The sequence below is a fragment of the Microbacterium sp. NPDC003461 genome (genome assembly GCF_053588335.1).
On record NZ_JBSFPT010000013.1, the window covers coordinates 1 to 56,354 of the forward strand.

A 56,354-nucleotide genomic window follows, 5' to 3' on the forward strand; every position below is an offset into this window, starting at 1 on the left:
GGCGTTCCTCGAGCGGTTCCCGCAGGCGAGGCTGGTGGGCCTCGACCGCGACCCCGATGCCCTGCGCATCGCGGGGGAGAGGCTGGCCCCGTTCCACGCCCGCACGGGCGTGGCGCCGCGACAGTCCCGGATCGAGGAACCACACCATGACCAAGCGCATCGTCGTGACCGGAATCGGCGCCACGTCGGCCATCGGCGGCACGGCTCCCGAGAACTGGCAGAACCTGCTCGCCGGCGCCTCCGGCGCCCGCCCGCTGGAGCACGACTGGGTCGAGGAGTACCAGCTCCCCGTCACCTTCGCCGCTGAGGCCATCGTGCGGCCCGAGGAGGTGCTCGCGCGCCCCGTCGCGAAGCGACTCGACCCCGCGTCGCAGTTCGCAATGGTGGCGGCCATGGAGGCCTGGGAGGACGCGGGCGCGCCCGAGGTCGCGCCCGAGCGCCTCGGCGTCGACTTCGCGACCGGCATCGGCGGCGTCTGGACGCTGCTGGACGCCTGGGACACCCTGCGCGAGAAGGGCCCGCGCCGCGTCATGCCGATGACGGTGCCCATGCTCATGCCGAACGCGGCGGCCGGCAATCTGTCGCTGCACTTCAACGCCCGCGCCTTCGCCCGCACGGTGGCGTCGGCGTGCGCCTCGAGCGTCGAGTCGATCGCGAGCGCCTACGAGCACATGCAGCTGGGACTGGCCGACATCGTCATCGCGGGCGGCACCGAGTCGGCGATCCACCCCATCACCGTCGCCTCGTTCGCGTCGATGCAGGCGCTCTCGCGCCGCAACGACTCGCCGGAGACCGCCTCGCGCCCGTTCACCTCGGACCGCGACGGCTTCGTCATGGGCGAGGGCGCCGCCGTGCTCATCCTCGAGACCGAGGAGCACGCCCTGGCCCGCGGCGCGAAGATCTACGCGCGCCTGGCCGGCGCCGGCACCACCGCCGACTCGTACCACATCACGGCCAACGACCCGTCGGGCCAGGGCGCCGCGCGCGCCGTCAAGCTCGCGCTCGAACAGGCCGGCGCGACCCCGGACGACGTCACGCACATCAATGCGCACGCCACGTCCACGCCGGTGGGCGATGTCGCCGAGTACGCCGCCCTGAAGTCGGTGTTCGGCGACCGCGTGAACGAGATCCCGATCTCGGCCACGAAGGCCTCCACAGGCCACCTGCTGGGCGGCACGGGCGCGATCGAGTCGGTGTTCTCGGTGCTGGCGGTCAAGGAGCGCATCGCTCCCCCGACCATCAACCTCGTGAACCAGGACCCGGAGATCCCCGTGCGCGCCTCGTCGCAGCCGCAGCCGCTGAGCGAGGGCCCGCAGCTGGCGATCAGCAACTCGTTCGGCTTCGGCGGCCACAACGCCGTCGCCGCCTTCGCGTCTTATGACTGAATCTGCGCGCGCTTCGCGCTGCGGGGCGGCCGCACTCGCGGCCGCACGCTCGCGCTTCGCGCTCGCACAGTGATCGGTTCGAGTTGACCGGTTGCTGAACTTCAGCGGCGAAGCCGCGGAGATGAAGCGACCACAGCAAGCCAACGTACTGCGGCCGCCCGGGATCCTTCACCGGGCGGCCGCAAGTCTGTGTGCGCGGGGCGTCAGCCGACCTTGTGCAGCCACACCACCGGCGCCTCGTCGCTGGCGTGGCGGAACGGCTCGAGCTCCTCGTCCCACGCCGCGCCGAGCGCGATCGACAGCTCGCGCTGCAGCTCGAACGCGTCGCCCGCGGCGACCTCCATGGCGTAGCGGATGCGGTCCTCGGGGATGACGACGTTTCCGGCCGTGTCCATCTGCGCGTAGTGGATGCCGAGGTCGGGCGTGTGCATCCAGCGGCCGCCGTCGCTGCGCGGCGTCGGATCCTCCGACACCTCGAAGCGCAGGTGCTCCCAGCCGCGGATGGCGGTCGCGAGGGCGGCGCCGGTGCCCGCCGGCCCCTCCCAGTAGAACTCGGCGCGCCGGGCGCCGGGCATCATCGGCTGGTCCGCCCAGTCGAAGGCGACGGCGCGGCCCAGGGACCGCCCGACCGCCCACTCCAGGTGCGGACACAGCGCTTTCGGCGCCGAGTGGATGTAGACCACCCCGCGCGCCTGTGGTGTCGCCATGATCTCTCCGTTCGTCAGGTACGTCTTCCCCTACGACCTGACCGGCGATCCGGCTGACAGAACTGTTCGGTTGCGCCTCGATTATCACCCACGCCCGCAGTAATCACAAGCGTGTCATTCCGTGCGGTTGCGCGGCTGCCCGGGCGGCGCCCCGTCGCTGCCGTTGTCAAGGCGCTTTCGGGTCTGCGGCGGTGCGGGTGGAATGCCCGCATGAGCACCGATACGCGAGATTTCCGCCCGCACACCGCCATCGTGACCGCCTCCGATTCCGGCATGGGCCGCGCCACGGCCGTCGCCCTCGCCCGAGCCGGCCTCGACGTGGGTGTGACGTGGCACAGCGACGAGGAGGGCGCCCGCGAGACCGCCCGCCTCGTCGAAGCCGAGGGGCGACGCGCCGTCGTCGCGCACCTCGACGTCACCGACATCCCGGCCTGCGGCGACGTGATCGACGCGCTGGCCGAAGACCTCGGGGGCGTCGACGTCTTCGTCAACAACGCGGGCACGGGCGACAGCGTGCCGTTCCTCGACGTGGACCTCGACAGCTGGCGGCGCGTGGTGGTCACCGATCTCGAGGGGGCGTTCGTCGCGATGCAGCGCGCCGCGCGACGGATGGTGTCCGCGGGCCGCGGCGGCCGGATCGTGGGCGTCACGAGCGTGCACGAGCACCAGCCCAAGATCGGATCGACCGCGTACGACGCGGCCAAGCACGGGCTCGGCGGGCTGCTGAAGACCATGGCGATCGAGCTGGCCGAGCACGGCATCACCGTCAACGCCGTGGCACCCGGCCTCGTCGCCACGCCGATGACGGGCATCGACCCCGCCGAGGCGTCCGAGACGCGGCGCCCCGGCATCCCGATCCCTCGGCCGGGCGTGCCCGAGGAGATCGCGGCCGTGATCGCCTTCCTCTGCTCCCCCTCCGCGTCCTACGTCACCGGCGCAAGCTGGCCGGTCGACGGCGGCATGCTGCAGATGGGCCCGATGGCCGGGGCGAGCCTCGAGCGCGACGACTGGCGCCGCGTCTGAGCGCGCCGCTACCGGGCGCTACGCGAGGATGTGCCCGGCGTCCTGAAGGGCGTCGCGCGCGCGGTCGGCCGCGTCGCTCGGCACCATGAGGACATCCCCGTCGTACGTCGAGACGACGAACACCGGGCAGCCCGCGGCCGACAGCGGCGACACCAGCGAGGTGACCACGCCCGTCATGCCGAACGGGATCGGCCCGGCCGCGTACAGGGCGATCCACGGGCCATCGATCTCGGCCGCCTCAGGCGCAGAGCCGGCGAGGCAGACGATCGACAGCTCCTGCGGCGTGCGGGTGACGGAGACGAACGCCCCCGTCGCCAGGACCTCCCCCAACGCGCGCGAGGCATCCCCCGGCACGGCAAGACGGGCGACGACATACTCGCCGGGCAGCTGTCGCAGGGCGATCGAGGGAGGCGTCATGGGCGACTCGCTTCGGGAACGGCGCGGAAGGCTCCCCAGCGGAGCCGCGGCAGTCGCGCGTCACCCACATTACGCGCACCCCCGCGGGGCGATTCCGCGCGGAATCCGGTGGGGCGGGCGGGACTCGAACCCGCGGATCGTCGAGTTATGAGCTCGCTGCCTTGACCATCTTGGCTACCGCCCCGTGCGCATCGAGCCTACCGCGGCGCCGGATCCGAGCCGCCGTTCGGGCGGCCGCGCCGGTCGAGCAGGTCGTCCGGATCGCGCAGGGCGCGCAGCTCGTCCAGCGGCGTCGACTCCGCGGCGCGCTCCCCGCGATCCCGGTCCTCACCGGAACGCGCCGGACCGCCGCCCCGGCGGATGTCGAGCTGCTGGCTCTCGCTGATGACCTGCGGGTGGTGCCGCGCGAGCAGGAAGACCCCGACCGAGGCGACCGCACCGGCGACCACGAAGATCACCAGCGCCCACACGGGCGCGCTCGTCGCCTCCCCCAGCACGAGCGCGCCGATGAGCACGGCGACGATCGGATCGATGACCGTGAGCCCGGCGATCACGAGGTCGGGCGGGCCCGACGAGTAGGCGGTCTGCACGAAGTACGCGCCGACGGCGCCCGCCGCCAGCAGCGCGACGAGGCAGACGATCGTGATCCACTCGAAGTCGCCCGCCTGGATGCGCATGATGACGACCTTCGCGAGCGTGGCGACGAAGCCGTACAGCACGCCCGCCGCCGTGATGTAGAAGAGCGCGTTCAGGCGCCGGCGCAGGATCGCCCACGCCCCGCCGAGCAGGATCACCGTGACGAGCAGGATCGCGAGCACGATGAGCAGCTGGTACTCGGTGAGCGGGTGCTCGGTCGCGAACAGCGCGGCGACGATCACGAAGACGAGGATGCCGCCGATGCACAGCCCGATGGCCGTCAGCGACCGTCTCGTGGGCAGGTGGCCGGTGGCCTGGGCGTTCAGCAGCGTCGTGATGACGAGCGAGACGGCGCCGAGCGGCTGCACGACGATCAGGGGCGCGACCGCGAGCGCGCTGAGCTGGCACAGGATCGCGACGCCCAGCAGCACCGTGCCGATGAGCCACGACGGGCGCCGCAACAGGCTCAGCAGGTGCGCCCCGCCGAGCCCGGTCTCGCCCGTCGCGCCCGAGAGGGTCTCGACCTTGCGCACGCCGCGGCTCTGGAACTGCGCGCCGAGCGACATGAACACCGCCCCCGCCAGGGCGAGGGGGATGCCCAGGAGCAGGCCGGGGTTCTGGAAGGCCCCGACGAGCTGCTCGCCGACGTCGTCCATACCCGAGGCCATCCCCCACATCACGCCATCGAGCCTAGGCCACGGCGCCGGGAACGCCGGTGAGCGACGGCGTCTCGGAGAGCAGCGGGCCGCCGAATTAGGCTGGGGGGATGGCCATCCTTCCCATCCGCATCTGGGGCGATCCCGTGCTGCACGCCCCTGCCGACCCCGTCGACGAGGTCACGGACGAGATCCGCACGCTCGTCGCCGACATGTACGAGACGATGGATGCCGCCCCCGGCGTCGGCCTCGCCGCCCCGCAGGTCGGCGTGCCGCTGCGGCTGTTCGTCTACTCGTACGAGGACGAGCAGGGCCGCCCGTGGCGCGGCGTCGCGATCAACCCCGAGCTGTGGATGGTGCCGACCGAGCCTGGGCAGCCGGACGAGGACACCGAGTCGGAGGGCTGCCTGTCGTTCCCCGGCGAGCGGTTCCCGCTGCGCCGCTCGGATCGCGTCGTCGTCACGGCCAGCGACCTCGACGGCCAGCCGGTGCGGCTGGAGGTCGACGGCTGGCGCGCGCGCATCCTGCAGCACGAGTTCGATCATCTCGACGGGATCATCTACATCGATCGCGTCTCGGACGGCGACTGGAAGACGGCGCAGAAGATCTCGAAGAAGCGGGGCTGGGGTCGCCCGGGGGTCAGCTGGACGCCGGGCGTCGACGATCTGGAGGGCTGAGACGGGCAGTCCTCCCCGTCGCGGTCGCGCGGACGCGTCCCTAGCGTGGGGACGACACAGCACCATCTCGAACGGAGAATCCATGTCCCGCGCGTCTCTCACCCGCCTCGTCCTCACCGCCGGCACCGCGGCGCTCGTCGCCTTCTCGCTGGCCGGCTGCGCCGGTCTCTCGATTCCGGTCGGCGGCGCGACCCGCGACGAGGAGACGCAGGAGGTCACCGAGGGCGGCACCGAGTCGGTGTTCGAGATCTCGGTCGGCGACTGCCTTCTCGAGCCCGACGGCCAGGAGGTGTTCGATGTCGAGGCCGTGCCGTGCGCCGAGCCGCACGAGTACGAGGTCTACCACGAGTTCGAAGTCGACCTCGGCGACGAGTGGCCCGGCACGGAGGCCATCGGCACCGCGGCCGACGAGGGCTGCCACCCCGAGTTCGAGGCCTTCACCGGCATCGCCTTCGAGGAGTCGGCGACGCTCTGGTACACCGCGTTCACGCCGCTCGAGGCCTCGTGGGCCCAGGGCGACCGCGTGGTGCAGTGCATCGTCTACGAGGCCTCGGACGACGCCGGCATGACCATCGTCCCCGTCGAGGGCTCGCTCAAGGGCGCCGCCCGCTGATTCGCACGGCGGCGGGCGAGCGCCGCGCTCAGCGCGCGTCGCGCCGGAACGCCTCGGGCGCGACGCGCGCGTGCAGCTCGCCCAGCACGTCCGCCTGCGCGCGGGCGCGCTCGGCGAGGTCGTGGAACGTCTCGGCGGGCAGCCCGAGATCCGGCGCGAGCGCCGCGAGTGTCTCCCAGCCGCCGAGCTTGCCGATCACGGCGCTGCGCATGAGCTCGAGCTCGAGCACCGGGGTCATGGGCGAGCCGGAGGGGCGGCCGTTCGTCTTCAGCCGACCGATCCGCTCGGCGAGCCAGGCCACCGCCTGCCGGTAGGGGCGGCGCCGCAGCTCCAGGGTGGGGATGAGGTCGCGCAGGAACCTGCGCTCGCCCGCGATCTCCTCGGCGATCCGTGCCAGGTCCGGGCCCAGCTCGGTGCCGGCGAAGGCCTTCGCCATCCGGTTGATGCGCGCGACGCCGGCGGTCGCTCCCGTGAGGTGGTCAGACAGGTACAGGCCGAGGATCTCCCGATCGATCCCGACGGGCACGCGGTGCCCGTCGCCGACGGTCGTCGCCGCGTCGGAGCGATCCGCCGGCACGTCGCCGGGCGGCAGCTGGTCGTGCGGCCAGCGGCGCCGGGCGCGCATCGGGGCGCTCGGCGTGCCGCGCCCGGCGGCGATCGCGTCGAGCACCTCCCGCAGCGTCTCCTCGGCGCCGTGACGCGGCGACCAGCCCAACTCCCCGCGGGCACGCGTGGTGTCCATCACGGGCACGCGCATGGCCATGTCGAGCCAGCCCGGATCGGCGGCCACGGCGTGCGCGCGCCAGGCCGCGTGCAGCAGCGGCCGCACCACCGCCGGCGGGATCGGCACGTGCCGACCGCGGCCCACGATCCGGGCGATCGCGCCGGCGTCGAGCACCGGATCGGTCGCGACGTTGAACGCCCCCACGGCGCCGGTCACGATGATCCGACGGTAGGCGTCGGCCACGTCCTCGCCGTGCACGACCTGCATGCGCAGGCCTGCCGGCAGCGGCACGACGGGCAGCGTACCCGGACGCAGCAGCCGCGGCGGCAGGAGCGCCCCGATGAACAGGCGCGTGATCTGCGCGCCCGCATCGGCGTCGAACACGAGCGCGGGCCGCACGCGCGCCACGGCGAGTCCGCGCGCCTCGGCCTCGTCGAGCACTCGCTCCTGGTCGGCCTTGTCGGCGGAGTAATGCGAGCTGCGGATGCCGGCCGTCGCCCACGACTCGTCCCGCGGTTCATCGTCGCGCACGCCCGAGTACGCGCCCACCGACGACGCGCAGACCAGCCGCGGCACACCGGCGCGCAGCATCGCCTCGACGACGCGGCGCGTGCCGTCGACGTTGGCGCGGCGCAGCAGGTCGCGGTTGCGGTTCGGCTGGATGAGCCACGCCAGGTGCACGACCACGTCGGCGCCGGCGAGCACCTCGGCCAGGCGCGTGACCGCCCGCTCCTCCCCCGCGGCGTCGGCAGCGGGCACGGCGATGTCGACGCGCTCCCAGCGCGCGGCGCGATACGGCTCGCTCGCGGTGTCCGGCACGCGGCGCGCGATCCCGACGATCTCGTCGACGCGCTCCTCGGCTTGCAGTGCATGAAGGAGCGCGGTGCCGACGTTGCCGCTCGCTCCGACGATGGCGACCTTCATCCCCTGCCTCCTTCGCGTGGCCTGTCACGATACTCGGCGATCCCGACGACCACGGCGACGGGCTTGCCAGCCGCGGGCGGCACGACTAGGACGTCAGCGCGGCACGGGCACGAGCTCGACGCTCACCAGCGATCCGCGGTCGACGACGGCCGTCATCATCGTGCACACGGGCTGCCGCCGCCGGTCCGTCGGCGATCCGGGGTTGAGCAGGCGCATGCCGCGCGGCGTGACGCTGTCCCACGGGATGTGGCTGTGCCCGAACACGAGCACGTCGGGCGGATCGTCGGCGAAGGTCGCGTCCGCCCGCCGCTCCCGCCCGCTCGCGGCACCGGTCTCGTGCACCACGGCGATCCGCAGCCCCTCGATCTCGGTGCGCGCGACCTCCGGCAGCCGCGCACGCAGCTCGGCTCCGTCGTTGTTGCCGTGCACGGCGATCAGCCGCGCCGCCCGCGCCTCGATCGCGTCGAGCGTGGCCACGTCCACCCAGTCCCCCGCGTGGATGACGACATCCGCCGCGTCGAGCGCCCGCCACACCGCATCGGGCAGCACCCGCGCGCGCAGCGGCACGTGCGTGTCGGAGATCAGCAGCATCCGCGTCGCCATGCCCCCATCCTCCCGTGGCGCCCGGGCACGGGAAAGGCCCCCACCCCGAGGGGTGAGGGCCTGTGGCTCCCCGGCTTGGACTCGAACCAAGAACCTGCCGGTTAACAGCCGGCTGCTCTGCCAATTGAGCTACCGAGGAATGCTGTCCGCTCTCGCGGCAACCAGAACAGCTTAGCAAATATCAGAGGCTGTTCATGACACCGGCAGCCCCCGGGTGTGGCGCGCGTCGGGCGTGTGGATCATGCCGCCCGCCTCGCTGCGCGCCACGACGTGGCCGGCCTGCAGGTGCATGCGCTCGGCGCCCAGCTCGCGCACGAAGTCGGCGTCGTTCGTCACGATCAGCGCCGCCATGCCCCATCGCCGCCGGCGCCGCAGGATCGCCTCGAACGCGACGTGCCGCACCTCGGGGTCGAGGTTCGCGAGGGGCTCGTCCGCGACGAGCAGCTTGGGGTCGAGCACGAGAGCGCGGGCCAGCGCCACGCGCTGCCGCATACCGGCGCTGAGCTCGTACGGGAACTTGTCGGCCGTGCCGATGGGCAGGTGCAGCTCGTCGAGCAGCGAGGCGATGCGCACGCCGAGCGCACGAGGGCTCACCCGCCGGTCGCGCGAGACGATGGGCTCGGACAGCACGTCGGCCACCGACAGGCGCGTCGGCAGCTCGGCGCCGGCGCCCTGGGGCAGATACCCGGTGCGGAACGTGAGCACCCGCAGCGCGCGGCCAGGCCGGCGCACCGAGACGCCGCACACCTGTGCGTCGCCGCCCGCGACACTCAGCGAGTCCTCGCGCTGCCCGGCCAGCGTGGCGGCCAGGCTCGACTTGCCCGATCCGGTGGCGCCCGAGACGCACAGGGTGCCCGACCACGGCAGCGTGAAAGAGACGCCGTCGACGGCGCGGATCGTCGCGCCCCGTCCCGAGCGGGCGACGCTCAGGTCCTCGCAGCGGATCGCCAGCTCGGGATCGTCGACGATGCGCATGCCCCCATTGTGCCGGATCGGCGGCGCTCAGTCGTCGGGGTGAAGGCGCCGGCGCTCCGCGTCGAGGTCGCGCAGCTGCACCCGCAGCGCACGCCCTTCCTCCGAGTCGGCCGGCACGCGCTGGATGGCCCCCAGCAGCTCGTTCTTGCGCTGGGCGAGCGCGCCGAGCACGATCTGGCGCGCGAGATCGTCGATCGAGGCCACGGCGTGGTCCTCGTCGCGCGCCGGGAAGTCGCGCGCGAGCAGCTCACCGGCGAGCGTGCGGTAGGCCGCCGGGGTGTTCTCCACGACGGCGAGGGCCCAGCCCGGCTTGGACCGGTCGGTCGCCTCGAGCGTCGCGCGCACGGCCTCGAGCGCCGGATGGTGGAACGGCACGGCGAGGGCGCGCAGGAACAGCACGGGATCGACGCGGTGGCCGTACTGCAGGAAGCCGGTGAGCGCGTCGCGCTCCCTGGCGACGTCGACCGTGCGCGGCAGCGCGGCGAGCGTGGCGGCGGGCGACGCGACCGGCGCGGCCGCGAGGTCGCCCTGGCGGGCGGTGCCGGGCTGCGCCGGGGCGCCCGGGCGCCCCTCGCCGCGGCGCGCCTCGGCGCCCGCGGCCGCCGCGCGGCGCTGCACCTCCTGGTGCACGTCGGTCGGGTCCATCCCGAGCCGGCGCGCCAGCACCCGCTCGTAGCCGGGGCGCAGCAGGCGGTCGCGGATCTCGGCGACGATCGGCGCGGCCGAGCGCAGCGCGCCGACGCGGCCCTCGACGGAGGAGAGATCGAAGCCGGCGATCCGCCGGTCGATCATGAACTCGAACATCGGCACCTTGTGGTCCATGAGCGACCGCACCGCGGCGTCGCCGCGCTGCAGCCGCAGGTCGCAGGGGTCGAGCCCCTCGGGTGCGACGGCGACGTAGGACTGCGCGTTGAAGCGCTTCTCTTCGGCGAACGCGCGCACGGCGGCCTTCTGGCCGGCCTCGTCGGGGTCGAAGGTGAACACGACCTCGCCGGAGGCGTCGTCGTCGCCCATCACGCGGCGCAGCACCGTGACGTGCTCCGATCCGAACGCCGTGCCGCACGTCGCGATCGCCGTCGTCACCCCGGCGAGGTGGCAGGCCATGACGTCGGTGTACCCCTCGACGACGACCACGCGCTTCGGGTCGCCGCGCGAGATGTCGCGCTTGGCCAGGTCGAGCCCGTACAGCACCTGGTTCTTCTTGTAGATCGGCGTCTCGGGCGTGTTGAGGTACTTCGGGCCCTTGTCGTCGTCGAAGAGCCGGCGCGCGCCGAACCCGATCGTCTGGCCCGTGACGTCGCGGATCGGCCACACGACGCGGCCCCTGAACCGGTCGTACACGCCGCCGCGCTGGTTGGTCGACACGAGGCCGGCCGTCGTCAGCTCCTCGCGCGTGAAGCCCTGCGCCGTGAGCGCCTTGAGCATGCCGTCCCAGCCCTGGGGCGCGTACCCCACGCCGAAGTGCGCGGCCGCGGCGGGGTCGAAGCCGCGCTCCCCCAGGAACCGCCGCGCGATCTCGGCCTCGGGCGTGACGAGCTGCGCGCGGAAGAACTCCGCCGCCGCGGCGTTGGCCGCGAGCAGCCGGGCGCGCCCGCTCGTCTCGGGTGCCGGGCCGCCGTCCTCGTAGTGCAGCGTGATCCCGACGCGCGCCGCCAGACGCTCCACCGCCTCGGTGAAGGACAGGTGGTCCATGGCGCGCAGGAAGCTGTAGACGTCGCCCGACTCGCCGCATCCGAAGCAGTGGTAGTACCCGTGCTGCGGCCGCACGTGGAAGCTCGGCGACTTCTCGTCGTGGAACGGGCACAGCCCCTTGAGCGATCCGACCCCCGCCGACTTCAGCGCCACCCGCTCGCCGATGACGTCCGCGATGTTCGTGCGCGCCTTGACCTCGTCGACGTCGGCCTGACGGATGCGCGGCATGTCAGCGCGCCCCCGCCGGCTGCGGCGCGCGCTCCGCGGTGCGGCGACCGTGGCGCGGGGCCCAGATGCCCACCTCGCCCGGGTCGATCTCGCCGACGAGCCGGTTGTGCCAAGCCACGGCCGTCTGATCGGTGAGGCTCGCGATCTGGTCGACGATCACGCGCTTGCGCGCGGCGTCGGTGTCGGCGGCGTGGAAGTCGGCCGCGAACGCGGGCTCGAGCGCGTCGGCGCCCGTGGACCACAGCGCGTCGGTCGACAGCAGCGCGTCCGCGATGCGCTTCAGCACCCGCCGCTGCTCCTTGTACACGCCCTTGCGCGCGTCGAGCGTGACGATCGCGGCGCCCATCAGCCCCTTCAGCACCGCGATCTCGACCTCGACGACCCGCGGCACCACGACGTGCGCCTGGTAGCGCGCGAGCGAATCCGCCGGGTACGCCTCGCGGGTGGCGCTCACGGCGGCGCGCGCGAAGCGCCCGATCAGGTCGCTCGTGAGGTTCTTCAGCCGCGCCAGGTCCTGCCGGGACCGGTCGAAGGTGCGCAGCCACATCGGCTGGCGCGTGAGGCGGTAGAGGCCGTCGGCGAGCTCGTCCCTCGTGTAGTCGTAGCCGACCCACTGCTGGATCTGGCCCACGAGCGGGTGGTGCTCGACCGGATCGCTCACGCGCGACAGGTCCAGATAGCCGTTCAGCACGGCGTCCTCGAAGTCGTGCACGGAGTAGGCGATGTCGTCCGAGAGGTCCATCACCTCCGCCTCGATGCAGCGCAGGCGCCCCGGCGCGCCCTGCCGCATCCAGTGGAAGACGTCCTCGTCCTCGGGATAGACGCCGAACTTGAGACGCCCGCTGGGATCGGGCAGCGGGTTCGAGACCGTCCACGGGTACTTGCTCGTGGCGTCGAGCGAAGCGCGCGTGAGGTTGAGCCCGAACGAGCGGCCGTCCTCCTCGACCTTCGCCTCGAGTCGCGTGAGGATGCGCAGGCTCTGCGCGTTCCCCTCGAAGCCCCCGATGTCGGCGCCCCACTCGTTGAGGGCGCGCTCGCCGTTGTGGCCGAAGGGCGGGTGGCCCAGGTCGTGGCTGAGGCACGCGGTGTCGACGACGTCGGCCGCCAGGCCGAGCGCGTTGCCGATCTCGCGGCCCACCTGCGCCACCTCGAGCGAGTGGGTCAGGCGATTGCGCGCGAAGTCGGCCGGGCTCGCGGGGCTGAGCACCTGCGTCTTGGCCGCGAGCCGCCGCAGGCCCGCCGAGTGCAGCACCCTGGCGCGGTCGCGCGCGAAGTCGTCCCGCTCGGAACGGTGCCTCTCCCGGAAGAAGCGCTCGGCGTCCGCGTCGGTGTATCCGGCGGGCCGCGCCGCCTCAGCCGCCACTGGTGTCCAGCTCCGCGTCCGCCAGCGTCCGCGTCTCGGCCGCGTCCATGGTGCGCGACTCGAGCCAGCGATCCGGCAGCACCGTGCGCTTGGGCCGGCCCGCGCGGCCACGCTGCCCCTCGGCCGCCTCGCCGGGATACGGGGCGTCGAGGTCCAGCTCGCCGATGAGGTCGTCGATGTGCGCGAGGCTCGTCACCTGCGCGAACTGCCCGCGCAGGTCGCCACCCACGGGGTAGCCCTTGAAGTACCACGCGGCGTGCTTGCGGATGTCGCGGCAGCCGCGCTCCTCGCTCTCGAAGAACTCGACGAGCAGCTCGGCGTGCCTGCGGAACGCGCCCGCGACGAAGCCGAGCGTCGCGTCCACCTGCACGCCCTCGCCGCCGAACGCCCGCGCGAGATCCCCGAACAGCCACGGGCGGCCGAGGCAGCCGCGCCCCACGACGACGCCGTCGCACCCGGTCTCGTCCATCATGCGGACGGCGTCGGCGGCGCTCCAGATGTCGCCGTTGCCGAGCACGGGGATGCTCGTGACGGTCTCCTTGAGCTTGGCGATCGCCGACCAGTCGGCGTGCCCCGAGTAGAACTCGTTCGCCGTGCGCGCGTGCAGCGCGACGGCCTTGACACCCTCGTCCTCGGCGATCTTGGCTGCCTCGAGATACGTCAGGTGATCGGCGTCGATGCCCTTGCGCATCTTCACCGTGACGGGCAGCCCGCCGGCGCCCTCCACGGCCCCGCGCACGATCGAGCGGAACAGGTCGAGCTTCCAGGGCAGCGCCGATCCCCCGCCCTTGCGGGTGACCTTGGGCACGGGGCACCCGAAGTTGAGGTCGATGTGGTCGGCGCGGTCCTCGTCCGCGATGATCCGGGCCGCCTCGCGCGTGTAGTGCGGGTCCACGCCGTAGAGCTGGATGGACCGCGGCGTCTCGGACTCGTGGAACTGCACGAGGCGCATCGTGACGGGGTTGCGCTCGACGAGCGCCCGCGTCGTGATCATCTCGCTCACGTACAGCCCGGCGCCGTACTCGCGGCACAGCCGCCGGAACGCCGTGTTCGTGATGCCCGCCATGGGCGCCAGGACCACCGGCACATCCGAGCGGATGCCGCCGATCTGCAGACCGCGCGTGGCGGCGGGCGCGTCGAGTACGGAGGTCACGGGTCCATTCTCTCAGAACCGAGCAGGGAGGCGGCCTCGCGCCGTACCCTGGGGACATGGCCGAGACCCCCGACGTCCGCACCATCCCGTTCGCCGATGCGCAGGGCGCCACGCGGACGCTGGCCGACTACGCGCGCGGCCCCGTGCTCGTCGTGAACGTCGCGTCCAAGTGCGGCCTGACCCCGCAGTACGAGCAGCTCGAGCAGCTGCAGCGCACCTACGGCGACCGGGGGCTGACCGTGATCGGATTCCCCTGCAACCAGTTCATGGGGCAGGAGCCGGGATCGATCGACGAGATCCTCGACTACTGCGCCACGACGTGGGGCGTGTCGTTCCCGATCCACGACAAGATCAAGGTCAACGGATCGCACGCGCATCCTCTCTACAAGGCGCTGAAGAAGACGAAGGACGAGCACGGGCTGGGCGGGCCGGTGGCGTGGAACTTCGAGAAGTTCCTCGTGGCGCCGGACGGATCGGTCACCCGGTTCCGCCCGCCGACCAAGCCGGACGACCCCGCGGTCATCGCCGCGATCGAGGCCGCGCTGGGCTGATCAGGCCTGCTGCTTCTCGGCCCAGACCTGGCGCGCCACCTGGGCGAACGCCTCGGGCGGCTGCGCACCGCTCACGCCGTAGCGGCCGTCGATCACGAAGAACGGCACCCCGCCGATGCCGTAGGCCTGCGCCTGCGCCTGGTCGGCGCGCACGGCGTCGAGGTAGGCGTCCGATTCGAGCGCCTCGCGGGCCGCGGCGCCGTCGAGCCCGATCTCCTCGGCCAGCGCGACGAGCTCGTCGACGCGCCCCACGTGCCTGCCCTCCACGAAGTACGCCGACAGCAGCCGCTCCTTCATCTCGAGTTGGCGGCCGTGCGCCTTCGCGAAGTGGATCAGCTCGTGCGCCTTCACCGTGTTCGTGTGCTGCTGCAGGTCGAAGCGGTAGTGCAGCCCCGCCCCCTCGGCGATCTGCGAGACCCGGTCGTTCATCGCCCGGGCCTCGTCGATCGAGATGCCCTTGTGCGCGGCGAGGAACTCGGCCGAGCTCCCCTCGAAGTCCACGGGCGTATCGGGCGAGAGCTCGAAGGAGTGGTACTCGATCTCCACGCGCGGCGCGTCGTCGTCGCCGGCGGTCTCCGCGAGCCCCTTCTCGAGATTGCGCTTGCCGATGTAGCACCACGGGCAGGCGACGTCGCTCCAGATGTCGATCTTGATGGGGGCAGGCGAAAAGGTCATGTTCTTCTCAACGGATCGCGGGGCCCGGCATTCCCGTCTCCCGCGTCACGACGCGGTCGGCGCGTCCACGGCGCCGCCGAACCGTCTGTCGCGGTCGAGGTAGACCTGGATGCCGCGCCACAGCTCGGCGCGGCTGAAGTCGGGCCACAGCGTGTCGAGGAAGACCATCTCGGCGTACGCCGACTGCCACAGCAGGAAGTTCGAGGTGCGCTGCTCGCCGCTGGAGCGCAGGAACAGGTCGACATCGGGCATGTCGGGCACGTAGAGATGCCGCCGCAGCGTCTTCTCGGTGATCGCCCCGGGCGCGAGCCGCCCCTCCGCCGCCTCGTCCGCGATGCGCCGCACGGCGTCGACGATCTCGTTGCGCCCGCCGTAGTTCACGCACATCGTCAGGGTGAGCACGTCGTTGTCGGCCGTCAACTGCTCGGCGAAGCGCAGCTCCTTGATGACCGAGCGCCACAGCCGCGGCGTCCGCCCCGCCCACCGCACGCGCACGCCCCACTCGTTCAGCTGATCGCGGCGGCGGTGCAGCACGTCGCGGTTGAAGCCCATGAGGAAGCGCACCTCGTCGGGCGAGCGGCGCCAGTTCTCGGTCGAGAAGGCGTAGACCGACAGGTGCTTCACGCCGGCCTGGATCGCGCCGGCCACGACGTCGAGCAGCACCTCCTCCCCCGCGCGGTGCCCCTCGATGCGCGAGAGCCCGCGCCGGTTGGCCCAGCGCCCGTTGCCGTCCATCACGATCGCGACGTGGTTCGGCACGGCGCCGCCGAAGTCGGGCGGACGCACGCCCGTCCAGTCGATCGGCCGGTACGGCACGGCGTCGGGGTGTGTGTACGGCTTGCTCAACGCTTTCCTCCGAGTTGCGGGAGCGCGCGCAGCCCGCGCTCGAGGGTCCACTGCACATAGGCCGACACGAGACCGGATGCCGCGCCCAGCTCGCGCTCGTCGGCACGGTCCACGACGTCCCACTCCCCCGCCATGAGCGCGCGCAGCAGCTCGAGCGTGCGGCGGTCGACGCGCGGACTGCCGGCCGGCGCGCAGGACGGGCACACGGTGCCGCCCAGCTGCGACACGAACGCGTCGTGCGGGCCCGGCGCCCCGCAGCGCGCGCAGTCGCCGAGCGCGGGCGCCCACCCCGACAGCGACATCGCCCGCAGCAGGTACGAGCCCATGATGGCGGGGCTCGCGTGCTCGGCGCGCGAGAGCGCGCGCAGCGCACCCACGAGCAGGAAGTAGTGCTGGGGATCCGAGACGGCCTCGTTGAGCCGGTCGGCCGCCTCGACCATGGCGCTCCCGGCGGTGTACCGGTCGTAGTCGGCCGCGATCTCGGCGCCGTACGTGCCGAGCGAGTCCGCCTGCTGCACGATGTCGAGGCTCCGGCCGGCGAACAGCTGCGCGTCGACGACCATGAACGGCTCGAGCCGCGCGCCGAACTTCGACGACGTGCGGCGCACCCCCTTGGCCACCGCCCGCACCTTGCCGTGCCGGCGCGTCAGCAGCGTGACGATCCGGTCGGCCTCGCCCAGCTTGTGGGTGCGCAGCACGACGGCTTCGTCTCGGTAGGTGGGCACCGTCCGATTATCCGCCGCCGGATTGCGAGCGGCCTGGAGGCGCGGCGGGCGCGCCCTTCGCCCGCCTGGCACGATTGAGGGGTGGACGCGCCGATCTTCATCATCCCGCTGTGGGCCGACCTGCTCGCGGTCGCGCTCGGCGGCATCCAGGGCGCCGTGTTCGCCTCCGGCTTCCAGGGCCAGCGCCGCCTCGACTGGCTCGGCGTCGCGATCATCGGCATCATGCTCGGCATGGGCGGCGGCCTCATCCGCGACATCCTGCTCGGGGTGACGCCCGCGACCCTGCAGTCGAACTGGTACCTGCTCACGGCGGTCGCCGCCTCGCTCACGGGCATGCTCCTGGCGGGCGTGTTCCAGAAGCTGAACCGCCTCATCGTCGGGTTCGACGCCGTCGCCATGGGCCTGTTCGGGGCGGTGGGCACGTCGAAGGCGCTCGCGTACGGCCTGCCGATCGTGCCCGCGGTCTTCATCGGCATGTGCGCGGCCGTCGGCGGCGGCATCATCCGCGACATCGCGATGGGCCTGCCCGTGGCGATCATGCACGTCGGCTCGCTCTACGCGATCGCCGCGCTCGCGGGCGGGGCGGTGCTGGCCGGCGCATACCTGCTCGGGGCCGACATCATCGTGGCGGCCGTCATCGGCGCGACGGTCACGGCCCTCGTGCGCCTGCTGGCCGTGATCTTCGACCTCTCGCTGCCCGAGCAGCGCCGCATCCACCGCCGCAAGGTGGCGCTCGAGACGTCCGCGATCCCCGTCGTCACCGCCGAGGATGTGCGCGAGGGCGCGGACATCCCGCTCACCGGCGCGATCGTCGTGCCCGACGCCCCCGCGCCGCGGCGGCGGTGGTGGTTCCGCCGCCGCTGAGCCCGGTCAGGCCGCGACGAGCTCACGCTCGCGCGCGCGGATGGAGCGGTTCACGGCCGAGACGATCGCCTTGAGCGAGGCCATCGAGATGTCGCCGTCGATCCCCACGCCCCACAGTCGCTGCTCGTCCACCTGCAGCTCGACGTACGCCGCGGCCTGCGCGTCGCCCGAGGCGGCCATGGTGTGCTCGACGTAGTCGTACAGCGTCACCTCGTGACCGGCGTCGCGCAGCACCTCGAGGAACGCCGCGATGGGCCCGTTGCCCCGGCCGGCCACCGTGCGCTCCTCGTCGCCGTCGCGAAGGGTCACCGACAGCGCCACGTCGGCTCCCGTGCTCTGCGTCTGCGTCGAGAGGATCTCGAACCGGCCCCACCGCTCGGCCGGATCGGTCGCCGGCAGGTACTCGTCGCGGAAGATCCGCCAGATCTCCTCGCTCGTGACCTCGCCGCCCTCGGCGTCGGTGTGACTCTGCACGACGCCGGAGAACTCGATCTGCAGCCGGCGCGGCAGGTCGAGCGCGTGGTCGGCCTTCAGCAGGTACGACACCCCGCCCTTGCCCGACTGGGAGTTGACGCGGATGACGGCCTCGTAGGAGCGACCCAGGTCCTTCGGGTCGACGGGCAGGTACGGCACCGCCCACTCGATCTCGTCGACGGTGACGCCGGCCTCCCGCGCGCGCGTCTCCATCGCCTCGAAGCCCTTCTTGATGGCGTCCTGGTGCGATCCGCTGAACGCCGTGAAGACGAGATCCCCGGCCCACGGACTGCGCTCGGGCACGGGCAGCTGGTTGCAGAACTCGACCGTGCGCTTGATCTGGTCGATGTCGCCGAAGTCGATCTGCGGGTCGATGCCCTGCGTGAACATGTTGACGCCCAGCGCCACGAGGTCGACGTTGCCCGTGCGCTCGCCGTTGCCGAACAGGCAGCCCTCGATGCGATCGGCACCCGCCAGGTAGCCGAGCTCGGCGGCGGCGATGCCCGTGCCGCGGTCGTTGTGCGGGTGCAGCGAGATGATCACGTTCTCGCGGTGGTTCAGGTGCCGGCTCATCCACTCGATCGAGTCGGCGTAGACGTTGGGCGTGGCCATCTCGACCGTGGCGGGCAGGTTCACGATGAGCTTGCGCTCGGGCGTGGGGACGAGCACCTCCATCACGCGGTTGCAGATCTCCGCGGCGAACTCCAGCTCCGTGCCGGTGTACGACTCGGGCGAGTACTCGTAGTAGACGGTCGTCTCCGGGATCGTCGCCTCGTACTTCTTGCACAGCCGCGCGCCCTCGAGCGCGATGTCGATGATGCCCTGCTTGTCGGTGCGGAAGACGACGTCGCGCTGCAGCACGCTCGTGGAGTTGTACAGGTGCACGATCGCCTGGCGCGCGCCCCGGATCGCCTCGTACGTGCGGGCGATGAGGTGCTCGCGCGCCTGCGTGAGCACCTGGATCGTGACGTCCTCGGGGATCGCGTCGTCCTCGATGAGGTGCCGCACGAAGTCGAAGTCGGTCTGGCTCGCCGACGGGAAGCCGACCTCGATCTCCTTGTAGCCCATTTTCACGAGCAGGTCGAACATCACCCGCTTGCGCTGGGGGTCCATCGGATCGATGAGCGCCTGGTTGCCGTCACGCAGGTCGACGGCGCACCAGCGCGGCGCCTTCTCGATGCGCTTGGACGGCCACGTGCGGTCGGGAAGGTCGACGGCGAACTGCTCGTGGTACGGCCGGTACCTGTGGACCGGCATGGGGGACGGCTGCTGACGGTTCTGCATGATCTGCTCTCTCTCGCAAGGAAGTGCGGGCCACGCGAGAACTCCGCGACGAGAGAGGCCCTAGATCGAGCTCTCGTCGCGGCGGCTAAGGAGAAGCAGACCGGCCAGACGCACGTCGCCAGACTACCACGCAATGTGCGCGGTGGAAGAGGCGCTCAGCGCTGAGGCCTGAGCATCCTGCTCAGCGTCGGACTGAGCGCGGATCCTCCGGTGCCCTCAGAAGCCGAGGCGCCCGAGCTGCTTCGGGTCGCGCTGCCACTCCTTGGCCACGCGCACGTGCAGCGCGAGGTAGACGCGGGTGCCCAGCAGCGGCTCCAGCTGCGCGCGGGCGCGGGCGCCCACGTCCTTCAGCCGCGCACCCTTGCGCCCGATGATGATCGCCTTCTGGCTGTCGCGCTCGACGACGATGTTCGCGAAGACGTCGGTGAGGTCGTCGCGGCCCTCGCGCGGCGCGATGTCCTCGATCGTGACCGCGATCGAGTGCGGCAGCTCGTCGTGCACGCCCTCCAGCGCCGCCTCGCGGATGATCTCGGCGATCCGGTCCTCCACCGTCTCGTCGGTCACGACGCCCTCCGGGTAGAGGGCTGGTCCCTCCGGCAGGAGCGCGAGCAGCTCGTCGGTGAGCACGTCGAGCTGCTCGCCCGAGACGGACGACAGCGGGATGACGGCGGCCCAGTCCTCGCGCAGGGCGTTCACCTCGAGCAGCCGCTCCATGATCTCGTCCTTCGTCGCGGCGTCGGTCTTCGTGACGAGCGCGACCTTCTTCGCGCGCGGGTACCCGTCGAGCGACTCGACGATGCGGCGGTCGCCCGGCCCGACCTTCTCGGTGGCCGGCGCGCAGAACGCGATCACGTCGACGTCGCCGAGCACCTGCTCGACGAGGTCGTTGAGGCGCTGCCCCAGCAGGGTGCGCGGTCGGTGCAGGCCCGGGGTGTCGACGATCACCAGCTGCCCGGCGGGCCGGTTCAGGATCCCGCGGATGGCGCGGCGCGTCGTCTGCGGCTTCTCGCTCGTGATCGCGACCTTCTCGCCGACGAGCGCGTTGGTGAGCGTCGACTTGCCCACGTTCGGGCGGCCGACGAACGTCACGAATCCGCTGCGGTGCTCAGTCATCCGAGCGTTCCTTCCCCTTGCGGCCGCGGACGACCGGTGTCTCCCCCGTGGTGGTGCGCGCGCCGGGCACGACGATCTCGCCCGTGCGCGGATGACGCGAGCGCGCCTCCGCGAGGGCGCGCAGGCCCTCGCCGGCCTCGACGAAGACCGTCGCGAGGCCGCGCCCGCGACCGCGCGAGGTGCCGCCCGTGATGACGAGGCCGTCGATCTCCACCGTCTCGCCCGGCTGCGGCACGTGGCCCAGCGCCTTGCCCAGCAGGCCGCCGATCGAGTCGACGTCCTCGTCCTCGAGCTCGATGCCGAACAGGTCGCCGACCTCCGCGAGCGACAGGCGCGCGGCGACGCGGTAGCTGCCGTCGCCCAGCTCCACGACCTCGGTCGTGCGGGGGTCGTACTCGTCCGAGATCTCGCCGACGAGCTCCTCGATGAGGTCCTCGAGCGTGACGATGCCGGCGATGCCGCCGTACTCGTCGACGACGAGGCACACGTGCACGGCCTCGCGCTTCATCTGCTGCAGCAGCGTCTCGGCGCGCATCTGCTCGGGAACGAACACGGCGGGGCGGGCCAGCGGACGCACGCTCGCATCGCGCCAACCCGGGGTGTCGCGGAAGCCGAACTGCACGAGATCCTTCAGGTACAGCACGCCCACGACGTCGTCGACCTCGCCGTCGACGACCGGCATGCGCGAGATCCCCGTGTCGAGGAAGGCCTGCAGCGCCTCGCGCGTGGTCACCGACGCGTCCACCGTGATCATCTCGGTGCGGGGCACCATGACGGCGCGCACCACCTGATCCGTGAAGTCGAACACCGAGTGCACGAGGTCGCGGTCGTCGTCGTCGATGAGGTCGTTCGAGGCCGCCTCGTCGACCATGCTCAGCAGCTGCTCCTCGGACTCGAAGCTGCGGCGGCCTCGGCCCGGCGTGACCGTCGCGCCGATGCCGACGAGCAGGCGCGCCACGGGCCCGAGCACGATGCGCACGCCGTGCACGAACGGCGCCGTCGAGCGCAGCAGCGGCTCGGAGTGGCGGCGCCCGACCGAGCGGGGGCTGGAGAACACCGCGACGAACGAGATGCCCGTCATGGCCAGCGCGGCCGCGAGCAGCGCCCACCAGATGCTCTCGAACAGCAGCGTGAACGCCGCGGTCACGAGCACGGCGGCGGATGTCTCCGACAGCACGCGCACGAACGCCACGGCGTCGCCGTGCGCGTCGGGGTCGTCCGCGATGCGGCCGAGGGCGCGGGCCTGGGCGGGGCGCGCCTCGGCGGCGAGGTCGAACAGGTCGCCGCGCGAGGTGACCGAGAGCGCGGCGTCGATCGCCGACATGAGGCCGCCGAGCAGGACGAGCAGCAGCGCGGCGAGGAAGAGGAGCGTCTCGACCATCACCGGGTGCGGCGGCGTTCCTCGGCCGCGAAGCCCGCGATGAGCTCCTTCTGCAGGCCGAACATCTCCCGCTCCTCGTCCGGCTCGGCGTGGTCGAAGCCGAGCAGGTGCAGCAGGCCGTGCGTCGTGAGCAGGATGAGCTCGTCCATCGTCGAGTGCCCCGCGGCCTCGGCCTGGGTCTCGGCCACCTGCGGGCACAGCACGATGTCGCCGAGCAGCCCGGCGGGCGTCGGCTCCTCCTCGGACCCGGGCCGCAGCTCGTCCATCGGGAAGCTGAGCACGTCGGTCGGGCCCGGCTCGTCCATCCACTGCACGTGCAGCGCCTCCATGGCGCCCTCGTCCACGAGCACGATGGCGACGTCGGCGTCGGGGCTGACGCGCAGCTCGCCCAGGTTGAACTGGGTCAGGCGCAGGAGAACCGACTCGTCGACCTCGAACCCCGACTCGTTGTTGATGTCGATCATGAGCGTCCTCCGTGCCCTCGTGCCTGGCGATCGCGGCGGATGGCGCCGCGACGCTCCGCGCGGTTCGCGAACTCCCGCGCCTCCTCGCGCTCGTGCTGCAGCGCGGTGCGCCGCTCGTCGTACTCGCTGTACGCGTCGACGATCCTGCCGACGAGCGTGTGCCGCACGACGTCGTCGCTCGACAGTCGGGCGAAGTGGATGTCGTCCACCCTGTCGAGGATGCGCGTCACCAGCCGCAGCCCCGACGTGCCGCCCGGCAGGTCGACCTGCGTGATGTCGCCCGTGACGACCATGCGCGTGCCGAACCCGAGCCGCGTCAGGAACATCTTCATCTGCTCGGGCGTGGTGTTCTGCGCCTCGTCGAGCACGACGAACGAGTTGTTCAGCGTGCGACCGCGCATGTACGCCAGCGGCGCGACCTCGATCGTGCCGCTGGCGATGAGCTTGGGCACGAGCTCCGGATCCATCATCTCGTTGATGGCGTCGTAGAGCGGGCGCAGGTACGGATCGATCTTGTCGGTCAGCGTGCCGGGCAGGAAGCCGAGCCGCTCCCCCGCCTCGACCGCCGGGCGCGTGAGGATGATCCGCTCCACCTCGCGGCGCTGCAGCGCCTGGACCGCCTTCGCCATGGCGAGGTAGGTCTTGCCGGTGCCGGCGGGGCCGATGCCGAACACGATGGTGTTCTCGTCGATCGCGTCGACGTAGGCCTTCTGGCCGGCCGTCTTGGGCCGGATCACGCGACCGCGCGACGACAGGATCGCCTCGCCCATCACATCGCGCGGGCGCGGACCGCCCTCCTCGCGCATCATGCGCGCCGACGATGCGACGTCCGCCGGCGCGAGGTCGTGGCCGCCGCGCGCGAGCGCGAGCAGCTCGTCCACGAGCGCGCGGGCGGCGCGGACGGCCGCCTCCTCGCCCGTGAGCGTGATCTCGTTGCCGCGCACGTGCACATCGACGTCGGGATGCGCGCTCTCCACCATCCGCAGCAGCCGGTCCTGGGGGCCGAGCAGCTGCACCATGGCCACGCCGTCGGCGTAGACGCGGTCGGTGTACGGGCCGGGATCAGCCAACGAGTCTCTTCTCCTCGAGTCCACCGGCCAGCACATGCGCATGGACGTGGAAGACGGTCTGCCCGGCGCCGGCACCGGTGTTGAAGATCAGGCGGTAGTCGCCGTCCGCGTGCTCGGCGGCGACGCGGCCGGCCATCGCGATGACCTCGGCGAGCAGCGCGGGATCGCCCGCCGCGAGCTCGGAGACGTCGCGGTACCGCTGCGTCTTGGGGATCACGAGCAGGTGCACCGGCGTCTGGGGCGCGATGTCGCGCAGCACGAAGACGTGCTCGTTCTGCGCGACGATCTCGCCGGGGATCTCGCCCTGCAGGATCCGGGTGAAGAGGGACGGCTCGCTCATGTCCTCAAGTCTAGTGACGCGGGATCGGACCGCGTCGGTGCTCCCGCTCTCGGGGCCGCTCACCAGCGACCCAGGCGCGCGTTCAGCACGGCCAGCGCCGCGGGGCCCGCCGTCGACGTGCGCAGCACCGTGGCACCCAGGCGCGCCCGCGCGGCGCCCGCGGCCTCGAGCCGCTCGAGCTCCTCGGGCGCGATCCCGCCCTCCGGCCCCACGACGAGCAGGATCTCGTCGGCGTCGTCCACCGGCGCCGTGCTGAGCGCGGCGTCGGTCCACGGGTCGAGCACGAGCATGCGCGCGCCGCCCGCGCGCGCGGCGAGCTGCGCGGTCGTGACGGGCTCGGCCACCTCCGGGACCCACGAGCGGTGCGCCTGCTTGGCCGCCTCGCGCACGATCGCCTGCCAGCGCTCGCGGCCCTTCCGCGCCTTGGGTCCCTCCCACCGCGAGACGCTGCGCGCGGCCTGCCACGGGATCACCTCGTCGACGCCCAGCTCGGTGGCCGCCTGCACGGCCAGCTCGTCGCGGTCGCCCTTCGCGAGCGCCTGTGCGAGCACGAGGCGCGGGCGGACCGGCGCCTCCTCGCTGCGGCCGCTCACCCGGATGCGCACGTGCTTGGGGTCGGCCGCGACGACCTCGCCGTCCAGACGCACGCCCCGGCCGTCGCCGACCGTGACGGCCTCGCCCGGGCGGACGCGGCGCACCGCGGCGGCGTGATGGGCCTCGGCGCCCGTCAGCTCGATCTCGTCGCCGACCGCGGCCGCCGCGGCGGACTCGTCGAGGAAGTGCAGCGCCACGATCAGTTGCGGAAGCGGTCGCGCAGCTTGGCGAACAGGCCCTGGTGGTGCTCGGAGAGGCGCGGCGCCTGCGGCCGCTGGCGCTGCGCCAGCTCCTCCACGAGGGCGCGCGTCTTCGCGTCGAGCTTGGTCGGCGTCATCACCCGCACGCCGAGGCGCAGATCGCCGCGACGTCCCGAGCGCAGGCCGGTGATGCCCCGGCCCTCGATGCGCAGCTCGTCGCCGGACTGCACGCCGGGGCGCAGTTCCAGCTCGATCGGGCCGTCGAGCCCGTCCACCGTCACCTGCGTGCCGAGGATCGCGTCGGTCATCGCGACCTCGACGACGGCGGTGAGGTCGTCGCCCTCGCGCCCGAAGACCGGGTGCGGCTCGATCTCGACCTGCAGGTAGAGGTCGCCGTTCGGGCCGCCGGCCTCGCCGACCTCGCCCGAGCCGGGCAGCTGCAGCCGCAGGCCGCTCTCGACGCCGGCGGGGATGTCGACCGAGACGGTGCGGCGGGCGCGGACGCGGCCGTGGCCGTGGCACGTGGGGCACGGCGCGGGGATGACCGTGCCGTAGCCCTGGCACGATCCGCACGGCTGCGTCGTGACCATGTTGCCGAGCAGGCTGCGCACCTGCGTGCGCACCTGGCCCGATCCGCCGCACACGTCGCAGCGCTCGGGATGCGTGCCCGGCTGGCAGCACGAGCCCTGGCAGGTCTCGCACAGCACGGCGGTGTCGACCTCGATGTCGCGGTGCGCGCCGAAGACGACGTCGCCCAGGTCGAGCGTGAGGCGCACGAGCGCGTCCTCGCCCCGCTGGCGCCGGTCGCGAGGGCGCCCGGCCCTGCCCCCCGCCGACCCGAAGAAGGTCTCGAAGATGTCGCCGAACCCGCCGAAACCGCCGCCGCCGAACGGCGACTCGTCGCCGCCCATGTCGTACCGCCGGCGCTGCTCCGGATCGCTCAGCACGTCGTAGGCGTGCGTGACCGCCTTGAACTTCTCGGCCGCGTCCGGGCTCGGGTTGACGTCGGGGTGCAGCTGACGCGCCAGCTTGCGGTAGGCGCGCTTGATCTCCTCGTCGCTCGCCTCGCGTGAGACGCCCAGAACCTCGTAGTGGTCTGCCACAGTCGCCTTTCCGGGACCGCCCGAGCGGTCCGTCGCCGTGTCCGTCGCGCCTCAGCGGCGCGCGGCATCCTCGTCCAGCAGCCTCGTCAGGTAGCGGGCGACCGCCCGCGCCGCCGACAGGTTGCTGGGATAGTCCATGCGGGTCGGCCCCATCACGCCCACGCGGGCCGTGCCGATCCGCGAGTCGTAGTCGCTCGCCACGATCGAGGCGTCGCCCAGGCCGAACGGCTCGTTCTCGCGCCCGATGCTCGCCGCCAGGCCCTGGTCGTCGGGCTGCATCTCCGACATCAGCCGCAGCAGGGTGACCTGCTCCTCGATCGCCTCCAGCAGCGGGTGGATGCTGCCGCGGAAGTCCTGCTCGCGGCGCGCGAGCGTGGCCGCCCCCGCCATCACGAGCCGGTTCTGGCGGAACTCCGCCAGCTCCTCCGCGATCACCCGCGCGAGTTCGCGCAGCGTGGCGGCCAGGCGGTCCGCGGGGTCCGCGGAGCCCTCGAGCACCGCGGCGACGCGCTCCGAGCCCTCGCCGACCGAGCGCTCGGTGACGAGGGTGGCGAGCTGCGCGCGCAGCAGCGCCACGTCGGCGTCCTCGAGCGCGGCCGGCACGACGACGATGCGCTGCGAGACGCGCCCCGTGTCGGTGACGAGGATCACGAGCAGCCGCGAGCGCTCGAGCGCCACGAGCTCGAGGTGCGTCACGTTCGCGCGGGCGAACGACGGGTACTGCACGAGCGCGACCTGGCCGGTCAGCTGCGTGAGCAGGCGCACGGTGCGCGCGAGGAGGTCGTCGAGGTCCTGCGGATCGGCGAGGAACGTCGAGATGGCGGCGCGCTGCGCCGGCGTGAGGGGGCGGATCTCGGCGAGGTGGTCGACGAACACGCGGTACCCCTTGTCGGTGGGCACGCGCCCGGAGGACGTGTGCGGCGCCGTGATGAGGTCCTCGTCCTCGAGCATCGCCATGTCGTTGCGGATCGTCGCGGCCGAGACATCGAAGGCGTGGCGCTCGACGATCGCCTTGCTGCCCACCGGCTCGTGCGTGTCGACGTAGTCCTGCACGATGGCGCGGAGCACCTGCAGGCCTCGTTCGGTGACCATCGCGCTCCCTTCTGGCACTCGATCCTGACGAGTGCCAATTCTAGCCGCTCGGGCCGGGAACCGGCGGCTCAGTCGGTCAGCGCGCGCACCACGGCATCGGCCAGCAGCCGCCCCTTGAGCGTCAGCACGATGCGCCCGCGGAGGGCGGCGGGACCCTCGACGAGCTCGTCGGCGATCAGCCTCGCCACGGCCTCGCGCCGCACGGCGGGCACCGTGGCCAGCTCCAGTCCCTCGCGGATGCGGCTCTCCAGCAGCACCCGCTCGAGCAGGCGCGCCGCCTCGTCCGGCCGCTCGCGAGCCGCCGCCGGGGACTCCCCGCCGGCGAGCCGCTGCGCGTACGCGGCGGGGTGCTTCACGTTCCACCAGCGCAGGCCGGCGACGTGGCTGTGCGCGCCCGGACCGAAGCCCCACCAGTCCTGCCCACGCCAGTAGTTCAGGTTGTGCCGCGAGCGGTGCTCCGGCCCGCGCGACCAGTTCGACACCTCGTACCAGTCGAAGCCGGCCGCCGCGAGGCGGGCGTCCGCGAGCTCGTACATGTCGGCCTGCACGTCGCCGTCCGGCTCCGGCACCTCGGCGCGCGCGATCTGCCTGGCGAGCTTCGTGCCCTCCTCGATGATGAGCGCGTAGGCCGAGACGTGGTCGGGCTCGAGCGCCAGCGCCGCGTCGAGCGATGCCGACCAGTCGCCCAGGGTCTCCCCCGGCGCGCCGTAGATCAGGTCGACGCTCACGTCGAGGCCCGCGCCGCGCGCGGCGGCCACCGCCGTGCCCACGTTGGCGGGCATGTGCGTGCGGTCGAGCGCCGCGAGCACGCGCGGCACGGCCGACTGCATGCCGATCGACATGCGGGTGACGCCGGCCGCGGCGAGCTCATGCGCGACGGCGTCGGTGACGGTGTCGGGATTGGCCTCCACGGTGACCTCGACCCCCGGCTGCAGCCCGAACGCCTCGCGCACCGCGGCCAGCATCCTGGCCAGGTCGCCGGCCGGCAGCAGCGTGGGCGTGCCGCCGCCGAAGAACACCGTGCTGGCCGGACGCATCGCGCCCGCGCCGCCGAGCACGCCCGCGGCGAGCTCGACCTCGCGGATCAGCGTGTCGGCGTACATGTCCTGCCGTGCCCCGCGCAGCTCGGTCGCCGTGTAGGTGTTGAAGTCGCAGTAGCCGCAGCGCACGCGGCAGAACGGCACGTGCAGGTACACCCCGAGCTCCGCCTCGCGGTCGACGGGGAGGTCGGCGGGCAGCGCTCCGTCGACGGGTGCGGGGTCGCCCAGGGGCAGCGCCGCGCCCATCAGGTGCGCGCCGCCTTCGATGTCGGCCCGCGCATCAGGACGGCGTCGCGAACAGCGGCGAGATCGCGCGCAGGTAGCGGTCGAAGAGCGCGCGGCGACGGCGGCGGATCAGGCCGGGGAACAGCCGGCCCAGCGGCCGCGTGGGGCGGTCGAAGGCGCGCACCGTGAACCACACCTCGTCGTTCTCGCGCCACTCGATCATGAACGACTCCTCGCCGCTCACCACCGATCCGCCCACCGTGCCGAGCGCGAAGCCCACGCGACGCTGCTCCTCGACGACGAAGATCACGCGCAGCTCGCCGCCCGCGTGGTGCCCGTGCACCCGGCCCTGCAGGCGCACGGTGGCGCCGGCGCTCACGAGGGGCGTGCCCTCGGCGTCGAAGCGCTGCTCGCTCTCGCCGAAGCGCTCGCCGCCGTCCATGCCGGCCGGCGCGATCGGCCGGCCCTCGCCGTCGAAGCTCACGCCGGTGTACGCGGGACCGGCCGCGGGGCGCACCTCGAGCACGTGCAGCTGCGCGCCGCGCTGCGCCGCCCACGACAGCAGCTCCTCGGCGGCCGCGCGGAAGCGCTCCTCGCCGCTGCCGATGCGCCACTCCGCCGCCGCCGGAATGCTCTTCTCCGGCGGGTACTGCAGCAGGTCGTCGGCCTGCGTGCCGCCGACGGCGGCGTAGTCGACGGTCTCGTCTCGGAACGTGCCCCGGCGCATGGTCACAGCCTACCCAGGGCTACTTGCCCTTGGTCTCGACGTCGCCCGAGAGCGCCGCGATGAACGCCTCCTGCGGCACCTCGACGCGGCCGACCATCTTCATGCGCTTCTTGCCTTCCTTCTGCTTCTCGAGCAGCTTGCGCTTGCGCGTGATGTCGCCGCCGTAGCACTTGGCGAGCACGTCCTTGCGGATCGCGCGGATGTTCTCGCGCGCGATGATCCGGGCGCCGATCGCGGCCTGGATCGGCACCTCGAACTGCTGCCGCGGGATGAGCTTGCGCAGCCGCTCCGTCATCGTCGTGCCGTACGAGTACGCCTTGTCGCGGTGCACGATGGCGCTGAACGCGTCGACGCGGTCGCCCTGCAGCAGGATGTCGACCTTCACGAGGTCGGCCTCCTGCTGACCGGCCGGCTCGTAGTCGAAGCTCGCGTAGCCCTGCGTGCGGCTCTTCAGCTGATCGAAGAAGTCGAAGACGATCTCGCCGAGCGGGATCGTGTACTTCAGCTCCACGCGCTCCTCGGAGAGGTAGTCCATCCCCTCCAGGCTGCCGCGACGGTTCTGGCACAGCTCCATGACTGTGCCGACGTAGTCCTTGGGCGTGAGGATCGACGCGCGCACGATCGGCTCGCTCACCGCGCCGATCTTGCCCTCCGGGTACTCGCTCGGGTTCGTGACGACGATGCGCTGGCCCGTCTCCGTGAGCACCTCGTAGATCACGCTCGGCGCGGTCGTGATGAGGTCGAGGCCGAACTCGCGCGAGAGGCGCTCCGTGACGATCTCGAGGTGCAGCAGGCCGAGGAAGCCGCAGCGGAAGCCGAACCCGAGCGCCACCGAGGTCTCGGGCTCGTACACGAGCGCGGCATCCGAGAGCTTGAGCTTGTCGAGCGCCTCGCGCAGCTCCGGATAGTCGCTCGCGTCGATCGGGTACAGACCCGAGAACACCATGGGCTTCGGCTCCACGTAGCCCGCGAGCGCGTCGGTCGCGGGCTTGCGCGCGTTCGTGACCGTGTCGCCCACCTTCGACTGGCGCACGTCCTTCACGCCGGTGATGAGGTAGCCCACCTCGCCGACGCCGAGGCCGCGGGTGGGCTGCGGCTCGGGGCTCGACACGCCGATCTCGAGCAGCTCGTGCGTCGCCTGCGTCGACATCATCTGCACGCGCTCGCGCGGCTCGAGCCGCCCGTCCACCATGCGCACGTACGTGACGACGCCGCGATAGGCGTCGTAGACCGAGTCGAAGATCATGGCGCGCGCCGGCGCGTCGGCGTCACCGACCGGCGCCGGGATCTCCCCCACGAGCCGATCCAGCAGTGCGTCCACGCCCTGCCCCGTCTTGCCCGACACCCGCAGCACGTCGGCGGGGTCGCCGCCGATGAGGTCGGCGAGCTCCTTCGCGAACCGCTCCGGATCCGCGGCCGGCAGGTCGATCTTGTTGAGCACCGGGATGATCGTGAGGTCGTTCTCGAGCGCCATGTAGAGGTTCGCGAGGGTCTGGGCCTCGATGCCCTGCGCCGCGTCCACGAGCAGGATGGCGCCCTCGCAGGCGGCGAGCGAGCGCGAGACCTCGTAGCTGAAGTCGACGTGCCCCGGCGTGTCGATCATGTTGAGCGCATACGTGGTGCCGTCGACCTCCCACGGGATCCGCACCGCCTGGCTCTTGACCGTGATGCCGCGCTCGCGCTCGATGTCCATCCGGTCGAGGTACTGCGCGCGCATGTCGCGGTCGGCGACCACGCCCGTCAGCTGCAGCATGCGGTCGGCCAGGGTGGACTTGCCGTGGTCGATGTGGGCGATGATGCAGAAATTGCGGATGCGCTCGGGCGGCGTCGCGGCGGGCTCGAGCGGATTCAGGGCGCGTGGAGACATGTTCGTCCGATTCTACGGTGTGCGACCTGTCCGCCCCTGCGCGGGTCCATCCGAGCAGATCGCTCAGACACGCCCGGGGTGCATCACTCACAATCAGCGAATTGATTCATAACGATTGATCACGGTTTCCTCACGAAGTACGGCTCCGTAACATCCCCGGAACATTCGGTGTGTGACAGTGACCAACTATGAATGGGGGTCGTCCCCGGACGGCAGCGACGAAGAGCCCTCGACGCGTCCCCAGCATCACCCAACCCAAGGAGAAGGAATGCGTCTGCGACGTATCTATGGCGGAGTGGCTGCTGCGGCCGCGCTCGGCCTGGCCCTCACGGCCTGCGCCCCCGCCGACAGCGGCGACAACGGTGACGGCGGCGACGACACCACCAGCCAGTCCATCGCGGTGACGGTCGGCCCGAACGACTTCATCAGCTACAACGGCTTCACGCCCGAGACGTACTCGACGTACAACTCGGCGATCGTGGACCAGCTGAAGGCCGGCTTCGCGTACTTCGGTCCCGACGGCTCGATCGTCCCGAACGAGGACCTCGGCTCGTACGAGGTCGTCTCGGAGGACCCGATGGTCATCGAGTTCACCATCAGCGACGACGCTGTGTGGTCGGACGGCACGCCGATCACGGTCGCCGACGCGATCCTCGCCTGGGGCATCCAGAACGCCAACCTCACCTCGGGCGACGCCCCGCTGTTCAACTCGGTCTCGCAGGACCTCGGCGACACCATCCCCGCCGGCCCCCAGGGCGACCCGACGGGCAAGACCTTCACGGTCGAGTTCGCCAACCCCGACCCCGACTACGCGATCCAGTCGTACATCGTCGACCCGGCGCACGTGGTGGCCGAGCAGGTCGGCATGACCGTCGAGGAGCTCTCCGAGGCGATCCTCGCGGGCGACGCCGAGGCTCTCGCCCCGGCCGCCGAGTTCTGGAACACCGGCTGGCACACCGAGCCCGGCACGCTGCCCGACGCCGAGCTCATCCCCTCGTCGGGTCCGTACATCCTCGACTCGTGGAGCGCCACGCAGTCGGTGACGCTGAAGGCCAACCCCGAGTACTACGGCGAGCAGCTGGCGCCGAAGAACGACGAGATCGTCTTCCGCTTCATCGAGCAGGACGCCATGCCCCAGGCGCTCGAGAACGGCGACGTCGACGTCATCGCCCCGCAGCCCACGGTCGACACGATCGCGCAGCTCGAGGAGATCGGCGACGCGGCCAGCATCTACACCGGCCCGACGCTGACGTGGGAGCACCTCGACTTCAACTTCGTCGAGGGCTCGCTGTTCGCCGACAACCTGGAGCTGCGCAAGGCCTTCGCCATGTGCGTGCCGCGCCAGCAGATCGTCGACAACCTCATCAAGCCGCTCGACCCCGAGGCCGAGGTCATGAACGCCCGCGAGGTGTTCCCCTTCCAGGAGACCTACGACGAGGTCGTCAGCGAGTCCTACGACGGCCAGTACGACGAGGTCGACGTCGAGGGCGCGAAGGCGATCGTCGAGGCGGAGGGTGCCACCGGCGCCGAGGTCCGCATCGGCTACTCGGCTCCGAACCCCCGCCGCACCGACGAGGTCGCCATGATCAAGGCGTCGTGCGACAAGGCCGGCTTCAACATCGTCGACGCGGGCAACCCGGACTTCTTCCAGCCGGGCGGCACGCAGGAGCGCGGTGACTACGAGGTCGCGCTGTTCGCGTGGGCCGGTTCGGGCCAGATCACCTCGGGCCAGAACATCTACGCGACGGACAAGCCGCAGAACTACGGCGGCTACTCGAACCCCGAGGTCGACGCCGCGTGGACGACCCTCGCCTCGACGCTCGACACCGACGTGCACCTCGAGCAGACCAAGGTGATCGAGAAGCTGCTGTGGGACACGCTGTACGGCATCCCGCTGTTCGCCCACCCGGGCGTTGACGCCGCGGCCTCGAACATCGAGGGCGTGGAGCGCACCACCACCCAGAGCGGCATCAGCTGGAACGCGCACAACTGGAGCCGCGCAGAGTAATCTGCCGGCCTGATGCACCGGCGGTGTGGCCCGGCTCCTCGGAGCCGGGCCACACTCCCGTGAGCGCGACCGAGAGGTCGCCGTCGCGGGAGGCCGACAACCAAGGACTCTTATCTCGTGCTCATCTTCATCCTCAGACGCCTCGCCGCGGCCGTGGGCATCATGCTGGCCTCGTCGGTGCTCATGTACGTCCTCGCGATCAACTCCGGCGATCCCCTCGCCGACCTGCGCGAGAGCAACGCTGACAACCGCGAGCTGCTCATCCAGCAGCGCATCGAGTACATGAACCTCGACATGCCCTGGTACCAGCGGTACTTCACCTGGCTCACCGGCGTCGGCAAGTGCGTCGTCGGCGCCTGCGACCTCGGCCTCAACCGCAGCGGCCAGGACGTGGCCGCGCAGCTCGGCCAGGCGGCCAGCTCCACCCTGCAGCTCGTCTTCCTCGCCACGATCATCGCCCTCGTCGTGGGCATCGCCATCGGCGTCCTGACCGCCGTGCGTCAGTACTCCGGGCTGGACTACGCCGTGACGCTGCTGACCTTCCTGTTCTTCTCGCTGCCGGTGTTCTGGGCCGCCGTGCTCTTCAAGGAGTACCTCGCCATCGGCTACAACGACTGGCTTGCGGATCCGCAGTTCACCCCCGTCGAGATCGCCATCATCGCGATCGTCGCGGGCCTGCTGATGCAGGTGTTCCTGGCCGGCTCGCTGAAGCGCCGCCTCCTCACCTTCGCGATCACCGCGGCCTTCTTCGCGGTCGCGATCCCCACGCTGCTCGCGCTGGACTACTTCCGTGAGCCGAAGCTCGGCTTCGTCGGCGTGGCCCTGCTCACCGTCGCCGCCGCACTGACGATCGTGGTGCTCAGCGTGGGCCTGCAGAACCGCAAGGTGCTGTACCCCGTGCTCATCACGGCCGGCATCGTCATCGTGATGCAGTTCGCGCTGGTGAACGTGTTCATCTACTACATGAACTGGTGGATCATCATCGGCGGCCTCGCGCTGGCCGTCGCGGTGCCCTGGGTCATCGCGCATTACATGGGCGGCCGCTACCGCACCGTCGCGATCGGCGCGAGCGTGGCCACCGGCGTCATCGGCGCGGGCCTGACGGTGCTCGACCACGTGTTCCGCACCTGGCCGAGCTTCCTCGACAAGAAGCCGCGCCCGATCTCGACGATCGGCTCGCACACACCGAACTTCACGGGCGACTTCTGGCAGGTCTTCCTCGACCACGCCACCCAGCTGCTGCTGCCGACGCTGGTGCTCACCGTGATCTCGCTGGCCAGCTACAGCCGCTACACGCGCAGCTCGATGCTCGAGGTGAACCGTCAGGACTTCATCCGCACCGCGCGCGCCAAGGGGGCGCCCGAGCGCATCGTGATCTTCCGTCACGCGCTGCGCAACGCCCTCATCCCCATCACCACGATCGCCGCGTTCGACTTCGCCGGCCTCATCGGCGGCGCCGTCATCACCGAGCGCGTGTTCGGCTGGACCGGCATGGGCGCGATGTTCAGCACGGGGCTCTCGCAGGTCGACCCCGCGCCGGTCATGGCGTTCTTCCTGGTCACCGGCCTGGCCGCGATCGTCTTCAACATGCTGGCGGACATCTTCTACGCCGTCCTGGACCCGAGGATCCGAGTATGAGCACCACCGACAGCCACAACTCCGCACCGGTCACGTCGACGGACATCTACGACCTCGCCGAGGCCGAGGACGCCGCGCTCCTCAAGAAGAGCGCCAAGCCGCTCTCGCAGGGCCAGCTCGTCCGGCGCCGGTTCTTCCGCCACAAGGCGGCGATGATCTCGCTCGTCGTGATCCTGCTGATCGTCGGCGTCTCGTTCAGCTCCATGGGCTTCCTCGGGATCCCCGGCTGGTGGGACAAGAGCTACACGGACGCCGGCGAGGTCGTCAACGGCGGCGCCCCGACGCTCAGCCTCATCCCGACCTGGCTCGGCGGCGAGGGCATCCACCTCGGCGAGCACCCGTTCGGCCAGGAGAGCACGGGCAAGGACTACTTCGCGCTCGTCATGGTCGGCACCCAGCGCTCGATCATCATGGGCTTCGTGGTCGGGCTCATCTCGACCTTCATCGGCTCGGTCATCGGCGCGGTCTCGGGGTACTTCCGCGGCCGCACCGACTCGGTGCTGATGCGCATCACCGACGTCGTCATCGTCATCCCGCTGCTGGCGATCGCCGCCGCGCTGGGCCAGATCGCCGGCAACATCGGCAGCTCGGTGTTCCTCCTCGCCCTCATGATCGGCCTCATCTCGTGGACGGGACTCGCGCGCCTCGTCCGCGGCGAGATCCTCTCGCTGCGCGAGCGGGAGTTCGTCGCCGCCGCCCAGTCGATGGGCGCCGGCGCGGGCCGGATCATCTTCCAGCACCTGATGCCCAACACGGTCGGCGTCATCATCGTGAACGCCACGTTCGCGATCGCGAGCGCCATCCTGCTCGAGAGCTCGCTGTCGTTCCTGGGCTTCGGCGTGCGCCCGCCCGAGACCTCGCTCGGCCTGCTGATCGACCAGTACCAGGGCGCGTTCACCAACCGGCCGTGGCTGTTCTGGTGGCCGGGCGGGATCATCCTCGCCTTCGCCCTCGCCGTGAACTTCCTCGGCGACGGCCTGCGCGACGCCTTCGACCCGCGTCAGACGGGCCGGATCAAGCGCGCCGGCCTGTTCGACTGGTCGGGACGCAACAAGCAGGCGCCCGCCGCGGCCATCGCGGCACCCCAGGTCGAGATCCAGCCCGGCCCCAGCAACCCCGACGCCGCCGACACCGAAGGCGGATACGACATGGACAAGGGAGGCCGCGCATGACCGCCGTCGATCCGAACGCGGCACCCGCGCTCTCGTTCACCGATCTGAACGTCCGCTTCGCCACCGAGGGCGGCATCGTCCACGCCGTGAAGGGCCTCTCGCTCGACGTGAAGCCCGGCGAGGTCGTGGCGCTCGTGGGCGAGTCGGGCTCGGGCAAGTCGGTCACCTCGACCGCGGCCATGGGCCTGCTGCCGCCGAACGCCGCCGTGACGGGCGAGGCCCGCGTGGGCGGCGTCAACGTGGTCGGCCTCCCCGAGGACAGGATCCGCGCGATGCGGGCACGGGAGATCGCGATGATCTTCCAGGAGCCCATGACGGCGCTCAACCCGGTGCTCTCGATCGAGAAGCAGCTCGTCGAGACCTTCGAGCTGCACGACGTCGCCTACGGCGCCGACGCGGTCGAGCGCGCCATCGAGCTGCTGCGGCTGGTCGGCATCCCCGAACCGGAGAAGCGGATCAAGCAGTACCCGCACCAGTTCTCCGGCGGCCAGCGCCAGCGCATCGTCATCGCGATCGCGATCTCGCTGCGACCGAAGGTGATCATCGCCGACGAGCCGACCACGGCCCTCGACGTGACCGTGCAGGCCGAGATCCTCGACCTGCTGCGGCGCCTGAAGGACGAGCTTGACTCGGGAATCCTGCTCATCACGCACAACATGGGCGTCGTCGCCGACCTCGCCGACCGCGTCGCCGTGATGTTCCGCGGCAGCCTCGTCGAGACCGGCTCCGTGCACGACGTGCTGACCAAGCCGCAGCACCCGTACACGAAGAAGCTGCTGAACGCCGTGCCCCGCCTGGAGAACGTCGAGCTGCAGCAGGGTCACGGCGAGGAGCCCGAGCCGACGGGACGCGAGCTCGTCCTGAAGGCCACGGATCTCGCGATCGAGTACCACATGCGCGGCAAGCGCTTCCGCGCGGTCGAGGATGTCTCGTTCGACCTGGCCAAGAACGAGATCCTCGGCATCGTGGGCGAGTCCGGCTCCGGCAAGTCCACGATCGCGAAGGCGGTCCTCGGGCTCATCCCCGTCGCCGCCGGCACGCTGGACGTGCAGGGCGAGAACCTGGCGACGGCATCGCGCCGCCGCGCCAAGGCCGTGCGCCGGCGCATCGGCGTCGTGTTCCAGGACCCGGCCGCGTCGCTCGATCCGCGGTTCCCGATCGGCGACGTGCTGGCCGAGCCGATGGCGATCCACCGCGTGGGCACGAAGGAGGAGCGCCTGGCGCGCGCCCACGAGCTGCTCGACGCCGTGCGCCTGCCCCGTGACGTCGTGAACCGCTACCCGCACGAGCTCTCGGGCGGGCAGCGCCAGCGTGTCTCGCTCGCCCGCGCCCTCATGCTCAAGCCGGAGCTGCTCATCGCGGACGAGCCCACCTCGGCGCTCGACGTGTCGGTGCAGGCCGCGGTGCTCGACATGATCAAGGAGCTGCAGCAGGAGTTCGCCTTCGCCTGCCTGTTCGTGAGCCACGACCTCGCGGTCGTCGATCTGCTCGCCGACCACGTGCTCGTCATGAAGGACGGACGCATGGTCGAGCACGGGCGCACGAGCAGCGTGCTGCATCACCCGCAGGCCGAGTACACGAAGCGGCTGCTCGCGGCCGCCCCCGTGCCGGATCCGACGGAGCAGCGCGAGCGCCGTGAGGCGCGTCGCGCGCTGCTGGCCGCGCAGTAGCATGAAAGGCCCGTCGGGAATCCCGGCGGGCCTTTCCGCTGTCCGGGGGTGAGCCGACGTGGCCGCGCAGATCGTCCTGGTGCACGGCATCCGCACGTCGGCCACCATGTGGCGCGCGCAGATCGCGCACCTGCAGGATCGCGGCCTCACGGTGCACGCGATCGATCTGCCCGGCCACGGCTCCCGCATCGACGAGACGTGGTCGCTGGAGGAGGCGATCGCCTCGATCGACCGCGCCGTCACGCGGGCGGCCGAGCGGGGTCCCGTCGTCCTGGGCGCCCACTCGCTGGGCGGCCTGCTGTCGACGGCGTACGTCGGGCGCCCGGGAGCCGCGCCGCCCGTGGCCGCCTTCGTCGCGTTCTCGTGCACGGCGCTCCCCCGCGGCGCCGGCCTTCGCGCCTACCGCCTCATGGCGCGGGGGTTCAACAGGCTCCCCGGCGGCGGACGCTGGCTCATCGACCGGGCGCTGGACCTGCAGCTGCCGCCCGAGACCCGGTGGGACCTCGCCGCGGGCGGCTACTCGCTGCTGCAGGAGGATCGCGCGCTGGCGAGCCTCGGGGAGATCGACCTCATCCGGGCGCTGCCGCGCATCCAGCGGCGCCGCATGCCCGTGTGGTTCGTGAACGGCGAGTGGGATCAGCTGCGCGTCAACGAGCGACTGTTCACCCGGCTCGTGCCGCGCGCGGAGCTCGTGCTCGCGCGGCGGTCGACGCACCTCGTCACCGTGATGCGCCCGCGGGTCGCCGATGCCGTACTGGATCTCGCCGTCGCGTCGGTCTCCGCGGCGCCCGGGCACCCGGGTTCGGACGAATGACCTGCTAGACTCGACCCTTGGCTTGCGTGTGGGGCCACCCACACTGTCGCGCGACATCCCTCTCCTGTTGCGGGACGACATCCGAATCACCTTTCAACGAAAGTCCTACGACACGTGGCAAACATCAAGTCGCAGATCAAGCGCATCAAGACCAACGAGAAGGCGCGCGAGCGCAACAAGGCCGTCAAGACGGAGCTGAAGTCGCTCGTCCGCAAGACGCGCGACGCCGTCGCCGCCGGCGACAAGGACGCGGCCCTGGCCGCGTTCGCGAAGGCGTCGAAGAAGCTCGACAAGGCCGTGAGCAAGGGCGTCATCCACAAGAACCAGGCGGCGAACCGCAAGTCGGCGATCGCCAAGAAGGTCGCCTCGCTCTGAGCCGACCTCCCGCTGAGGCCCGTCCCGCTGGGGCGGGCCTTTCGCGTTCCCGCGGCCGGCTCACGCCCCGAACGGGCGGCGCGTGGCGACGACCGTGACCATGCGCTCGAGCGCGAAGACGGGGTCGCGCGAGGCGCCCTTGACCTCGGCGTCGGCGCGGGCGATGGCCTGGATCGCCAGGCCCAGGGTGCGCTCGCTCCAGCCGGCCTGCAGGTCGCGGCGGGCGCGATCCACCTGCCAGTCGGCCATCTTCAGCTCCTGCGCGATCTGCCGCGAACCGCCGCGGCGCCCCGCGACGCGCGCCATCGTGCGCAGCTTCATCGCGAACGCCGCCACGAGCGGCACGGGGTCGGCGCCCGAGTCGAGCGCGTGGCGCAGCGCGAGCAGCGCCTCGCCGTAGCGCCCCGCGATCGCGGTGTCCGCGACGACGAAGGAGTTCGTCTCGACGCGGCCGCCGTAGTAGCGGTTCACGATCTGCTCCGTGATGTCGCCCTCGACGTCCTGGATCAGCTGCTGGCACGCCGAGGCCAGCTCGGTGAGGTCGCCGGAGAACGCCTGCGTGAGGGCGTGCAGCGCCTTGGGGGCGATGCGGCGCCCCGCCTGCTGGAACTCCCCCGACGCGAAGGACTCGCGATCCCGGTCGTTCTTGACGGCCGGGCACGGTACCTCGACTCCCCCGCCTGTGCCGGAGCGGATGGCGTCGAGCAGCTTCTTGCCGCGCACGCTCGCCCCGGTGTGCCGCAGGATGACCGTCGCGCCCTCCTGGGGTGCCTCGATGTAGGCCAGCGCCTCGGTGAGGAACGCGTCGCTGCACTTCTCCACGCCGCTCACGCGCACGAGCCGCGGCTCGCCGAACAGCGAGGGGGATGTCACGCCGAGCAGCGTGCCCGCGACGTAGTCGTCGGCCCGGATGTCGGAGATCTCGAGCGCCGGATCCTCGGCCTTCAGGTAGTCGCGGATGCCCGCGATGGCCCGCTCCGCGCAGACCTCCTCGGGGCCGGACACGAGCACGAGCGGCGCCGGCTGGGGCTTGCGCCACGGCAGCTGCGGGATCGCCACGCCCTTCGCCCCGCCGCGACCTGAGGACGATCGAGCGGATGCGGCGGCCATGCCCCCAGCCTACCGGCGACCGCCGACACGGCTCAGCCGCCGCGCTCTCAGCCCCCGCGCTCAGCCGCCGCGCTCGCGCCAGACGGTGAGCGCGCCCTCGTCACGGCCGACGAGGATCAGGCCGTCCTCGTCGGTGCGTGCGATCGCGGATCCGATGCTCCGCAGTTCGGCGAGGATCTCCTCGCGCGGGTGGCCGTAGTCGTTCTCGCCCACGGTGACGAGCGAGAGCGCGGGGTCGAGCTCTCGGTAGAGCGCGTGGTCCTGGTCCGCACTGCCGTGATGCGCGACCTTCACCACCTCGTAGGGACCGACCGGGTGGCTCTGCGCGATCATCGCCGCCTGTGCCTCGGCGGAGAGGTCGCCGAGGAGGATCGCGCGCGGCACTCCGCCGCCGGCGAACTCCACCACGACGCTCGCATCGTTCCCGGAGGCCGGGCCCGCAGCGCGGGGCGCGGGCCAGAGCACGCGCCAGCGCGCGTCGCCCAGGTCGCCGTGCATCCCGGCCGCGGCCTGCACCCGTTCCGCGCCGCCGAGCGCGGCCCAGGTCGAGGCGACCTCGGCGTCGGCCGGCCCGTGCAGCACGAGGCCCACGCGCCCCGCCACGGCGGCGACCCCGCCCGCGTGATCCGCGTCGAAGTGCGTGAGGACGAGCAGGTCGACGCGGCCGATCCCGAGCCGGTCCAGGCAGGTGGCGAGCGGCTCGGGATCGGGGCCCGTGTCGATGAGCGCCACCGCGTCGCCCGAGCGGACGAGCACCGCGTCGCCCTGGCCGACCTCGCACGCGGCGATCGCCCAGTCCCGCGGTGTGGTGAGCGGCCCGATCACGGGCCCGGCGACCGCCGCGCCCGCCAGCGCCAGGCCGGTGATCAGCGCGAGGCTCGCGCCCGCCGCGCGCCGCACCGCGGCCGCGCGCAGGCCCCCGCGCGGGCGGATGACGAGCACCGTCGCGCACGCGCCCACGAGCGCGAGCGCCGCGAAGCCCGTGAGCCCGCCCCACCACGGCAGGCTGGCCTGCGGCAGCGCCGCGATGGTCTCGGCCGTCGCCGCGACCCACGAGGCCGGCAGCCACGCGAGCCAGGCCAGGGCGTCGGCCAGGGGCGGCACGAACACGAGCGCGCACGCGGCGGTGCCGAGCAGGGTCGCCGCCGGCGCCGCCGGACCGGCCAGCACGTTCGCGACTACCCCGTACAGCGCCACCTCGGGGGCGAACAGCACGATGATCGGCCCGCACACCAGCTGCGCCGACAGCGGCACCGCGAGGGCGAGGGCGAGCGGCCGCGGCATCCAGCGCTCCAGCCCCTCGGCCAGCGGCGCCGCGAGCAGCAGGAGCGCGCCCGTGGCCGCGGCCGAGAGCAGGAAGCCGTAGCTGGTGGCGAGCCACGGGTCGGCCAGGAGCAGCAGCGTCACGGCGGCCGAGAGCACGGCAGCGCCGCCGCCCGGGCGGCCGAGCAGGAGCGCGAGCATCGCGATGGCCGCCATCGTCCCGGCGCGGATCACGCTCGACTCCGGCGTGACGAGCACGACGAACGCCGCGAGGGCGACGAGCGCGACGCCGATCCGCAGCCGCCTGCCCGCACCGCACCACGCCGCCACCGCGAACACCAGCCCGACGACGAGCGCGCAGTTCGCGCCCGAGACGGCCGTGAGGTGCGACAGCGAGGATGCCTTCATCGCCGCGTCCAGGTCGTCGGAGACGGCGCGCGTGTCGCCCACGGCGATGCCCGGCAGCAGCTGGCCGCCGCCTCCCGGGAGCCCTGCGGCTCTCTCGACGAACGCGTCGCGCAGCCACGCGGCCGCGCCGAGCACGTGCGGCGGATCGCGCACCGGCTCGGCGGTGCGGGGGAAGATCACGAGCGCCTCGGCCGACCCCGCCTCGCCCGCCTCCGCCCCGCCGCGCACGTCGACGACGGAGCCGAGGTCCAGCCGGTCCGCCGCGGGCGCAGCCCGGTCGATCGCGACGCGGACGGGCACGACGGCCGGCGCCCGACCGTCGACCCCATCGAGCGTCTGCGCGACGCCGCCGAACCACACGCGCGCGCCGTGGGGCTCGACCTTGGTGGTGATCTCCACGCGGGCGCGCACCTCGCCCGTGGCGGAGATATCGACCGCGTCCGCCCGCGCCGGCGCGAGAACCGCGACGTGGGCGGCCGCTCCCCCGGCGGTCGCCAGGGCGACGGCCGCGAGGATGAGCGCCGTGCACCGCACCGGCAGGCGGACCGCCAGCGCGACGAGGGCGCCCGCGGCAATCAGTCCCGCCACGGCAAGCACCCAGGCCACCCCCGGCATCATCACCGCGCCGAACGCGCCCGCCCACGCGGCCGCTGCCGCGGGGATCAGGCGCAGGTCCGCGCGCCGCGACCCGCCGCTCACACCGTCACCAGGTCGCGCAGCGCGGCAAGGGTCTTCTCACCGATCCCCTCGACCGCCTTCAGGTCGTCCACGGACGCGAACGGCCCGTTCTCCTCGCGCCACGCGATGATCCGCTCGGCGATCGCCGGCCCGATGCGCGGCAGGGTGTCGAGCGCCGCGGCGTCGGCCGTGTTGACGTTGATCTTGCCACCGGCCGCGCTCCCGGTTCCTCCGGCACCCGGGGGAACCGGCGCGCCGTCGCCCGTGGGCTGCTCGGGCGCCGCGAGCTGATCGCGGGTCGGCACCGCCAGCTGCTCGCCGTCCGAGAGCGGGCGCGCGAGATTGACGCCCTCGATCGCCGCGTCGTCGGTCGCCCCGCCCGCCGCGGCGATCGCGTCCACCACCCGCGCATCCGCCGGCAGCACGTACAGCCCCGGAGCGTTCACCGCCCCGAACACGTGCACGTACAGCTCCCCCGCCGCCACGGTCGCGCCGGGCGTGGGCGCGACCTGTGCCTCGTCGATGCGCTCCACGGGCGCGGCGGCCCCGCGCCACACCGCGAACCCGATCGCGACGGCCGCCACGGCGAGCACGAGGACGATCGCCGCGCCGATGCCCAGCCGTGCCCGCGGCGGGGCGCGGTACGCATCGAGATCGTCCATGCCGCGACGCTATGCGCGCGGCGCCGCCGCCGTCCTGCGATCCACAGTCCCGCTCGCCGCCGGTGTGCGAATCCGCCGCTGTGAGCGAACCGGGCGCCGCCTTACTTCACGACGAGGCTGACGATCTTCGGCGCGCGGACGATCGCCTTCACGATCTGGCCGTCGCCCACGGCGCGCTGCACGCGCTCGTCGGCGCGGGCCAGCTGCTCGAGCGACTCCGTGTCGATCTTCGCCGGCACCTGCAGCTGCGCGCGCACCTTGCCGTTCACCTGCACGACCGCCGTCACCTGCTCCTCCACGAGCAGCGCCGGGTCGGCGGCGCGCCACGGCACGAGGCCGATCGAGGGCTCGTAGCCCAGGCGCTGCCACATCTCCTCGGCGGTGTGCGGGGCGAACAGGTCGAGGATCATCGCCGTCGCCTCGGCGGCCTCGCGCACGGCCGGGTCGCCCGCGCCCGCTCCGGAGTCGATCGTCTTGCGGATCGCGTTGACGAGCTCCATGAGGCGCGCGACGACGACGTTGAACTTCGTCTGCTCCACAAGCGAGGGCGCGTCGGCCAGCAGGCGGTGCGTCACGCGGCGCAGCACCTGGTCACCCTCCGCCCACACGACGTCGGTGTCGCTCGAGACCTCGTCGGCGATGCGCAGCGCGCGCGCCAGGAACTTCTGCGCGCCCGTCGTGGAGACGTCCTTCCAGTCCTTGTCGTCCTCCACCGGGCCGGCGAACGCCAGCGCCACGCGCAGCGCGTCGGCGCCGTGCTGGGCCAGCTCGTCGCTGAAGAGCACGAGGTTGCCCTTCGACTTCGACATCTTCGCGCCGTCCAGGATCACCATGCCCTGGTTGATGAGGCTCGAGAACGGCTCGGTGAAGTCCACCAGGCCCAGGTCGAACAGCACCTTCGTGATGAAGCGCGCATACAGCAGGTGCAGGATCGCGTGCTCGACGCCGCCGATGTACGTGTCGACGGGCGCCCAGCGCCGCGCGTCCTTCGGGTCGAACGCGACGCCGTCGTTGCCGGGGCTGAGGAAGCGCAGGAAGTACCACGAGCTGTCGACGAACGTGTCCATCGTGTCCGGATCGCGCAGCGCGGGCTCGCCGGTCTCGGGATCGGTCGTCTCCACCCATCCCGCGGCGGCGCCGAGGGGCGAGGAGCCCTTGGGCTTGAGGTCGATGTCCTTCGCCTCGGGCAGCCGCACGGGCAGCTGGTCCTCGGGAACGGGGACGATACGACCGTCCTGCGTGTGGATCATGGGGATCGGGGTGCCCCAGAAGCGCTGGCGGGAGATGAGCCAGTCGCGCAGGCGGTACTGCTTGGCGGCTCGGCCGGTGCCGGCGGCCTGCAGCTGCTCGATGACGCGCACGATCGCGTTGCGCTTGCTGAGGCCGTCGAGCGGACCGGAGTTGATCATCCGGCCGTCGCCCGTGAGCGCCTCGCCCGTCTCGGCCGGGCTGGGCAGCGGCACGTCGACGGGCACGCCCTGCTCGTCCACCTCGATCACGGGGATCGCGCCCGTGATCGGCGCCGTCGTGTCGACGACGACCTTGACCGGCAGGTCGTACGTGCGCGCGAAGTCCAGGTCGCGCTGGTCGTGCGCGGGCACCGCCATGACCGCGCCGTGGCCGTAGTCGGCCAGCACGTAGTCGGCCGCCCAGATGGGCAGGCGCTCGCCCGTGAGCGGATGGATCGCGTAGCGCTCCAGGAAGACGCCGGTCTTCTCGCGGTCGGTCGCCTGGCGCTCGATGTCGGTCTGCTTCTGCGTCCGCTCCAGGTAGTCCTGGAACCGCATGCGCACCTCGGCGGGCGCACCGGCGGCGAGCTCGGCGGCGAGGTCGGAGTCGGGCGCCACCACCATGAACGTGGCGCCGTAGAGCGTGTCGGGACGGGTCGAGAACACCGTGATCTTCTCGTCACGCCCCTCGATCGCGAAGTCGATGTCGGCGCCGACGGAGCGGCCGATCCAGTTCCGCTGCATCTGCAGCACCTTGGTCGGCCAGAACCCCTCGAGCTGGTTCAGGTCGTCGAGCAGCCGGTCGGCGTAGTCGGTGATCTTGAAGTACCACTGCGTGAGCTTCTTCTTCACCACGGTCGCGCCGCAGCGATCGCACTGGCCGTCGACGACCTGCTCGTTGGCGAGCACCGTCTGGTCGTTGGGGCACCAGTTGACCGGGCTCTCCTTGCGGTACGCCAGACCGCGCTCGTGCAGCTGCTGGAACAGCCACTGGTTCCACCGGTAGTACTCGGGATCGCTCGTGTGCAGCACGCGCGACCAGTCGAACGAGACGCCGTAGGCCTTCATCGACTCGCGCTGCTGGGCGATGTTCTCGTAGGTCCACTCGCGCGGATCGGCGCCGCGCTGGATCGCCGCGTTCTCGGCGGGCAGGCCGAACGAGTCCCAGCCGATGGGGTTGAGCACGTTGTAGCCGCGGTGGCGCCAGAACCGCGCCACGATGTCGCTGTAGAGGTAGTTCTCGGCGTGGCCCATGTGCAGGTCGCCCGACGGGTACGGGAACATCGCCAGCACGTACTTGCGGGGGCGCGCGTCGTCGTCGCCGCCCGCGAGGAACGTGCCGTTCTCCGCCCAGTACGCCTGCCACTTCGCCTGGATGGCGTGCGGGTCGTGAGCGGTTTCGGTGACGGAGGTCTGCGACACGTTGCGAAAGGCCAATCGGATCGGTTCGGGAGCGGACGCCCGATGCGCGTGCACGCGCGGAATCACGGGAGTTTCCAGGTTACTCCACCATTTCGGGCGGCTTTCCCGAGCGTTTCGCACGACCGCCTCTCCTAGGCTGAGCGGGTGGGCTGGCTGAACGACGCGCTGAGCGCCATCCTCGACGCCGTGCAGGGCGTCGACCCCGTGCTGCGGACCCTCCTGGCCGGGCTCGCGATCGCGCTCGAGACGAGCGTGCTCGTCGGCCTCATCGTGCCGGGCGACACGGTCGTGATCGTCGCCGCGACCGGCGTCGCCGACGTGCCGCAGGCCATACTGCTCGGCGTCGCGGTGATCCTGGGCGCCCTGCTCGGCGAGACCGTCGGCTACGCGCTCGGCCGCTGGCTCGGCCCGCGGATCCGGCACTCGTGGCTGGGAAGGCGGATCGGGGAGCGCAACTGGGAGCGCTCGGAGCGCTACCTGCGCCGCCGCGGCGGCCTGGCCATCTTCCTGTCGCGCTTCCTGCCCGTGCTGCACTCGCTCGTGCCGCTCACGGTGGGCATGAGCGGCTACCCGTACCGCCGGTTCCTCGCGTGGACGCTGCCGGCGTGCACCCTGTGGGCCGCGATCTACATCTCCATCGCCGCGGCCGCCGCCGGCTCGTATCGGGATCTGGCCGACCGCGCGCACTGGGCCGGGTACGTCTTCGTTGGCGTGATCGCGGTGTTCCTGCTCGTGGCCTGGCTCGTGAAGCACCTGCTGCAGCGCGCCGAGCGGCGCCACATGGACGAGGATCACGCGGCCGACGCGGCAGAGGGCGACGCGCCCGTCGCGTGAGCGCGCAGCCGGGCCCGCGCCGGTCGCCCGCGCATGAAAGACTGGGCGCGATGCCCGATCCGCAGACCCGCGACAAGATCCATTGGATCGCGAAGCTCGAGGGACGATTCCACGGCTGGCGCGAACGCCTCGCGCGACGCCGCGGCCGTCGTCCCTCCATCGTGCCCTTCGCGGGATACGGGGGTGACGGCTGGGTGCGCGTGCTCGGCCGGGTGCTCATCGTGCCGCCCCGCAAGGACACGCCCTCCGGCGAGCCGGCGAGCGTGCGCGGCTGGCGCGCGTTCCTGGGGATCCCGGTGGGGTACGCGCCCGTCACGATCACGGTCGGTGGACGCACCCACGAGGTCGTCGCCGACCGCGGCGGCGTCGTCGACACCGTCATCGACGCGGATCTGGCGCCCGGGTGGCAGACGCTGCATCTCTCGGTCGAGGGCGGCGAGTCGGTCGAGGCCCGCGTGTTCGTGGTCGCACCCGAGGTGGGCTTCGGCGTCGTGTGCGACGTCGACGACACCGTCATGGTCACCGCGCTGCCGCGCCCGCTGCTGGCGGCCTGGAACTCGTTCGTGCTCGACGAGCACGCGCGCCAGCCCGTGCCCGGCATGGCCGTGCTGCTCGAGCGGCTCGCGCGCTCGCACCCCGGCGCGCCCGTCATCTACCTGTCGACGGGCGCCTGGAACGTGGCGCCCACGCTCACGCGCTTCCTCGAGCGGCACCTGTTCCCCTCGGGGTCCATGCTGCTCACGGACTGGGGCCCCACCCACGACCGCTGGTTCCGCAGTGGCAAGGATCACAAGCTCACGAACCTGCGCCGGCTCGCCGAGGAGTTCCCGCACGTGGAGTGGCTGCTCATCGGCGACGACGGGCAGCACGACGACGAGATCTACACGACGTTCACGCGCGAGTACCCCTCCTCCGTCGCCGGCGTGGCGATCCGGCGCCTCTCCCCCGCCCAGGCGGTGCTGGCCGGCGGCCGCACGGCGGTGGACGACCACACCGCCGCGGGGGTGCCCTGGGTGACCGAGGACGACGGCGCGGGCCTGGCCGACCGGCTCGAGGCCGTCGGCCTGCTCCCCGAGGGGTGACGATCCGCCTCGCGGAGCACCGGGAGGATCGGGAGCGGCGGGCGGGGATAATCGGAGGATGACCGTGCCTGCCGACGCCCGCGCCCACATCGACGACCTCGCCGCCTTCGTCGCGGCGTCGCCCTCGTCCTACCACGCGGCCGCCGAGGCGGCCCGCCGCCTCACGGCGTCGGGCTACACGGTGCTGGACGAGGCCGCGGCGTGGGAGATCGCGCCCGGCGGTCGCTACGTCGTGGTGCGCGACGGATCGGTCATCGCGTTCGCGGTGCCGGAGGGCGCCGGCGCGCTCACGCCCTTCGCGATCGTCGGTGCGCACACCGACTCCCCCGGGTTCAAGCTGAAGCCGAAGCCCACGGTGATCGGGCCCGGCGGCTGGTGGCAGCTCGGCTGGGAGGTGTACGGCGGGCCACTGCTGAACTCGTGGCTCGACCGCGAGCTCGAGCTCGCGGGCCGGCTCGTCACGCTCGACGGCACCGAGCACCTCGTGCGCACCGGGCCGCTGCTGCGCATCCCCCAGCTGGCCATCCACCTCGACCGCGGCGTGAACAGCGGGCTCGAGCTCGACAAGCAGCGTCACACGGCGCCCGTGTGGGGGCTGGGCGACGCCGAGAGCGCCGACATCCTCGCCGCCCTCGCGGCCGAGGCCGGCGTGGCGGTCGACGAGATCGGCGGCTACGACATCGTCGCCGCCGACACGCAGGAGCCGCGCGTCTTCGGCGCCGGGAGCGAGCTGTTCGCCTCCGGCCGCCTCGACAACCTGCTCTCGACGCACGCCGCGCTCGTCGCCATCCGCGACGCCCGGCCGGCCGACGCGATCGCGATGTTCGCGGCCTTCGACCATGAGGAGATCGGCAGCGCCTCGCGCTCCGGCGCCGCCGGGCCGTTCCTCGAGGAGACCCTGCGCCGCATCGGCGCCGCCCTGGGCGCGGGCGCCGACGACCAGGCGCGCGCGTTCGCCGCGTCGCTGCACGTCTCCAGCGACGTCGGGCACTCGGTCCACCCCAACTACGCCGACAAGCACGATCCGGAGAACCGGCCCGTGGCCGGCGGCGGCCCCATCCTCAAGATCAATGCCAACCAGCGCTACGCCACCGACGCGCACGGCGCCGCGGCGTGGATGGCGGCGTGCGCCGCGGCGGGCGTGCCCTCACAGGAGTTCGTCTCGAACAACACCGTGCCGTGCGGATCGACGATCGGCCCGATCTCGGCGACGCGGATCGGCATCCGCACGGTCGACGTGGGCGCGCCGATCCTGTCGATGCACTCCGCCCGCGAGCTCACCGCCGTCGTCGACCCCTGGTACCTCTCCCGCGCGATGGGCGCGATCCTCGCCCGCTGATCCCATGACCGCCCCCGCCCTTCCCGCCCCGCCCGCCGTCGCGATCCGCCTGGAGCGCGACGAGTGGTGCGAGCGGGAGGCCGCGCACGAGGCCCGCGCCGACGCGCTCACGGCCGCGCATCGCGCCCGCGCGGCGCGTGGCGAGAAGCACCCCGTGTGGGACTTCCTGTTCACCTACTACGCGTACAAGCCCGCGCTGCTGCGCCGGTGGCATCCCGGCGCGGGCGTCGAGCTGGCCGGCGCGGCCGACACACCCCGCGCCGGATGGCGCTGGTACCGCTCGGGATCGACGCCCGACGCCGTCGTGCCCGACGCGGCGGCGTTTGCGGCCGAGAAGCCGCACCTGGCGGCGCTCATCGAGCGGATCCTGCGCGCCACGGCGGCGCGGCCGGGCCGGTTCGGCTGCTTCGGCCTGCACGAGTGGGCCATGGTCTACCGGCAGCGCGAGCACCGGCATCCCCAGCCCCTGCGGCTCGGGCAGGACGGCACCGACCGGGTCGTCGAGACGCACGAGCTGCGCTGCACGCACATCGACGCGTTCCGCTTCTTCACGCCCGAGGCGGCCCCGCGCAACGCCCTGACGCCCACGCGCGAGACCCAGACGGCGCTCGAGCAGCCCGGGTGCCTGCACGCGGGCATGGACGTGTACAAGTGGGCGGTCAAGCTCGGCCCGCTCGTGCCGGGCGAGCTGCTGCTCGACGCCTTCGAGCTCGCGCGCGACATCCGCCTGCTCGACATGGAGGCCGCGCCGTACGACCTGCGCGAGTGGGGCGTCGAGCCGGTGCGCATCGAGACGCCCGAGGGCAAGGCGGAGTACGTGCGGCGCCAGCGGGCCTTCGCGGATCGCGCGAACGACCTGCGGGCGCGGATCCTGCGCGCCTGGCTCGGCGACGGCGGGCCGGATCAGTCGGCGGGCAGCAGCACCGTCTGAGCGCCGAGCCGCAGGCGCAGCGCCAGCACGCGCTCCGCCGCCTCGCGCAGCCTGTCCTCGGGGAGCGTGCCGTCGGCCACGGCGCGGGCGATGCCGTCGGCGAGTCTGCCCGCCGTCTCGGGCCCCGATCCGACGACGTGCACGACGAGATCGGCGCCGGACGCCACCGCCGCGACCGCGTTCGCCACGGGGTCGGCGTAGCGCGGGTCGCCGCCGGCCAGCAGCATACCGAGGTCGTCGGTGACCACCACCCCGCCGAAGCCGAGCTCCTCGCGCAGGATGCGGTGCCATGCGGGAGAGAGCGACGCGGGTGCGTCGTCGACGTCGGGGTACACGAGGTGACCCGTCATCACGAGCGGCGCGCCCGCGTCGATGCCCGCCTCGAACGGCCGCGCGGTCGATTCGCGCCAGTCGGCGTACGACTGGTCGGCCACGGGGATCGTGTGGTGCGAGTCGGCCGCGACCTGCCCGTGACCCGGGAAGTGCTTGAGCGTGGTGAGCGCGAAGGGCGCCTCCCCCGCCGTCGCCGCCGCGACCCGCTCGGCCGCCGCCCGCGGCTCCGAGCCGAGCACGCGCGGCGCGATGAACGACGACGCGTCGCCGGTCACATCGGCCACGACCCCGAAGTTCACGCGCGCGCCCGCCCGCGCCACGAGCGCACCGCGCGCGGCGAACGCCGTCTCGGCGGCGGCCGGGTCCGCGGCGGCGAGCTCGCCGCCGGCCGGGAAGTCGTCCCACGGCAGCCGCGTCACCACGCCGCCCTCCTCGTCGATCGCGAGCAGCGGAGGCGCGGCGCCCTCGCCGCGCAGCGCGGCCGTCAGCGCCCGCAGCGCCGTCTCGTCCGCCGGCACGTTGGCGCCCATCAGCAGGAACGCGCCGATCCCGTTGGCGTCGAGGTAGCGCGCCGCCGCGGCCGGGTCCTGCGTGCCCACGTGACCCATCACGACGGTGCCGGCCAGCTCGCGCGCGTCCATGCCCGCGGCCATGTCGGCGGCTGCGGCGGAGACGTCCCCCGGCGCGGCGGCGACGACGGCGACCGGATCGTCGGCGGGCGGCGCGGCGGAGGCCGGTGCCGGAGCGGGCCCGCCGGGCGCGACCCCGAGGGCCGCCGCCGTGACGGCGAGAGCGAGCGCCGTCGCCCCGCGGGTGACGGTGCCGGGCGTCGCCCGATCCGTGCCGCTCGCCGTCCGCCTCACCCCTTCAGGGTACGCACCCGCCTCGGGCGCCGGCCGGTGGCGTAACGTCGGAGGTGATGACGCACCGGCCGGCCTCCGCGCGCGAGCAGCTGCGCGCCCTCGTCGGCGACGCCGGCCTCGCGGAGCGCTGGGCGGAGTTCGCGTTCGAGGACCACTTCCGCCCCGCCGCCGTGCTCGTGCTGTTCGGCGTGCTCGATGCCGCGCCCTCGGTGCGCGAGGCCGATGCCGTCTCGCGCGACCTCGACGTGCTGCTGCTGGCGCGCGCCACGACGCTGCGCAGCCACGCGGGCGAGGTCGCCTTCCCCGGCGGGCGCATCGACCCGGGCGACGCCGGCCCCGTCGAGGCCGCCCTGCGCGAGGCCGTCGAGGAGACCGGGCTCGATCCCACGGGGGTCGAGGTGCTCGGCACCCTGCCCGAGGTGCCGCTGCCGCCCTCCGCGCACCGGGTCACGCCCGTGCTGGGCTGGTGGGCGCGCCCGACGCCCGTGCGCGTGGTCGACGACGGCGAGTCCTCGTCGGTCTTCCGCGCCCCGGTCGCCGACCTCGTCGATCCGGCCAACCGCTGGACGACCCGCCTGCGCCGTGGGGAGCTCGTCTTCTCCGGGCCCGCCTGGCGGCTGCGGATCGACGGGCGCGATCACCTCGTCTGGGGGTTCACGGCGAACATCCTCGACGCGATGCTGGAGCGCCTCGGCTGGGGCGAGCCGTGGGATCGGGATCGCATCATCGATCTCTGACGCCGAGGCGACGGCGGCCACCGGCGCTCACATCGCCGCCGAGGCCGATCCCCGCTCGCGGGCGCGGCGCCCGCCGGTCCAGCGCCGCACCGCGCGCAGCACGCGCCGCGCCGGCACGCCCACGGCGTACGCCAGGGTGCCGCTGAGCGAGCGGTCGCGATCGCCCAGGGCGAGCTTGCGCTCCCACGCGTCGCGCGCGCGTCCGCCCAGCCGGCGCGGCGCCCGGTGCGGGGCGAGCAGGCCCGCGCGACGGCGGGCGACGAGCTCGGCCGTGCGCGCGAGCCAGTCGTCCTCGGCCGGATCGTGGAAGTAGTTCTCGTCCAGCCACTCGGGCGCCGGTCGGTGGAACCGGCGCGCCACGACGTCCTCATCCCCCGCCAACAGCCCGCTGCCCTCGAAGACGAGGTTGATGAGCCGCCGCGACACGCCGAACGTGTCGAGCGCGATCACGGGCACGCCCTGCGCCGCCGCCTCGATCGCCGCCGTGGAGCTGACGGTGACGAGCCCCTCGGCCGTCTCGAGCGCCTCGCGCATCGGGGCCGTCGAGATGACGAGGTTCGGCGGTGTCTCGCCCAGCTCCGCCAGCAGCTCCGGATACGACACGAGCTCGCGATGCGTCTCGGCCTCGCCCGGCCGCGCGCGCAGCTTCAGCACGACGCGGCGATCGGGCTGCGCGCGCGCGGCGCGCACCAGCAGGCGCGCCACGTGCTCGCGATGCTCGCGCAGGCGCGGCACGATCGCCTGCGCCGCGAACACGAGATCCGTGCCCTCCCGCTCCACGCGCTCCGCGGAGCGCGCGAACGGCAGCGTCGCGAGGCCGAAGCGCTGCGGGATGCCGCGCTCGGCCGCCAGGGCCGAGAACTCCCGCACCTCGCGGCGCGAGTGCAGCACGAACAGGTCGCAGCCGCGGCGGAAGTGCAGGGCCAGCCAGGTGGCGGGGATCGAGATGCCCGGCAGCCCCGTGAGGATCACGGGTGCCGGATCGAGCCGCGCCGCGAGGCGCGCGAGCACCCGCACGAGCGGCCCGCGCGCGGCCAGCAGCACGGCGTCCGCCCCCGCGAGCAGCGCGGGCAGCTCGTCGTACGTCGCCCGCCGCACGCGCTCGAGCCCGCTGCCCGCCAGCGCCGCGCGCTGCTGCGCGGGGCTGACGACCAGCTCGGTCTCGAGCACGATCAGCTCGGCCCCCGGCACCGGCGCCAGCAGGGCCGCGGCCCACTTGACGTACGAGTCGGAGTCGGCGACCGCGATGATCCGCGGGATCTGCGCGTCCGTCACGCCGTGACGCGACGCAGCTTCGCCATCGGGGCCTCCTCGCCGGGGAACACGCGCTTCACGCCGTCGCCGAAGGCGCTCTCGATGATGCGGATGTCCCTGACGAGGTTCTTCAGACCCGTCGGCTCGAGCGAGGCCGCGTGGTCCGATCCCCACATGGTGCGGTCGAGCGTGATGTGGCGCTCCACGGCCTGGGCGCCCATCGCGACCGCCGCGAGCGAGATCTGCAGGCCGCGCTCGTGACCCGAGTAGCCCACCGGCACGCCCGGGTAGCGGTCGCTGAGCATGCGGATCATGCGCAGGTTCGCCTCGTCCGGCTCCATCGGGTAGGTCGACGTCGCGTGCATGAGCACGAGGTTCTCCGTGCCGAGGATGCCGATGGCGCGATCGATCTGCTCCATCGTCGACATGCCCGTGGAGAGGATGATCGGCTTGCCCGACGCGCGCAGCGCCTCGAGCAGCTCACCGTCGGTGAGGCAGGCCGAGGCGACCTTGTGCGCCACGACGTTGAGGTCCTCGAGGAACTCCACGCTCGGCACGTCCCACGGCGACGCGAACCAGTCGAGCCCGCGCAGCGTGGCGTAGTCGCCGATCGCCACGTACTCCTCGCGCCCGAACTCCACGCGGTGCCGGTACTCGAGGTAGGTCATCGTGCCCCACGGCGTCTCGCGCGGCATGTCGCGCATGTGCTCCGGGGTGGCGATCTCGGGCGTGCGCTTCTGGAACTTGACGGCGTCGGCTCCGGCCTCGGCGGCCACGTCGATGAGCTGCTTCGCGAGCTCCACGTCGCCGTTGTGGTTGAGGCCGATCTCGGCGATCACGTACGCGGGGTGGCCCCCGCCGATCACGCGCGATCCGATGCGGACGGTCATGTGTTCTCCCTGGTTGGTGCTGAGGCGGCCTCGAGATGCCGCCCGGTTCGGTGGTCGCGTGCCCGCAGCACGCGGTCGGCGAGGTCGCGCACGGCGCCGCCCCCGCCCGATCGATCGAGCACGACGCGCGCGGCGGCGAGGACGAGCGGATGCGCCTCCGGCACTGCCACGGGCCAGCCGACGATCTCGAGCGCCGGCAGGTCGTTCACGTCGTTGCCGAGGTACGCCACGCGCGACAGCGGGATGCCGCGCTCCTCGGCCCAGCGCCGCAGCGCCGCCGCCTTGTCGTCCTGCGCCTGCAGCACGTCGACGCGCAGCTTGCGCGCGCGCGCCGTGACGACGGGGTGGGTCTCGGTCGACAGGATCAGGATGGGGATGCCGGCCTTGCGCAGCAGGCTCACGCCCATGCCGTCGGAGCGGCTGACGCGGACCTGCTCGCCGCCGTCGCCCGACACCGACACGGTGTCGTCGGTGTGCACGCCGTCGAAGTCGGTGACGACCGCGTCGACGTCGATCCGGTCGCCGGTGCTCTCGCCCGCGCTCACCGCGATCGCGCGCGCCAGCTCGAGCTGCTCGAGCGTGTCGATCTCGAGAGCGGTGCGCTCGGGCACCTCGACGAGCGAGACGCGGCCGAAGAACCGGTGACGCGCGCTCCGGAAGCCCGCGGCGTCCATCACGTAGAACGCGCCGGTCTCGAGGTAGTGGGGCTCGCGATCCTGCCGCCGCGGGCGGTGCGCCGCGTCGTGGTTCACGCCCTCGGCGCTCTCCGCCGTGCGCCGCCACAGGAAGCCGTAGGTCTCCACGGCCGACAGGGTGCTGTCGGCCTCGCCCTCGCGCACCCGGCGCACGGCCTCCGCGAGTGCCGCGGCGTCGATGAACGGCGACGTCGCCTGCAGGAACGCGAGCGCGCCGACCTCGACGCCGCGCGATTCGAGCTCGTCGAGCGCGTGCAGCAGCGCGCTCTCCGAGCTGGCGCCGTCGCCCGCGAGCTCGGCGGGGCGGCGCACGATCTCGGCGCCCCACTCGGCCGCGAGCGATGCGATGTCGTCGTCGTCGGTCGTGACGACCACCCGGTCGATGCCGGCCGCCGCGCGCGCGGCCGCGATGGCGCGCGCCACGAGCGGCACACCGCCCACGGTGCGCAGGTTCTTGCCCGGGACTCCCTTGGAACCGCCGCGCGCGGGGATGATCGCGACGGCCTCGCTCACGACGAGGTCCCCATCCGGTTGCGCGATGGCGCGCTGGTGGCCTCGACGATCGTGCTGCCCGTGCCCGCGAGCACGATCGGCAGCGTCGTCAGGGTGCTCGACAGCAGCGTGCGCACCTCGATCGGGCGCCCCAGGCCCGCCAGCGCGACCTCCACCGGCAGTCCCAGGCGCACGACCCGCACGCGCGGGATGCGGGCGACGGCCTCGAGCAGCTCGTCCGGCTCGCGCCGATGCGGCAGGTAGGTGACGGGTCCGGCGGATGCCTCGCGCGCGACCCACGCGAGGTGCTCCGAGCGGCGCATGTGCCCGTCGACCGAGCGCGCCGTGCCGAGCACGATCCGATCTCCGTCGATCGTCGAGGCGACGGCGTCGCTGGGCGCGGATGCGCGCAGCCACTCGAACGCGTGCCGCTGCACCCGCAGGGCGTAGTCGGCCACCGCCTTCTCGCGCGCGGCGCCGAGCGGGAAGGCCGTGAAGAGGTCGGCGTCGCCGGCGAGCGAACGGCGGCGCACGTGATCGAGGGCCAGCGGCGCGATGCGCGTCGTGAGGCCGCGCTCGGCCACGCCCGGGCGGCGATAGGGCCGCGTGCCGGCGAGGGCGTCGGCGAAGGCCAGCGTGTTGAGCCCGTCGTCCAGGAAGGTGACGCGCCGGGGACGCAGCACGGCCGCGGCCATCCGGAACTGGCCGGAGAAGCCGTCGCCCACGAGCCAGTGGCTGTGAGAGGCGAGCATGCGCCACGGGATGCCGAAGTACGGCTGCTTGTCGGCGAAGGCGGCGCCGCGCCGGATCAGCTCGTCGGCCGTCTCGGGCACCTGGGGCGTGACGCGCGCGGCGAGGTCGACCGCGCGACCGTGCGCGGCCGCCCACTCCGCCGCACCGACGAGCTGCAGCGGCGATTCCACCCACGCGAGCACCGATTCGCCCACCATGTGTTCACCCTGCGCCCCCACGGTGAACGAATCGGCCGACGAAGGTTACGCGCAGGCAACGCGTTCGGGAACGGTAGCGGTCCGTGTCCCGGCGGGCTCAGTCGGCGGACGCGTATCGGACGGCGGCGCGCGCCACCTGCGTCTGGTAGTCGAGCGTGTCGTTGTACGACCGCACGGCGCGGATCCACGCGTCGGCATCCTCGAGCGTGCTGTCGAGGCGGCACAGGTAGCGGGCGGCCGTGGCCGCCGCGTCGTCGATGCTGTGCGGGCTCGCCGTGCCGTCGCCGTCGGCGTCGACCGCCCACCTCCCCCACGTCTCCGGGATGAACTGCAGCGGCCCGACGGCGCGATCCCACTCGGTGTCGCCGTCGAGCGCGCCGCCATCCGTGTCGGGGATCGCGAGCGTGCGGTTCGTGCCGTCCAGCGGGATGCCGCGGATCTCCGGGCGCGCGACGCCGTCGGCATCCACCGCGCCGCCGTGGATCGTGCCGTGCCGGCTCTCGACCCAGCCGATGCCGGCCAGCGTGTTCCAGCCGACCGCGCAGCCCTCGGCCCGCGCGCGGGCGTCGGCGGCGACGTACGCGCGCAGCGCGCGCTCGGGGATGCCGGTGGCCCATGCGGTCTCGGCCAACCAGATCGGTTCCGGCGCCTCGCCCGCGGATCCCGGCGCCTCGGCGGGGGCCGCCGAGAGCGGATCGGGCGGCGCGGGAGCCGAGGTCGCCGGCCGCCACGCCTGCGCCGGCCGGAATCCGCTCAGCGCGCCGACGAGCGTGACCACGCCCCACACGGCGAGGACGCCGACGAGCGCGACCACGCCCACGACCGTCCCGACCCCGCGCCTTCTGGATGCCACCCCCCGATCCTGACGCAGGCGGCTGGAGGTTGGCCTCGCGGCCCGCGCGGGAGAATGGGCGGATGACGCCCGCACACGCTGTCCCGCCGGCGAGGCGGCCGCTCCCCGGCGGGGACGTTGCACGCGTTCCGGCATTCGTCAAGACCCCCGCGGCTTCTCGCCGCCCCTCTCTATCGTCGGGTGCAGGGAAGCCGTCCCGGCCGGGTCCGAGGAGGACGAGTTGAGTTCACCGTCGATGGAG

Annotated in this window: 52 protein-coding genes and 2 tRNA genes (1 of these 54 running past the window's edge); 18 read left to right on the forward strand and 36 right to left on the reverse strand. The window is 72.6% G+C overall.

What is annotated here, in order from left to right; all coding sequences use genetic code 11:
* Window positions 1-146 precede the first annotated feature (146 nt).
* Window positions 147-1,385, forward strand: a complete 1,239-nt coding sequence (locus ACWDR7_RS07000; protein WP_449854206.1) for a beta-ketoacyl-[acyl-carrier-protein] synthase family protein — start codon at window positions 147-149, stop codon at window positions 1,383-1,385.
* Window positions 1,386-1,588: 203 nt separating this feature from the next.
* Here the strand turns inward: ACWDR7_RS07000 and ACWDR7_RS07005 are convergent, their stop codons facing one another.
* Window positions 1,589-2,092, reverse strand: a complete 504-nt coding sequence (locus tag ACWDR7_RS07005; RefSeq protein ID WP_449854207.1) for a DUF3145 domain-containing protein — start codon at window positions 2,090-2,092, stop codon at window positions 1,589-1,591.
* A gap of 210 nt (window positions 2,093-2,302) precedes the next feature.
* Between ACWDR7_RS07005 and ACWDR7_RS07010 the strand changes: the two genes are divergently transcribed.
* Entirely contained in the window at window positions 2,303-3,115 is an 813-nt protein-coding gene (locus ACWDR7_RS07010) for an SDR family oxidoreductase (protein ID WP_449854208.1), read from the forward strand.
* 18 nt (window positions 3,116-3,133) lie between these two features.
* Here ACWDR7_RS07010 and ACWDR7_RS07015 read toward each other — a convergent pair whose 3' ends face one another.
* The 3 genes from ACWDR7_RS07015 to ACWDR7_RS07025 all read right to left on the reverse strand — a co-directional run bounded on the left by ACWDR7_RS07015 (window position 3,134) and on the right by ACWDR7_RS07025 (window position 4,845).
* Window positions 3,134-3,532 (reverse strand): ACT domain-containing protein, encoded by a 399-nt coding sequence (locus tag ACWDR7_RS07015; RefSeq protein ID WP_449854209.1) that lies wholly within the window; start codon window positions 3,530-3,532, stop codon window positions 3,134-3,136.
* Window positions 3,533-3,641: 109 nt separating this feature from the next.
* Window positions 3,642-3,716: transfer RNA gene (locus ACWDR7_RS07020), tRNA-Ile, on the reverse strand.
* A gap of 13 nt (window positions 3,717-3,729) precedes the next feature.
* Window positions 3,730-4,845 (reverse strand): DMT family transporter, encoded by a 1,116-nt coding sequence (locus ACWDR7_RS07025; protein WP_449854264.1) that lies wholly within the window; start codon window positions 4,843-4,845, stop codon window positions 3,730-3,732.
* Window positions 4,846-4,934: 89 nt separating this feature from the next.
* Between ACWDR7_RS07025 and def the strand changes: the two genes are divergently transcribed.
* Window positions 4,935-5,501: a peptide deformylase gene (gene def / locus ACWDR7_RS07030; RefSeq protein WP_449854210.1), complete on the forward strand. Its 567-nt coding sequence runs from the start codon at window positions 4,935-4,937 to the stop codon at window positions 5,499-5,501.
* An 82-nt stretch (window positions 5,502-5,583) separates the two neighbouring features.
* A complete protein-coding gene (locus ACWDR7_RS07035; RefSeq protein WP_449854211.1) occupies window positions 5,584-6,114 on the forward strand; it encodes a septum formation family protein in 531 nt (176 codons plus the stop codon).
* 28 nt (window positions 6,115-6,142) lie between these two features.
* Here the strand turns inward: ACWDR7_RS07035 and ACWDR7_RS07040 are convergent, their stop codons facing one another.
* The 7 genes from ACWDR7_RS07040 to dusB all read right to left on the reverse strand — a co-directional run bounded on the left by ACWDR7_RS07040 (window position 6,143) and on the right by dusB (window position 13,776).
* On the reverse strand, window positions 6,143-7,762 hold the full coding sequence (locus tag ACWDR7_RS07040) for an NAD-dependent epimerase/dehydratase family protein (protein ID WP_449854212.1): 1,620 nt from the start codon (window positions 7,760-7,762) through the stop codon (window positions 6,143-6,145).
* A 93-nt stretch (window positions 7,763-7,855) separates the two neighbouring features.
* A complete protein-coding gene (locus ACWDR7_RS07045; protein ID WP_449854213.1) occupies window positions 7,856-8,365 on the reverse strand; it encodes a metallophosphoesterase family protein in 510 nt (169 codons plus the stop codon).
* Between the two features lie 63 nt (window positions 8,366-8,428).
* A tRNA-Asn gene (locus ACWDR7_RS07050) sits at window positions 8,429-8,504 on the reverse strand.
* Between the two features lie 53 nt (window positions 8,505-8,557).
* The gene (locus ACWDR7_RS07055; RefSeq protein ID WP_449854214.1) at window positions 8,558-9,340 is read right to left on the reverse strand and encodes an ATP-binding cassette domain-containing protein; all 783 of its coding nucleotides are present in this window, start codon (window positions 9,338-9,340) and stop codon (window positions 8,558-8,560) included.
* A gap of 27 nt (window positions 9,341-9,367) precedes the next feature.
* Window positions 9,368-11,260, reverse strand: a complete 1,893-nt coding sequence (gene dnaG, locus ACWDR7_RS07060) for a DNA primase (protein WP_449854215.1) — start codon at window positions 11,258-11,260, stop codon at window positions 9,368-9,370.
* A gap of 1 nt (window position 11,261) precedes the next feature.
* Window positions 11,262-12,623 carry a deoxyguanosinetriphosphate triphosphohydrolase gene (locus tag ACWDR7_RS07065; protein WP_449854216.1) on the reverse strand — a complete coding sequence of 454 codons (1,362 nt, stop codon included), beginning with the start codon at window positions 12,621-12,623 and terminating at the stop codon, window positions 11,262-11,264.
* Window positions 12,613-13,776: a tRNA dihydrouridine synthase DusB gene (gene dusB / locus ACWDR7_RS07070; RefSeq protein WP_449854217.1), complete on the reverse strand. Its 1,164-nt coding sequence runs from the start codon at window positions 13,774-13,776 to the stop codon at window positions 12,613-12,615. The genes ACWDR7_RS07065 and dusB overlap by 11 nt, the downstream gene beginning before the upstream one ends.
* Window positions 13,777-13,832: 56 nt before the next feature.
* Here dusB and ACWDR7_RS07075 point away from each other — a divergent pair, with 56 nt between their 5' ends.
* A complete protein-coding gene (locus tag ACWDR7_RS07075) occupies window positions 13,833-14,327 on the forward strand; it encodes a glutathione peroxidase (RefSeq protein ID WP_449854218.1) in 495 nt (164 codons plus the stop codon).
* Here the strand turns inward: ACWDR7_RS07075 and ACWDR7_RS07080 are convergent, their stop codons facing one another.
* Genes ACWDR7_RS07080 through recO form a run of 3 tightly spaced genes read right to left on the reverse strand, consistent with a single transcriptional unit; the run spans window position 14,328 to window position 16,573 of the window.
* Window positions 14,328-15,002: a DsbA family oxidoreductase gene (locus tag ACWDR7_RS07080; RefSeq protein ID WP_449854219.1), complete on the reverse strand. Its 675-nt coding sequence runs from the start codon at window positions 15,000-15,002 to the stop codon at window positions 14,328-14,330.
* A 45-nt stretch (window positions 15,003-15,047) separates the two neighbouring features.
* Window positions 15,048-15,848 (reverse strand): isoprenyl transferase, encoded by an 801-nt coding sequence (locus ACWDR7_RS07085; RefSeq protein ID WP_449854220.1) that lies wholly within the window; start codon window positions 15,846-15,848, stop codon window positions 15,048-15,050.
* Window positions 15,845-16,573 (reverse strand): DNA repair protein RecO, encoded by a 729-nt coding sequence (gene recO, locus ACWDR7_RS07090; RefSeq protein ID WP_449854221.1) that lies wholly within the window; start codon window positions 16,571-16,573, stop codon window positions 15,845-15,847. The genes ACWDR7_RS07085 and recO overlap by 4 nt, the downstream gene beginning before the upstream one ends.
* Window positions 16,574-16,654: 81 nt before the next feature.
* Between recO and ACWDR7_RS07095 the strand changes: the two genes are divergently transcribed.
* Window positions 16,655-17,437, forward strand: coding sequence for a trimeric intracellular cation channel family protein (locus ACWDR7_RS07095; RefSeq protein ID WP_449854222.1), 783 nt, complete (start codon window positions 16,655-16,657; stop codon window positions 17,435-17,437).
* A 6-nt stretch (window positions 17,438-17,443) separates the two neighbouring features.
* Here ACWDR7_RS07095 and leuA read toward each other — a convergent pair whose 3' ends face one another.
* The 12 genes from leuA to lepA form a co-directional block, all read right to left on the reverse strand.
* Complete coding sequence (leuA, locus tag ACWDR7_RS07100) at window positions 17,444-19,195, reverse strand: 2-isopropylmalate synthase (RefSeq protein ID WP_449854223.1); 1,752 nt, start codon at window positions 19,193-19,195, stop codon at window positions 17,444-17,446.
* Between the two features lie 216 nt (window positions 19,196-19,411).
* Window positions 19,412-20,308, reverse strand: coding sequence for a GTPase Era (gene era / locus ACWDR7_RS07105; RefSeq protein ID WP_449854224.1), 897 nt, complete (start codon window positions 20,306-20,308; stop codon window positions 19,412-19,414).
* A complete protein-coding gene (locus tag ACWDR7_RS07110; protein WP_449854225.1) occupies window positions 20,301-21,689 on the reverse strand; it encodes a hemolysin family protein in 1,389 nt (462 codons plus the stop codon). The genes era and ACWDR7_RS07110 overlap by 8 nt, the downstream gene beginning before the upstream one ends.
* Window positions 21,689-22,153, reverse strand: coding sequence for an rRNA maturation RNase YbeY (gene ybeY, locus ACWDR7_RS07115; protein ID WP_449854226.1), 465 nt, complete (start codon window positions 22,151-22,153; stop codon window positions 21,689-21,691). The genes ACWDR7_RS07110 and ybeY overlap by 1 nt, the downstream gene beginning before the upstream one ends.
* Entirely contained in the window at window positions 22,150-23,259 is a 1,110-nt protein-coding gene (locus ACWDR7_RS07120) for a PhoH family protein (protein ID WP_449854265.1), read from the reverse strand. Before ACWDR7_RS07120 ends, ybeY begins: the two co-directional genes overlap by 4 nt.
* Window positions 23,216-23,563 (reverse strand): HIT domain-containing protein, encoded by a 348-nt coding sequence (locus tag ACWDR7_RS07125; RefSeq protein WP_449854227.1) that lies wholly within the window; start codon window positions 23,561-23,563, stop codon window positions 23,216-23,218. Before ACWDR7_RS07125 ends, ACWDR7_RS07120 begins: the two co-directional genes overlap by 44 nt.
* A gap of 59 nt (window positions 23,564-23,622) precedes the next feature.
* Window positions 23,623-24,354, reverse strand: a complete 732-nt coding sequence (locus ACWDR7_RS07130) for a 16S rRNA (uracil(1498)-N(3))-methyltransferase (protein WP_449854228.1) — start codon at window positions 24,352-24,354, stop codon at window positions 23,623-23,625.
* 2 nt (window positions 24,355-24,356) lie between these two features.
* Window positions 24,357-25,460 (reverse strand): molecular chaperone DnaJ, encoded by a 1,104-nt coding sequence (gene dnaJ / locus ACWDR7_RS07135; RefSeq protein ID WP_449854229.1) that lies wholly within the window; start codon window positions 25,458-25,460, stop codon window positions 24,357-24,359.
* Between the two features lie 51 nt (window positions 25,461-25,511).
* Entirely contained in the window at window positions 25,512-26,552 is a 1,041-nt protein-coding gene (hrcA, locus tag ACWDR7_RS07140) for a heat-inducible transcriptional repressor HrcA (protein ID WP_449854230.1), read from the reverse strand.
* Window positions 26,553-26,620: 68 nt separating this feature from the next.
* Window positions 26,621-27,838: a radical SAM family heme chaperone HemW gene (gene hemW, locus ACWDR7_RS07145; protein WP_449854231.1), complete on the reverse strand. Its 1,218-nt coding sequence runs from the start codon at window positions 27,836-27,838 to the stop codon at window positions 26,621-26,623.
* A 34-nt stretch (window positions 27,839-27,872) separates the two neighbouring features.
* The gene (locus ACWDR7_RS07150; RefSeq protein ID WP_449854232.1) at window positions 27,873-28,544 is read right to left on the reverse strand and encodes a DUF1990 family protein; all 672 of its coding nucleotides are present in this window, start codon (window positions 28,542-28,544) and stop codon (window positions 27,873-27,875) included.
* A gap of 19 nt (window positions 28,545-28,563) precedes the next feature.
* Window positions 28,564-30,411, reverse strand: a complete 1,848-nt coding sequence (gene lepA / locus ACWDR7_RS07155; RefSeq protein WP_449854233.1) for a translation elongation factor 4 — start codon at window positions 30,409-30,411, stop codon at window positions 28,564-28,566.
* Window positions 30,412-30,679: 268 nt separating this feature from the next.
* Between lepA and ACWDR7_RS07160 the strand changes: the two genes are divergently transcribed.
* From ACWDR7_RS07160 to rpsT, 6 genes are all read left to right on the forward strand, one after another.
* Entirely contained in the window at window positions 30,680-32,419 is a 1,740-nt protein-coding gene (locus ACWDR7_RS07160; RefSeq protein WP_449854234.1) for an ABC transporter family substrate-binding protein, read from the forward strand.
* Between the two features lie 117 nt (window positions 32,420-32,536).
* Entirely contained in the window at window positions 32,537-34,057 is a 1,521-nt protein-coding gene (locus ACWDR7_RS07165; RefSeq protein ID WP_449854235.1) for an ABC transporter permease, read from the forward strand.
* On the forward strand, window positions 34,054-35,229 hold the full coding sequence (locus ACWDR7_RS07170; protein WP_449854236.1) for an ABC transporter permease: 1,176 nt from the start codon (window positions 34,054-34,056) through the stop codon (window positions 35,227-35,229). The genes ACWDR7_RS07165 and ACWDR7_RS07170 overlap by 4 nt, the downstream gene beginning before the upstream one ends.
* A complete protein-coding gene (locus tag ACWDR7_RS07175) occupies window positions 35,226-36,899 on the forward strand; it encodes an ABC transporter ATP-binding protein (RefSeq protein ID WP_449854237.1) in 1,674 nt (557 codons plus the stop codon). The genes ACWDR7_RS07170 and ACWDR7_RS07175 overlap by 4 nt, the downstream gene beginning before the upstream one ends.
* Window positions 36,900-36,957: 58 nt before the next feature.
* Entirely contained in the window at window positions 36,958-37,713 is a 756-nt protein-coding gene (locus tag ACWDR7_RS07180; protein ID WP_449854238.1) for an alpha/beta fold hydrolase, read from the forward strand.
* A gap of 114 nt (window positions 37,714-37,827) precedes the next feature.
* Window positions 37,828-38,088, forward strand: coding sequence for a 30S ribosomal protein S20 (gene rpsT / locus ACWDR7_RS07185; protein WP_449854239.1), 261 nt, complete (start codon window positions 37,828-37,830; stop codon window positions 38,086-38,088).
* 60 nt (window positions 38,089-38,148) lie between these two features.
* Here rpsT and holA read toward each other — a convergent pair whose 3' ends face one another.
* From holA to leuS, 4 genes are all read right to left on the reverse strand, one after another.
* The gene (gene holA / locus ACWDR7_RS07190) at window positions 38,149-39,198 is read right to left on the reverse strand and encodes a DNA polymerase III subunit delta (RefSeq protein WP_449854240.1); all 1,050 of its coding nucleotides are present in this window, start codon (window positions 39,196-39,198) and stop codon (window positions 38,149-38,151) included.
* Between the two features lie 60 nt (window positions 39,199-39,258).
* A complete protein-coding gene (locus ACWDR7_RS07195; protein WP_449854266.1) occupies window positions 39,259-41,484 on the reverse strand; it encodes a ComEC/Rec2 family competence protein in 2,226 nt (741 codons plus the stop codon).
* Window positions 41,485-41,564: 80 nt separating this feature from the next.
* Window positions 41,565-42,209: a ComEA family DNA-binding protein gene (locus tag ACWDR7_RS07200; protein WP_449854241.1), complete on the reverse strand. Its 645-nt coding sequence runs from the start codon at window positions 42,207-42,209 to the stop codon at window positions 41,565-41,567.
* Between the two features lie 101 nt (window positions 42,210-42,310).
* Window positions 42,311-44,860: a leucine--tRNA ligase gene (leuS, locus tag ACWDR7_RS07205; RefSeq protein WP_449854242.1), complete on the reverse strand. Its 2,550-nt coding sequence runs from the start codon at window positions 44,858-44,860 to the stop codon at window positions 42,311-42,313.
* A 153-nt stretch (window positions 44,861-45,013) separates the two neighbouring features.
* Between leuS and ACWDR7_RS07210 the strand changes: the two genes are divergently transcribed.
* Genes ACWDR7_RS07210 through ACWDR7_RS07225 form a run of 4 tightly spaced genes read left to right on the forward strand, consistent with a single transcriptional unit; the run spans window position 45,014 to window position 49,046 of the window.
* Entirely contained in the window at window positions 45,014-45,694 is a 681-nt protein-coding gene (locus tag ACWDR7_RS07210) for a DedA family protein (RefSeq protein WP_449854267.1), read from the forward strand.
* 50 nt (window positions 45,695-45,744) lie between these two features.
* Window positions 45,745-46,776, forward strand: a complete 1,032-nt coding sequence (locus tag ACWDR7_RS07215) for an App1 family protein (RefSeq protein WP_449854243.1) — start codon at window positions 45,745-45,747, stop codon at window positions 46,774-46,776.
* A gap of 58 nt (window positions 46,777-46,834) precedes the next feature.
* Entirely contained in the window at window positions 46,835-48,115 is a 1,281-nt protein-coding gene (locus tag ACWDR7_RS07220) for a M18 family aminopeptidase (protein ID WP_449854244.1), read from the forward strand.
* Window positions 48,116-48,119: 4 nt separating this feature from the next.
* Entirely contained in the window at window positions 48,120-49,046 is a 927-nt protein-coding gene (locus ACWDR7_RS07225) for a 3-methyladenine DNA glycosylase (RefSeq protein WP_449854245.1), read from the forward strand.
* Here ACWDR7_RS07225 and ACWDR7_RS07230 read toward each other — a convergent pair.
* Window positions 49,019-50,242 (reverse strand): glycoside hydrolase family 3 N-terminal domain-containing protein, encoded by a 1,224-nt coding sequence (locus ACWDR7_RS07230; protein ID WP_449854246.1) that lies wholly within the window; start codon window positions 50,240-50,242, stop codon window positions 49,019-49,021. The genes ACWDR7_RS07225 and ACWDR7_RS07230 overlap by 28 nt on opposite strands.
* Before the next feature lie 56 nt (window positions 50,243-50,298).
* On the opposite strand from ACWDR7_RS07230, the gene ACWDR7_RS07235 reads away from it, so the two are divergent.
* Window positions 50,299-50,979, forward strand: a complete 681-nt coding sequence (locus ACWDR7_RS07235; protein ID WP_449854247.1) for an NUDIX hydrolase — start codon at window positions 50,299-50,301, stop codon at window positions 50,977-50,979.
* 27 nt (window positions 50,980-51,006) lie between these two features.
* Here ACWDR7_RS07235 and ACWDR7_RS07240 read toward each other — a convergent pair whose 3' ends face one another.
* The 5 genes from ACWDR7_RS07240 to ACWDR7_RS07260 form a co-directional block, all read right to left on the reverse strand.
* Window positions 51,007-52,254, reverse strand: coding sequence for a DUF6716 putative glycosyltransferase (locus tag ACWDR7_RS07240; RefSeq protein ID WP_449854248.1), 1,248 nt, complete (start codon window positions 52,252-52,254; stop codon window positions 51,007-51,009).
* On the reverse strand, window positions 52,251-53,123 hold the full coding sequence (locus ACWDR7_RS07245; RefSeq protein ID WP_449854249.1) for an N-acetylneuraminate synthase family protein: 873 nt from the start codon (window positions 53,121-53,123) through the stop codon (window positions 52,251-52,253). The genes ACWDR7_RS07240 and ACWDR7_RS07245 overlap by 4 nt, the downstream gene beginning before the upstream one ends.
* Window positions 53,120-54,331: a cytidylyltransferase domain-containing protein gene (locus ACWDR7_RS07250; RefSeq protein WP_449854250.1), complete on the reverse strand. Its 1,212-nt coding sequence runs from the start codon at window positions 54,329-54,331 to the stop codon at window positions 53,120-53,122. The genes ACWDR7_RS07245 and ACWDR7_RS07250 overlap by 4 nt, the downstream gene beginning before the upstream one ends.
* Window positions 54,328-55,260 carry a hypothetical protein gene (locus tag ACWDR7_RS07255; RefSeq protein ID WP_449854251.1) on the reverse strand — a complete coding sequence of 311 codons (933 nt, stop codon included), beginning with the start codon at window positions 55,258-55,260 and terminating at the stop codon, window positions 54,328-54,330. Before ACWDR7_RS07255 ends, ACWDR7_RS07250 begins: the two co-directional genes overlap by 4 nt.
* A gap of 97 nt (window positions 55,261-55,357) precedes the next feature.
* Window positions 55,358-56,113: a lytic murein transglycosylase gene (locus ACWDR7_RS07260; RefSeq protein ID WP_449854252.1), complete on the reverse strand. Its 756-nt coding sequence runs from the start codon at window positions 56,111-56,113 to the stop codon at window positions 55,358-55,360.
* A 220-nt stretch (window positions 56,114-56,333) separates the two neighbouring features.
* On the opposite strand from ACWDR7_RS07260, the gene ACWDR7_RS07265 reads away from it, so the two are divergent.
* Window positions 56,334-56,354, forward strand: partial view of a protein kinase domain-containing protein gene (locus ACWDR7_RS07265; RefSeq protein WP_449854253.1) — the beginning only. 1,359 nt of this gene lie beyond the right edge of the window; the window shows 21 of its 1,380 coding nt (coding positions 1-21); it begins with the start codon at window positions 56,334-56,336; its stop codon lies off the right edge, out of view.

Coding starts and splice junctions, on each gene's coding strand:
- ACWDR7_RS07000 (WP_449854206.1), top strand. CDS start 147: ATGACCAAGCGCATCGTCGTGACCGGAATCGGCGCCACGTCGGCCATC.
- ACWDR7_RS07005 (WP_449854207.1), bottom strand. CDS start 2,092: ATGGCGACACCACAGGCGCGCGGGGTGGTCTACATCCACTCGGCGCCG.
- ACWDR7_RS07010 (WP_449854208.1), top strand. CDS start 2,303: ATGAGCACCGATACGCGAGATTTCCGCCCGCACACCGCCATCGTGACC.
- ACWDR7_RS07015 (WP_449854209.1), bottom strand. CDS start 3,532: ATGACGCCTCCCTCGATCGCCCTGCGACAGCTGCCCGGCGAGTATGTC.
- ACWDR7_RS07025 (WP_449854264.1), bottom strand. CDS start 4,845: ATGTGGGGGATGGCCTCGGGTATGGACGACGTCGGCGAGCAGCTCGTC.
- def (WP_449854210.1), top strand. CDS start 4,935: ATGGCCATCCTTCCCATCCGCATCTGGGGCGATCCCGTGCTGCACGCC.
- ACWDR7_RS07035 (WP_449854211.1), top strand. CDS start 5,584: ATGTCCCGCGCGTCTCTCACCCGCCTCGTCCTCACCGCCGGCACCGCG.
- ACWDR7_RS07040 (WP_449854212.1), bottom strand. CDS start 7,762: ATGAAGGTCGCCATCGTCGGAGCGAGCGGCAACGTCGGCACCGCGCTC.
- ACWDR7_RS07045 (WP_449854213.1), bottom strand. CDS start 8,365: ATGGCGACGCGGATGCTGCTGATCTCCGACACGCACGTGCCGCTGCGC.
- ACWDR7_RS07055 (WP_449854214.1), bottom strand. CDS start 9,340: ATGCGCATCGTCGACGATCCCGAGCTGGCGATCCGCTGCGAGGACCTG.
- dnaG (WP_449854215.1), bottom strand. CDS start 11,260: ATGCCGCGCATCCGTCAGGCCGACGTCGACGAGGTCAAGGCGCGCACG.
- ACWDR7_RS07075 (WP_449854218.1), top strand. CDS start 13,833: ATGGCCGAGACCCCCGACGTCCGCACCATCCCGTTCGCCGATGCGCAG.
- ACWDR7_RS07080 (WP_449854219.1), bottom strand. CDS start 15,002: ATGACCTTTTCGCCTGCCCCCATCAAGATCGACATCTGGAGCGACGTC.
- leuA (WP_449854223.1), bottom strand. CDS start 19,195: ATGCAGAACCGTCAGCAGCCGTCCCCCATGCCGGTCCACAGGTACCGG.
- era (WP_449854224.1), bottom strand. CDS start 20,308: ATGACTGAGCACCGCAGCGGATTCGTGACGTTCGTCGGCCGCCCGAAC.
- ACWDR7_RS07110 (WP_449854225.1), bottom strand. CDS start 21,689: ATGGTCGAGACGCTCCTCTTCCTCGCCGCGCTGCTGCTCGTCCTGCTC.
- ybeY (WP_449854226.1), bottom strand. CDS start 22,153: ATGATCGACATCAACAACGAGTCGGGGTTCGAGGTCGACGAGTCGGTT.
- ACWDR7_RS07120 (WP_449854265.1), bottom strand. CDS start 23,259: ATGTGCTGGCCGGTGGACTCGAGGAGAAGAGACTCGTTGGCTGATCCC.
- ACWDR7_RS07125 (WP_449854227.1), bottom strand. CDS start 23,563: ATGAGCGAGCCGTCCCTCTTCACCCGGATCCTGCAGGGCGAGATCCCC.
- hrcA (WP_449854230.1), bottom strand. CDS start 26,552: ATGGTCACCGAACGAGGCCTGCAGGTGCTCCGCGCCATCGTGCAGGAC.
- hemW (WP_449854231.1), bottom strand. CDS start 27,838: ATGGGCGCGGCGCTGCCCCTGGGCGACCCCGCACCCGTCGACGGAGCG.
- ACWDR7_RS07150 (WP_449854232.1), bottom strand. CDS start 28,544: ATGCGCCGGGGCACGTTCCGAGACGAGACCGTCGACTACGCCGCCGTC.
- lepA (WP_449854233.1), bottom strand. CDS start 30,411: ATGTCTCCACGCGCCCTGAATCCGCTCGAGCCCGCCGCGACGCCGCCC.
- ACWDR7_RS07160 (WP_449854234.1), top strand. CDS start 30,680: ATGCGTCTGCGACGTATCTATGGCGGAGTGGCTGCTGCGGCCGCGCTC.
- ACWDR7_RS07170 (WP_449854236.1), top strand. CDS start 34,054: ATGAGCACCACCGACAGCCACAACTCCGCACCGGTCACGTCGACGGAC.
- ACWDR7_RS07175 (WP_449854237.1), top strand. CDS start 35,226: ATGACCGCCGTCGATCCGAACGCGGCACCCGCGCTCTCGTTCACCGAT.
- holA (WP_449854240.1), bottom strand. CDS start 39,198: ATGGCCGCCGCATCCGCTCGATCGTCCTCAGGTCGCGGCGGGGCGAAG.
- ACWDR7_RS07195 (WP_449854266.1), bottom strand. CDS start 41,484: ATGCCGGGGGTGGCCTGGGTGCTTGCCGTGGCGGGACTGATTGCCGCG.
- ACWDR7_RS07200 (WP_449854241.1), bottom strand. CDS start 42,209: ATGGACGATCTCGATGCGTACCGCGCCCCGCCGCGGGCACGGCTGGGC.
- ACWDR7_RS07215 (WP_449854243.1), top strand. CDS start 45,745: ATGCCCGATCCGCAGACCCGCGACAAGATCCATTGGATCGCGAAGCTC.
- ACWDR7_RS07220 (WP_449854244.1), top strand. CDS start 46,835: ATGACCGTGCCTGCCGACGCCCGCGCCCACATCGACGACCTCGCCGCC.
- ACWDR7_RS07225 (WP_449854245.1), top strand. CDS start 48,120: ATGACCGCCCCCGCCCTTCCCGCCCCGCCCGCCGTCGCGATCCGCCTG.
- ACWDR7_RS07235 (WP_449854247.1), top strand. CDS start 50,299: ATGACGCACCGGCCGGCCTCCGCGCGCGAGCAGCTGCGCGCCCTCGTC.
- ACWDR7_RS07245 (WP_449854249.1), bottom strand. CDS start 53,123: ATGACCGTCCGCATCGGATCGCGCGTGATCGGCGGGGGCCACCCCGCG.
- ACWDR7_RS07255 (WP_449854251.1), bottom strand. CDS start 55,260: ATGGTGGGCGAATCGGTGCTCGCGTGGGTGGAATCGCCGCTGCAGCTC.